Source organism: Ruegeria sp. CDSB117 (assembly GCF_059611005.1).
Genome location: NZ_JBXWOS010000014.1, coordinates 1 through 57671, shown reverse-complemented (window position 1 = coordinate 57671; position 57671 = coordinate 1). Strand labels below are relative to the sequence as shown.

Genomic DNA, 57671 nt, shown 5'->3' with positions numbered 1-57671 from the left:
GGGGTCGCGATCAGCTATGCCACTCCCCCCTCGAACGTCAGCTATGACGGAATGCCCCTGGTCAGTCGTCGAATCTTGGATGACATCGCTGCGGAACCTGTGGTTCTGGCCCGTCATGGCACCGGCCCTACAGAGCCGCACATCGCGCAGGCGGAACAGATTCTGATGGAGTTTTTGGCCTGAGTTACTTTTTCCGCAGACGGATCACCACGTCGACCGACGCGATCTCAACGCCCTCGGGCGCTTCGGGCAGACGTTGAATCACCAATTGATCCGACGGCGCATCGCTCAGGCGGCTTTCGTCTTCCCAGAAAAAGTGCGGATGATCGTGGGTATTGGTATCGAAATAGCTTTTCGAGCCATCAACCGTAATCTCCTGCAGAACTCCGGCATCACAAAACGCGCGCAGCGTGTTGTAGACCGTTGCCAGAGATACCGCGTCCCCATTCTTTTTGGCCGCCTCAAACAGGCTTTCGGCAGTGACGTGCCGATGGCGTCCATCGCCGACTAAAAGCTCGGCCAAAGCGACACGCTGGCGCGTTGGGCGCAGCCCCGCGTCAACCAACCAATCTGTAGCTCTGTTCTGGCTCTGAGGTGTCATCAATCCGAAACCCAATTGTTGCTGAACCATATATAGGTGCTGTGTTCGGGTAATTTCAAATGAAATTCATTCGCAAAGAATGCCGTCTGCACAACAGGATGTGACGTGCTGCTCTTGCAGGACCTTGCATACGGGTGCTAGACGAGGCCAGATATAACGAACGGACCCCTGGCAGGAGAGGCGGCAGAATGGCCCAATTCCCGAGCAGCTTTGACAAGGACGATCTGCTAAAATGCGCCCGTGGCGAATTATTCGGCCCGGGCAATGCGCAATTGCCTGCACCTCCGATGCTGATGATGGATCGGATCACCGACATCTCGGCCGATGGTGGCGCGCATGGCAAAGGCCATATTCTGGCTGAATTCGACATCACCCCTGACCTGTGGTTCTTTGATTGCCACTTCCCCGGCAACCCCATCATGCCCGGCTGTCTGGGACTGGACGGCCTATGGCAGTTGACTGGTTTCAACCTGGGCTGGCGTGGCTGGCAGGGACGCGGCATGGCCGTAGGCGTCGGCGAGGTCAAGCTGACCGGCATGGTCCGCCCGGACCGCAAGATGCTGACCTACAAGATCGACTTCAAAAAAGCGATCCAGACCCGCCGCCTGACCATGGGTGTGGCGGATGGTATCGTCGAAGCGGATGGTGAAATGATTTACGATGTCAAAGACATGAAAGTCGTTCTGTCCGAAGCCTGAGCCTGACCGGCCCGAAATAAGGAGCACGCACATGCGTCGAGTAGTTGTCACCGGTTTGGGGGTCGTGTCCTCCATCGGGAACAATGCCCAGGAAGTATTGGCCTCTCTCAAGGCCGGAAAGTCCGGCATCGAGGCCAACGAGCAGATGGTCGAACACGGCTTTCGCAGTCAGATCGCCGGAACGCTCAAGATCGATCCGGCTGAGCATGTAGACAAGCGTACCCTTCGCTTCATGGGTCCCGGTGCAGCATACGCGCATATCGCCATGAATCAGGCAATCGCCGATGCTGGCCTGACAGAAGACCAGGTCGTGAACCCGCGCACCGGTTTGGTCGCCGGTTCCGGCGGTCCGTCGACCAGCGCAATGCTAACGGCGCATCAGACTGTTCTGAAAACCGGCGCGACCAAGCGTATCGGCCCCTTCGCCGTGCCGAAATGCATGTGTTCGACGATCTCGGCCAACCTTGCGACCGCGTTCAAGATCAAGGGCATCAATTATTCAATCACCTCGGCCTGCTCGACCTCGCTGCATTGCATCGGCAACGCGGCGGAACAGATCATGCTGGGCAAACAGGATGTCATGTTCGCCGGTGGCGGAGAAGAACTGGACTGGACCCTGTCCTGCCTGTTCGACGCGATGGGTGCCATGTCCTCCAAGTACAACGACACTCCGGAAAAAGCATCCCGGGCATTCGACCAGGATCGCGACGGATTCGTCATCTCCGGCGGCGGCGGGATCGTCGTTCTTGAGGATCTGGAACACGCGCTGGCCCGCGGCGCAAAAATTTATGCCGAAGTGACTGGGTATGCGGCCACGTCGGATGGCCACGACATGGTGGCACCATCCGGTGAAGGTGGCGAACGCGCGATGCGTCTGGCTCTGTCGACCATGCCCGAAGGGCGCAAAGTCGGCTACATCAACGCCCACGGCACCTCGACCCCGGTTGGAGACGTTGGCGAAGTTGAAGCCGTGCGCCGAATCTTTGGTGAAGGCAATGTGCCCCCGATCTCATCGACCAAGTCAATGACCGGACACGCACAGGGTGCGGCAGGCGCGCTGGAGGCGATCTTCTGCCTGTTGATGCTGGACAATGATTTTATTACGCCGTCGATCAATGTCGACACGCTTGCCGAAGGCATCTTGCCCGGTGAAATTGCAACTCAAGTAGTTGAAAACGCAGGATTGGATAGTGTGATGACCAACAGCTTCGGCTTTGGCGGCACCAACGGGTCCATGATCCTGTCGAAGTATAACGGGTGAATGTAATGTCGGATCTTCTAAAAGGTAAACGCGGCCTGATCATGGGCGTGGCCAATGACCGCTCGATTGCGTGGGGCATTGCCAAGGCCATGCATGAGGCCGGTGCCGAACTGGCATTCACATATCAGGGCGAGGCGTTCGGTAAACGTCTTGAGCCATTGGCCCAAAGCCTGGGCAGTGATTTCATGGTGGACGCGGACGTCACGGATGACACCTCGCTGGATCGCGCATTCGAAGAGCTTGGCGCGCGCTGGCCCACCATCGACTTCGTGGTTCATGCGATTGCCTTTTCGGATAAATCCGAACTGACGGGACGTTTTCTGAACACCACGCGTGCCAACTTCAAGCACTCGCTGGACGTGTCGGCGTATTCCTTCATCGAGGTCGCGCGCCGCGCTTATCCGCTGATGCAAGAGAATGGCGGCACGCTGCTGACCCTTACGTATCAGGGATCGAACAAGGTTGTTCCGAACTATAACGTCATGGGTGTGGCCAAAGCCGCACTGGAATCGGCGACCCGCTATCTGGCCAACGATCTGGGTCCGGAAGGCATTCGAGTCAATGCGATCTCGCCCGGCCCGATGAAGACGCTGGCAGGTGCTGCAATCGGCGGTGCCCGCAAGACTTACAAATTCTGCGATCAGAACGCGCCGATGCGCTCGAACGCAACGCTCGAGGCTGTTGGCGGCACGGCCGTTTACCTCACTTCAGATGCGGGCGCATGCACCTCGGGCGAGATCATTCGCGTCGATGGCGGCTTCCACGTTCTGGGCATGCCACAGCCCGATCACATGTGACCTGATCTTTCCCTGCCGGTGCCAAGATTTGACCATCTTTCACGGGCAGGGATATCGGCATGAGCAAAGCCGAACATATCCTCACCAGCAACACTCGCAGCATCCGGTCACGCCGCAAATCCGGGTTCCTGGGCACGCGCGGACTAGTCGCGTTATTGGCCCTGACCACCCTATTGTTGTTTGTGTTTTTCACACAGCCGCAGATGCGGGAAACCGTCAAAGCCTGGATCAGTCTCATAACAGGCTGATCCAACTCGTTTCATTTGTCAGTTAATCGAAACGACCTCGATATCGAAAATCATATCCTGACCAGCCAATGGATGGTTGGCATCCAGCGTGACGGTTGCTTCGTCGACCTCGACCACCGTCACCGGAACCGCCTGTCCGTCTGGCGTTTGCATTTGCAATTGGGTGCCAGGATCCAGCGGAATATCGTCCGGAATGCCTTCACGCGGGATCTGCTGGCGCGCTGCGGGGTTGATCGGGCCATAGGCGTCCACGCAGGCGATCTCGACCCGCTTTTTGTCCCCAATGTTCAAACCCGGCATCGCCGAATCCAAACCCGGGATAATCTGGCCCGTACCAACGACGAATTCCAGCGGGTCACGTCCTTCGGAACTGTCAAAGACGTTTCCGTCCAACAGCGTTCCTGTGTAATGGATGCGAACCGTGTCGCCTTGTTTGATTTCCGTCATATTGGTCTCCGGCCTCTTTTGGGGTTTAGCGGCCAAGCCTAGGAGGTAACACGACATTGTAAACCCCACCCTCTTTCATGCCCGTTATTGTTGTGCAAACCTGCGCCGGACGATCAGGAGGGGACCGGATGCCAATCACAACCTGCATTTTCGATGCGTATGGAACGCTGTTCGACGTGGCCGCCGCCGCACGGCAAGCAGCCGGGGAACCGGGCTTTGAGAAACTGCGACAGAAATGGCCCGAACTGGCCAATCATTGGCGCCTGAAACAGCTGCAGTACACCTGGCTGCGCGCGGTTACAGACGCCCATTCGGATTTTTGGGATGTCACCCAAGATGGTCTCGACTGGGCGCTCGAGGCGACTGAGTTACACGGCGACGCCACCCTGCGGCAACGGTTGCTGGATCTCTACTGGGAATTGCAGGCTTATCCGGAAGTTCCGGAAATGCTGCGCGCATTGAAATCGGGTGGATTGCAAACAGCGATTTTGTCGAACGGCTCACCACCGATGCTGGACGGCGCGGTCCAGTCTGCGGGTATCGGAGATGTTTTGGACGATGTGTTGTCGGTGGAAAGCGTCGGCGTGTTCAAACCGGACTCGCGTGTCTATGACCTTGTACAAGAGCGTTTCCACTGCGCCCGCGACGAGGTGCTGTTCGTCAGTTCAAACGGCTGGGACGCGGCCGGTGCCAGCGGCTATGGCTTTGCAACCGCTTGGGTCAATCGCGCCGGGGAACCGATGGACCGCTTGCCATGGAAACCTGCGCATGTACTGTCCGACCTAACGACGATTCCGCAACTGGCTGGACTTTAATGGCATTTTTCACTTCGTCTGATGACAGGCGTCTTTTTTTCGAGGACACCGGCTCTGGTGCGCCTGTGCTTTGCCTTGCCGGGTTAACCCGCAACAGCAAGGATTTTTCGTTCCTCACGCCGCATCTGGGAGACATGCGGGTAATTGCGATGGATTACCGCGGTCGCGGACGCTCGGACCATGACCCGGACTTCATGAACTACAACGTCCTTCGCGAATCTCAAGACGCGATCGAGTTGCTGGACCATCTTGGTTTGGACCGTGTGAATGTCATCGGCACCTCGCGTGGGGGGCTGATTGCCATGGCGCTAGCCGCCAGCCGTCCCGAACGGTTGTTGAGCGTTGTTCTGAACGACGTCGGTCCGGTATTGGAACCATCGGGCATCGCCAAGATCATGGAATATGTCGGCAAGCAGCCCGTTTCCAAAACATATGATTTGGCGGCACGGGCGCTTCAGCACGTCATGGGCCCCCAATTTCCCGGCGTGTCACTAACGCGTTGGCGGCAGCAGGCCGAAGTCCAATTCGACGAAACGCCTGATGGCCTGACCCTCAGCTATGATCCAGCGCTGCGTACAGCGCTTCTGGAACAGGCTGCTGCAGGGCCCGCCCCAGACCTGTGGCCCCTTTTTCAAGCATTGCAGGGCCTTCCAACCGGCGTCATTCGCGGCGCAAATTCGGACATTTTGGGCAAAGACACGCTGACTGAAATGCACAACCGCCACCCTGCTCTTATATCGGCAGAAATACCCGACCGTGGTCATCCCCCGTTTCTGGATGAACCACAGTCGGTAGAACTCATTCGCGAGGTACTGGTCACCGCATGAGCACACTTGAAATGATCGAGGCCGCCGCCGAGCGCCTCAGAGGGCATGTTCGCGAGACACCGATTCTAACCTCGCCGTTTCTGGACGAAATCGCGGGCCGCCGCGTGCTGGTGAAACCCGAGTGCCTGCAACACACCGGCAGCTTCAAGTTTCGGGGCGCCTGGTCGGCAATTTCGGCGCTCAGCGACGCGCAACGACAACGCGGCGTGATTGCCTATTCTTCGGGCAATCACGCGCAGGGCGTGGCCTTTGCTGCAGCTCAACATGGGATTTCGTCGGTCATCGTCATGCCCTCTGACGCGCCGTTGCTAAAAATCAATAACACCCGGGCGCTGGGGGGCGAGGTCGTTCTGTATGACCGCGCGAACGAAAGCCGCGAAGAAATCGGCGAGGCACTGGCGTCCCAACGCAGCCTGACCCTGATCCGGCCTTACGACGAACCTCAGGTCATCGCAGGACAAGGCACAGTCGGGTTGGAGCTGGCCCGGCAGACGGCCGATTTGGGTATCGAAAAGGCAGATGTTCTGGTGTGCTGCGGCGGCGGTGGGTTGACCTCAGGCATTGCGCTGGCGCTGGAAGGCCACGCGCCGGGGCTGCGGGCCCGCCCGTGCGAACCTCAGGGGTTCGACGACGTCAAACGGTCTTTGGCCATGGGGCATATCCAAAGCAACAACGCCGCATCGGGCAATATTTGCGATGCTATCCTGACGCCGCAACCGGGCCAGATCACATTTCCGATTCTGAACCGGCTGTGCGGTCCGGGCTTGTCGGTGTCCGAGGAAGACGCGCTGCGCGCCATGGCGCATGCGTTTTTGCGCCTAAAGATCGTGCTGGAACCGGGCGGGGCAGTGTCGCTTGCCTCGGCCCTGTACCGCGCGGACGAAATTGAAGGCGATGCAGTGATCGTGGTAGCATCGGGTGGCAACGCCGACCCCGAAGTCTTTAGAAAAGCGCTGGAATACCTGACCTGACAAGTCGTTTAGGCTGGGGCAACCTAACATGTGGGCGTGTGACGCCAGGGGATTGAGTCGTGCAGATCGCAGACATTGGAAACGTTCAAATCCACTATCGTATCGATGGTGATCCAGCCGGCGCGCCAATTGTGTTTGCCAATTCTTTGGGAACCGATCTGCGGCTTTGGGACCATGTTTTGCCGCACCTGCCCGCAGGGCTGCGTGTGATCCGCTTTGACAAACGCGGGCACGGTCTTTCGTCACAACCCCCGGCCCCCTATTCGATGGGTGCGCTTGTGAGGGACGTGGAAGGATTACTTGATTTTCTTGAAGTGCGCGATTGTGTGTTTGTCGGCCTTTCGATCGGCGGGCTAATCGGGCAAGGGCTGGCTGTCAAACGTCTGGATCAGGTCCGCGCCTTAGTCCTGTCCAACACCGCAGCCAAGATCGGCATACCTTCGATCTGGCAGGACCGCATGGACGCGGTACAAAAGGACGGGATCGAGGCCCTGGCGGATGCAACCATGGAGCGCTGGTTCTCAAAGACGTTTCGCGCATCGCCCGAGCATCTGCTTTGGCGCAACATGATGGTGCGGCAGCCCGTCGACGGATATCTGGGTTGCTGCGCAGCAATCTCTGGCACGGATTTCTACACCCCGACCAGCGGCCTGCGCCTGCCAACCCTTGGCATCGCCGGCAGCGAGGACGGATCGACCCCACCGGATCTTGTGCGGGAAACCGTTGACCTGATCCCCGGCTCTCGGTTCGAGCTGATGCGACGCGCTGGGCACTTGCCTTGCGTAGAACAACCGGCAGAATACGCGGCATTGCTGCACAGCTTTCTGACCGAAATCGGACATGTTTGAAGGAGCCTTGGTTTGGCCGATCTTCTGTTAGTCCATGGGTCCTGCCACGGTGCCTGGTGTTGGCGCGACCTTATCCCGGCGTTGGAAGCGCTGGGGCACGAGGTACGCGCCATTGACATGCCCAGTCACGGCTCGGATCCGACGCCCGTTGCCGATGTGACGTTAGACAGCTGTCGCGACGCGATTTTGGATACGACCTCGCCCAATACAATCATTGTCGGTCATTCCTGGGGTGGCTACCCGATCAGTGCCGCGGCCGAAGCCGCGCCGGATGCCATGCGCGCCCTTGTTTTTCTTGCCGCCTACGTCCCGCAGGATGGTCTTTCGATGGTGGAAATGCGCAAACGGTCGCCCCGGCAGACAATCCATGATGCGGTCGAAAAATCAACCGATGGCCTCTCGTATACGGTTACACCAAGCAAGGTGCATGACCTGTTCTACCACGACTGCCCACCCGAAACCGTGCCATTCGCGTTTGCGCGCTTGTGCCCGCAAGCCATCGCACCGCAGGACACCCCCCTGCCCCTGACCGGCAATTTCGACCGGGTTCCCAAGGCATATATCCGGACAACCGGTGACCGGACGATCCCGACCGAATACCAGGAACAGATGAGCCGCAGCGCCCCCGAGGCGATGCGTCATACGATTGACACGTCGCATTCCCCGTTCTTTGCACAACCGCAAAAACTAGCTGAATTGTTGGACAAAATCGCAAAGGACCTGCCTGGATCACAAGTCTGAGCGTGTCCCTTTCAACCTTCATTTTCTGCGGGTAAGGTCCGCCCAAATTATCATCCTTGCGGTACAAATGCGTCTTCCGTTTTTCTTCGTCCTTCTCACGGTCATGATCGACGCCATGGGCATCGGCCTTGTCTTGCCTATCATGCCGGAACTGATCGTCGAGGTTCAGGGCGGCACGTTGGCGACGGCTGCGATCTGGGGTGGCATCCTCAGCACCGCGTTTGCTGCAATGCAATTCGTGTTCGGCCCGGTTCTAGGCAACATTTCAGATGCATATGGGCGACGGACGGTCTTGCTGGTCTCGCTGTTCGTCATGTCACTGGATTACGTCGTCATGGCGCTTGCAGGCAGCATCTGGTTACTGTTGGTTGGCCGCATCGTCGGAGGCATTACAGCGGCCACGCATGCGACGGCAGCAGCCTTTATGGCGGATGTGTCCAAACCTCATGAAAAAGCAGCGAATTTCGGTTTGCTGGGTGCCGCGTTTGGGGTGGGGTTTGTGTTCGGTCCGGTGCTTGGCGGGCTACTGAGCGAATATGGTACGCGTGCGCCGTTTTGGGCGGCAGCTGGTTTGTCTGCTCTGGCCTTTGTTATCGGTGTTTTCGTCATGCCCGAGACGGTCACCGACAAGACGCGCCGGGCCTTCAGCCTGCGGCGCGCAAACCCAGTGAACTCGCTGCGCGCGATTGCGTCGTTGCCCGGTATCCGGCCGATGCTGTGGGTCTATCTCCTGTATTCCATCTCGATATATGTCTACCCGGCAATTTGGGCGTATTTCACAACCGAACGGTTCGGCTGGTCACCACAAATGATCGGCCTGTCACTGGGCGTCTACGGGATCGGCATGGCGGCTGTCCAGGGCGGTCTGATCCGTCCCGCAACCAAGTATTTGGGGGAACGCGTCACAATCATCTACGGCATGGGGTTCGAGCTGTTTAGCTTTTTTCTTCTGGCCTTCCTGACCAATGGGATCATTGCCTTGATGCTGATCCCGATCACCGCCATCGGAGCGGTTGTGACCCCTGCCCTGCAGGCCCTGATGTCGCGCAAGACGCCCGACTCGCAACAGGGTGAACTGCAGGGTGTACTGACATCCTTGCACGCTTTGTCGATGGTCATCGCACCGTTGCTCATGACCAGCGTGTTCGCTCAGTTCATTAAGCCCGACGCGGCGATCTACTTGCCAGGCGCACCATTCCTCTTGGCATTCGTCATGATGGTGATCTGTCTTCTTGTGTTTTCCCGTTCACGTGGGGTCATGGCATAACTACGACATCCCTTTGACAGATTCCGCCTTGCAGCGTCCCCATAAGCGCGCCACCGTAGCGCAAAGTGAGAGAGGGACAGCATGCAAACCATCAAAGCCGCCGTTTGCCGGGCGTTCGGTGAACCTCTGGTCATCGAAGACATTCAAATCGCACCACCAAAGTCAGATGAGGTCGAGGTGACCTTGGATGCAGTGGCAATTTGCCATTCGGACATATCATATGCCAGCGGCGCATGGGGTGGGCACCTGCCTGCTGTCTATGGGCACGAGGCTGCGGGAATCATTACTGCTGTTGGCGACTCGACTGGTGGATTTGAGGTTGGGGACCCGGTTGTCGTCACCCTGATCCGGGCATGCGGCTCGTGCCCGTCGTGCGCGGGGGGAAAGCCAACTGTCTGCGAAACGCCTTATGACACGGTCAAAGGACCTTTGAGCACGGCAGACGGCGGACCGCTGGAACAAGCAATGGCCTGTGGTGCATTTTCCGAAAAGGTTGTGGTCAGCCACCGACAGATCGTCAAAATTCCGCACTCTATGCCCAAAGACGTCGCCAGCCTGCTGTCCTGCGGAGTGATCACGGGCGTCGGTGCCGCCGTCAATGCCGCCGGGCTGCGTCCCGGACAGGACGTGGTCGTGATCGGCGCGGGTGGCGTTGGGCTGAATGCGATCCAGGGTGCGCGGATCGCAGGGGCGCGCCGCATCGTGGCCGTGGACATGACCGAAGAGAAGTTGGCTATCGCCAAGGAATTTGGTGCAACCCATGGCGTATTGGCCGATCAGAAAGCCCCCTGGAAGGCCGCTTACAAAGCGCTTGGTGGTCGTGGCGCAGACGCTGTCTTGATTACTGTCGGCGCAATCCCTGCCTATGATCAGGCCCCTCGTTACTTGGGCCCCGGTGGCAAGGCGATTATGATCGGGATGCCGCATTCCGGGGATATGGCAAGTTACGAACCGGTTGTTCTGGCTGCACTGGGTCAGGGTTTGATCGGATCAAAAATGGGCGATGTTGTCATTCAGCGGGATATTCCATGGATGATCGACCTCTATGATCAGGGACGCCTGAAACTGGATGAACTGATTTCGGGCCGGTGGTCGCTATCGCAGATCAACGAAGCGATCGAGGACACCAAAACCGGATCTGCCAAGCGAAACGTGATCGTTTTCGACAGGGCTTAACCCAGCAGGGCAGGAGATCACCTGATGAAGCTGCAAGACCTCGACATCATCGTTACAGCCCCTCCTGCGCCTGGTTGGGGCGGGCGGTATTGGATACTGGTCAAAGTCACGACCGATACCCGGATCACTGGCTGGGGCGAATGCTATGCATCCTCAGTTGGTCCCGAGGCAATGCGCCATGTCATTCAGGACGTGTTCGAACGGCACATGCAGGGCGAGAACCCCGAAAACATCGAACTGATGTTCCGCCGAACATACTCCAGTGGATTTACACAGCGTCCTGATCTGACGGTCATGGGCGCCTTTTCCGGACTGGAAATCGCGTGTTGGGATATTCTGGGCAAGGATCGCGATCGCCCGGTCTATGCCTTGCTAGGGGGATTGGTGAACGAACGCATAAGGGCCTACACCTATCTGTACCCCCTGCCCCAACATAACCTGAACGATTTCTGGACGTCGCCTGAACAAGCTGGCGAATGTGCCGCCGAAATGGTCCGGCGCGGGTTCACAGCCGTCAAGTTTGACCCCGCCGGGCCTTACACTGTTCGGGGCGGGCACATGCCTGCGATGTCTGATATCTCGATGTCTGTGGCGTTCTGCAAAGCGATCCGAGAGGCCGTGGGTGACAAAGCCGATCTACTGTTTGGCACCCACGGCCAGTTCAACACCGCGGGCGCAATTCGTCTGGGTCAAGCACTCGAGCCCTATTCACCGCTTTGGTTCGAGGAACCCACCCCCCCCGACATGATCGAAGACATGGCTCGTGTCGCGCGAAATGTTCGGATTCCGGTCGCGACCGGTGAACGCATGACCACTAAGGCCGAATTCGCGGCCGTTTTGCGGGCTGGGGCGGCAGAAATCCTTCAACCCGCGCTGGGTCGTGCCGGCGGGATTTGGGAGATGAAGAAGGTGGCCGCTATCGCTGAAGTCTTCAACGCCCAGATGGCCCCACATTTGTATGCCGGGCCAGTTGAATGGGCAGCGAATATTCATTTGGCCGCCTCCATCCCCAACCTGCTGCTGCTTGAGACCATAGACACGCCGTTCCACGATCGACTCATCAACAGCTCATTGCAGGTTGAGGCCGGATTTGTCCCTGCGCCGACCGCACCCGGCCTTGGCATCGAGGTGAACGAAGATCTTGCCCGGGCGCACCCTTTCAACGGTGATGGCCTGCATCTGCAGATGCAGGAAGAGCCCTGTGATTACGTGAACGGAAACGCCTTTCAAGGTGGTGCCCCTGCAACCGAGGGGTGACAACCCAATAGGTCTTGGGGCACATTGACCCAACCAATAGGTGTTAAACAGGCCACACGTGACACTTGAAGACGACCAAACCGAACAAACCGAAGCCGCGCTATCTGAAATGAAAGAAAGCGCGGCTCGGGCCTCTGCATTTCTGAAAACGCTCGCGCATGAGGGGCGGTTGATGATCCTGTGCCATCTGGCCGACGGCGAAAAATCCGTGGGTGAATTGGAGGCCTTGTTGCGTATCCGTCAAGCTGCGGTCAGTCAGATGCTGGCACGCCTGCGCGCTGAAAACATTGTTGCAACGCGCAGGGACGGAAAATCCATCTATTACTCGCTGAACAACGACGGCGCGGCGCAGGTGATTGCTGTTCTTTACGATATGTTCTGCAGCCCCGATAGCGAATAACGCTTAGTTCGATACGTAGCCCGCGATCACCTGCAACAGTTTGAACGCGGTTGCGGCGTCGTTTTCGACCACGGCCAGGAATTCCTCTTCACCAATACGCAGGCACGACAGTTCCGTCTCGGCGATCATGCTCAGCGCCCGAGGTTCCTTGCGGATCAGGCCCAACTCTCCGACCAGGGCACCGGGGCCGACCGTGGCAATCAACTGATCCACTCCGTCAGTTTGCGGAAGGTACAACCCGGCCTCCCCGTCCAGCACCACATAGGCACCGTCGGTTGGCTGATCGTCTTTAAGGAAAACAACCTCTCCTGCTTTGGCATCGAACCAGCGCGCGCCAAAGGCCAGCAGGCGCAGCTGTCGGCGGTCCAGCCCGGAAAACAGCGGTGTCTGTTCCAGTGCGCGCAGCTTGCGCGAAAGGTCAGCCGAGGCGGCACTGTCTTCTTCCACGTCCGCAGGTCCTTCATCCGAGACGACCCGACCTTGCCTGATTTCCACATACATGTCGAACACGCTCGGGTTTTCGAACTGGTCGTTCAGGTAGATCACCGTGGTATCCGGCAGCAGAGCGCGTAGATTTTTGTACACGGCCACTTTCGAGGCCATGTCATAACTGGCCAACGCGTCCTCTAGGATCAGAATATCCGGTTTCTTGATCGTCGCGCGCGTAAAGGACAGAGGTTCAGCAAAGACCGCTGGCAGGTTTTGGCCGCCAAGCGCCACCGGCACGTCATAGATCAGCTCAACCACCAACGGGCGCGCACCATTTTCGTTCAATACATCCACGATCAGTTTGCGCGCCTCGTCCGAACGGGCGCCACCGATCTGACTGACCTTTCCAAACAGGGCGTTCTCCAGAACTGTCAATCCCGGCGCAAATTTTGATTTGTCCAAAGGCACAAATACATCCAGCAACCGCTCCAGCAGCTTTTCGGAATGGCTATGCCGCAGCTCAAGAATGCGGTCCTTGAGGTCGTCGGTGAAGGCTGGTCCGATCTGTTCCGCCGAAATCACAAACGGAACGGCCAGCAGGTTGGCCAGCTGTTCATCATTCAGGCCCGATACGCCCTCGTTCCGGGTCTTTTCGACAAGCTCGACCGCAGCCTCGTACGTTTGCGCCTCTAGTCCCAGTTTGCGAAACAGCGGGTGATCGGTGCCGTCCAGGCCGAAAATCTGGCGCAGCATCTCAATCACATCGCGTGTCAGGCTCACCAGTGTTTCGTCCAGACCAAATTCGCGCAACTGCTCAAGGAACACGGTCTGCTGCGCCAAAAGCTCTTGTGTGACGGGGACTTTGGGGGTGGCGAACAACAAGTTCTCCGCAACCGGCAAGGCAGGGTTATAGCGATTGCGGTCAAAGATCAGAGCCTGTTGCTCTAGCCCTGTTGCTTTCACCGCATCCTGAACCAAAGGTCGCAGTTCGACCAGTTTGTCGGCCAGCTCGGGATGCTCGGCGGCATCGAAGACCTGTTCGGCCCCGCGCAAAAACAGCGCGGCGCCGGAACCCATCCCGTCAATCAGTTTCAACCACCAGTCGCGCACCTCTTCAGCGCTGTCCAATCCCGCAGTCGTCGGGTCCAGCCAGTTTGCCTTGAAGGGGTCCGGGCTATTGCCCGCCCGCAGCGTCTCATCATATCCGGGGTCGTTTGTTTCGGTTGTTTGCGGCTTGAACCGCATCGGCATCATGACGTTGTCGCCCAGCGTTCCCTGGAACATCACAGGCCGTGACGAAGCATACCCAATACGGGCGGCCACGACGCTTTGATGCAGCTCTGACAAACGGATACCACCGATCTGCACCCGGCCCGAGCTGGGCAGAATTTCCCGTGTCAGCAACTCGGCCATCGCGCGGCGATCTTCTTCGCTGGGGGCCGCGATCCCGATGATTTTCCCGCTGGGAAAGGACAGGTTCAAATCATCCAGAACCTGGTTACCGTCCATATCGCGGACCGAAACATGGTCGAGCACGATGTCACCGTTCAGCCTTGGCGTAGCCTCGGGTTCGCCATCGAACAGTTTCTCGTCATGCATTCCGGAAGGTGCAAACCGTTCCGTCACCACGTCCCAGCGCAGCGACATGTCCTGTGTCTGGTTATAATAGGTCAGTAGTTCCTTCCACGGTGAGCTGAGATCCTTATACGCGGCCAGCGCCGCGACCAATGCACCCAGCGAAACCGACCCCTGCAGGACCAGAAGACCGCCAACCAAATAGAACAGGAACGGCGTCAGCTGCGAGATGAAGTTGTTTATGAATTTCATAAAGAACTTCTTCTGGTAGATCTCGAACCGGATACCAAAAAGGCGCCCCAGCTGCTCAGACACCATCGCCCGGCGGTATCGCCACCCACCATTGGCTCGCAACGTGGACGCGCCCGCCGCGTTCTCGCCGATCTGGGCGGCCAGCAGACGAACCTCTTGAATGCGTTTTTTGTTCAGAAGGTTGATCTGACGCTGCAGTTTCGGAATCAGCCAGGCTTGCAGAGGGATCAGCGCGACTGCCGCCAGCCCAAACCAGAAGCTTTGCAGAAACAGGAAGGACAGGATGGTGATCATCTGACCCGCCTGCAAAACCGGTTGGCTGATCGCGTCCCCCATGAGCCCGCCCATCGGCTCGCTTTCGGCGGTGACCATCGACACCAGCTCACCTTGGCTGACGCGTTCGAAATAGGGTTGAGGGAAACGCAACGCGCGGCTGATCAGCACGTACCGGAACCGGCGCAACATACGCTCGCTCAGCACGCCTTTCATTGTGTTGATGCGCATTTTCATCAGTCCATGCGCCAGCACCGCGATCAGAAACCCGATACACAGAATGATGAGGAATGTCGTCTGAGGCAGGCTATAACCCCAGACATCTACAACCGGGCTGGCCGCGCCAATCGCATCGTTGATGATGCGTTTGGGAAGTTCGAGCGTCAGATAGAGAAGTGGAAACAGCGTGGACGTCACGGCCAGAAGAATCAACTGGTCGCGCTTCGAGTATTTCCAAATAAACTGGAAAATTGAACGTTCTATGGAACCTGCCCCTACTACGGATCACTGAAACAGTCTTGACGAAAGTGCAGTAAATCCAACACTGTGAATTTACGTTAGTCCAGCCAAAAGAGGCAAATAGTTTCCAGTTTGAACAGTTAATTGCCAAGTGTGAACAAGTTCATTTGCGCAACCACAGATTAGTGCCTAGACTCTGTCTGGGACGATATCGGGAGGACTCATTTGACTGCCAGTATAGGCGCAGTGCTATTGATGCTCTGCTTGTTGCAGATCAAACATATGTTTGCGGATTTTTTTCTCCAGACTCCTAAAATGTTGGCAGGGCGCGGTGAGTATTTTCACGCGGGCCGCGCGCAGCATGCGGGTGTGCATGTCATCGGGTCAGTGATCGTCTTTTTGATTTTTGGCGCGCCATGGTCGTTCATTCTGATCATTGCGGCGCTGGAATGGATTGTTCATTTCAATATTGATTTTGCCAAGGCCAGCTATTCGGACAAAAAACAACTGATGCCGACGCAAGCCGCGTTTTGGCGGGCTGCGGGTCTGGACCAGTGCCTGCACAACCTGACATACATCGCCATGGTTTGGGCCTGGGCTGAATTCGCGACCTGATCAGCGATTGCTTCAGGCGACGTTTTCCAGGGATTGCGGACAATACGCGTCCAGCCACATTCGATCCAATTGGTCGATTCTAGCGGCATCGAAACGTTCTTCTTCCTCCCAATAGCGACCAGACGAAACGAAGTAATTCAACTGTGCCTCTGCCTGCAGTGCCGCTTGCATACCCTTTGTCGAAAGCAGCCTGTCAGACATTAGGGTGTCAGTCGTCACCGAAGGAAAAACCAGCCGGCTTTCACCCTGCGACAGTCGAACCACGCGGCAGTTCTGCGCGGCACCGAACAAAGCCAACCGGGCGGATTTTGCCTCGAGCGATCGCAGCGTCACATCAGCGCGCAAAGGGTCGGCTGCTCCGTTGCCGTAAAAATGGGTCTTGCCGGAATTCGGGTAAATCATGTCACAGCCAAAAAAGGCCAAGACGGCTGGCTGCAGCGCGGCCAAGGCCCAGTAACCAGCCGTAAACGCCATCGTGCCACCGGCATAAACAAATCCGCCAAACTTGTTTTGATGCGGAACGTATTCATCCGCCTCGACGATGCTTTGGCTGCGGACCAGTTCGTCCGGACGATTGCAGATAGGGAAGTCCTCAGGATGGATGAGAAAATCCCAATCGTCGCGGATACGCCAGGCGTTGTTGATTGCAACGATGTGGGTAAACGGATCCCTCGACCACTCCCGAGCTGCAGCGGCGGCCGGTGCACTTCCAAGAATCAAAACGCGATGCGTCGGTTCGGCCATTCTGGGCCCTGCCCTTTTCCAGTTCCCCGGAAGGATAGGGCGATTTTTTTCTTTAACTACCCCAGTACAGAAAAACTGCTTTCTTCGTTGATCGGGCGCTTGCGGGAATAGAACCCGACATCAATGCTCCGCCCGATATAGGGAAGTTCGTATTGCAGCGGCTGCGCATCGTGATCCGCGCCGCCTTCACAATACGCGATCAGGGCCGTCATCATCTTGCCTGCGATCGGCGCGTTCTTGTACTGGTTCCCACTGGTCCCGCAGGCCATGTAGAACCCCGGCAGGCTGGATTTGTCATATATCGGAATCCAGTCTGTGGATGCGTCATACAGGTCCACAACTCCGCGCGTTTTGGACGGGATGCCAAGACTTGGGACGCGCTGCGCGTATCGCATGGCCTGCGTTGTCCACTGGTCGGTGAAATCGTGGTTGTAATCCACATCATCCTCACACCACTGATGCGGGTCACATTCCGGATCTTCCGAGCCAATTAGAATGTGGTTGCCGTGCTCGGGTCGACAGTAGCAGGCAATATCGCTGTCCGAGACAATCGTTCCGTCGTTTTCGAAATCAAACCCCTCGGGTGCGGGGACGTGCACAACCTCTTGCCGCAACGGGCGGGTTTCGATCGTCATATCATCCAGGACACCCGCCATCTTGTTGATGATCGCTGAGCCGGGGCCCGCGACGTTCACGACGACTTTTGCGTGGATTTCTTCGCCCGAGACAAGTTTAACACCCGAAACCCGACCGTCGCTGGACAATACCTCGACCACTTCGGCACCAGTGCGCACTTCTGCGCCATGCAGCTTGGCAGCATCCATCAAGTTCTGCGCGGACAAAGCCGGGTCCGTGACATATCCCGCCTGCGGCCAGAACACGCCGCCCTGCATCTTGCGCCCGTTCGGATGCCCGAATTCCGGATCATCCATCCGGCGCGCCGGCGCGAAACTGTCCTGCGAGTAGATCGGCAAGCGCTCACCGACTTTATCTGATGACCATTCTTCGAACGGGCAATCCAGATCGGCGCTGTTCTTCATGTGCTTTTCAAGCAAGCCATTGGCATCGGTCTTCATCACCAGACAGCCGGTCTCGCGGAATTGCGCCAGATTAGCATCCTCGGGCAGGCCGAGGTAGTCCGCCCAATCGCGCCAATAGTGGTAACCTTCCCACGCAAACGCCGTTCCATCGAAGGTCGAATAGTGCATCCGAATAATAGCACATGACCCCGCGGTCGAACCGTGGCCAACCTGACTGTTTCGGTCCAGCGACAAGGTTTTCCAGCCTGCTTTGGCCATTTCAAAGGCGATGGCCGCGCCGATCACACCTGTTCCGATGATGATTGCGTCAGGTTGACTCATGAGGCTTCTCCCTTCCAATAGCGCATTGAATAGGCGCTGAATTCTTCGACTTCTTCGGTCTTGGGCTCAACCCCGGTGAAGACATAAAGGTAATGCGGAACCATTGCGATCCGCGTGGACATTGGCTCGTTCAGCTGTGCCAGATCATAACCGATCTGCATATAGTACAGCACGCGGGCACGCGTTTCGGCCTCGACTTCGGAATAGCCATAGCGCGCGAACATGGCGTGAAGCGCTTCGAGCCTGCGCGCATCCGATTGATCAAGCGCCCGGCGCACTTTGCCTGATTTGCGCGCCCAATCCCGGACGGCAAAATCCAACGCGGTATCGAACAGTTCAGTATTCACCACGCAACGATGTACGTTGCAAACGGCTGCGGTTATCGTATCCGCCGTGGCCTTGGCCTGCGCGATCAAAGCCGCTGTATTCGTCGCATGCCAGCGCGCCAGCAGGGCGTCCAAAAGCTCTTGCCGGGATTTGAAATACCAATAGAAGGACGACCGCGACACGGCCATTCGTTCAGCCAGGTTCAGGACCTTGATTTGGTCCACACCGTCCGAGATCAGGACATCCATAGCCACGTTCAGCCAGTCGTCACGCGTGACCTTGATATTGCCGACCAACGGCTCAGCTTCGGGGTCGTCCCTGTGCAGGATGGGCTTGGTACTCATTCAACTCTCCGGCGGAGCGCCGCCCTCAGCGGTACGGCGCGCAATGAACTCATGCAAGGCACCCATGCGGTCGCTGTCACATGAAGGCGCTTTGAAGTCAGACAGAATACTCTTCCAAACCGCGGTCGCGCGATGATTGGCATCCATCGATCCGCGCTCTGTCCAGGTTCCGAAATTTGCGTAACCGTGCAAATGCGGTTCATAGAATTCGGTGTTGTACCGCTCCATCGTCTGGCTTGAGGCAAAGAAGTGCCCGCTGGGTTCGACTTCGCTCAGGGCGGTGTCGAAACCGATCTCGGCTGTACCTGCCTGCGCCCCTGCACAAAGCTCGGCCACCATGTTCAGGACCTCGGCGTCACAGATCATTTTCTCAAAAGAAACGGTTAAGCCACCCTCCAGCCAACCGGCCGAGTGAATGATTACCGTCGCCCCTGCCATCAGACAGCCCCAAAGACCAAACTGGTTTTCATTCGCTGCTTGAACATCGTTGATGTTCGACGCTGATCCGGCAGCCGACCGCCAAGGTAGGCCCAGATGCCGGGCCAACTGGCCTGCGGCAAGCGAAGCCTGGAAGTGTGAGGGTGTTCCAAATGCAGGCGCACCCGATTTCATGTCCACGTTGCTGGTGAACGTGCCATAGCAAACCGGCGCTCCTGACCTGGCCAGCTGGGTCAGTGTCAACGCCGCCAACGCCTCGGCATGCGAAAGTGTGATCGCGCCGGCCACGGTGATCGGGGCCATTGCACCCATCAGCGTAAACGGCGTGATGATCGACATCTGTCCATTGCGGGCGAAATCTATCAGCCCTTGCGCCATCGGTATGTCCAGCGTGCGCGGGCTGTTCGTATTGATGATCGTGTAGCAATGTGCGCCCGCCTGAAACTCATCGTCCGACAGGCCCCGTGCGATGGATAGCATTTCAAAGCAATCCATCACCTGCGGCGTCCCGCGTGAGAAAAAGAACGGGAACTTGTCCGTCAGTTCCATCTGCGCCTTCGTCGTAAAATAGTGGCGCAGATGGGTCGGCACGTCCTGAGGCTCGACCTGAGGCGAGATCATCTGGAACACATCGAAATGGTGCGTCAGCTTGAGGAACTCCAGATAGTCCTGTCCAGTGGCCGGGCGACGCCCGCGTTCAAGGTCCGTCGCGTTCGGTGCCCCCGCCCCCGGTTGAAACACCAGGCTGCCCAGCTCAAGTGTGAAGTCCCTGTGCCGCGTGCCAGCATTGCACGCAATCGACTTTGGCGCCGATGCGACGGCCGCCTCAACAATGTCGCGGCCGATGAAGACCATCTCGGTATCTTCATCTACACGCGCGCCAGCCTTTTCAAATATGCGCCGCGCTTCAGGCAACAGACATTTGACCCCTAGCTCTTGCAGTGTCCGCAGTGCTGTCTCGTGCATTTCCGCAATCTGATCCGCCGGGAACACCTCCATCAAAGGAAACGGATTTTTGAGTTGTCGGTAGTTCACATCGCGTGTCGGGCCACTGGCGACATCGGCTCCACGTCCGCGCCTTCGTCGCCCGCGTTCAGGTGTTTGCGACATCATCGTCAGCCCCTCATCGCTTTGCCTTGAGGATCGTAAGGCGAAGGTGCGATGACCCGCGCCGAGCGCTCAACGCCAACTACGTGCACCGACAATTCTGTCCCCGGCTCGGCCTTTTCGCGGTTGACTAACGCCATTGCCAGCGACTTTCCAGTGTAGTGTCCATACCCGCCCGAAGTGACGAAGCCCACGCGCTCATCGCCTGCCCAAACGGGTTCGTATCCGCTGGCGTCCGCATCATCGGCGTCCACTTCCAGTGTCACCTGTATCTGCGCCGGACCGTTTCCGTCGCGCTCAGCCAGAGCGGCCTCTTTGCCGACAAAGTTTTTGTCCCAATCGATCCAGCGATCCATGCCGGTCATTCCCGGGGTGTAAAGCTGCGTGAACTCTGCCGACCAGATGCCAAAGCTTTTTTCAAGCCGCGTTGAAAGCATCGCGTTGAAACCGCACTCGCGAATGCCCTCTTCGGCACCGGCCTCCAGCAACATGCGGCGCAGCTTGATGTGGTCACCGTAGCGGCAGTTGATCTCATACCCTTTCTCGCCGGTCACCGACATACGCGCGACGCGCGCGCGGACCAACCCGATGTCAAAATCTCCACAGCCCATGAATTTCAGACCCGAGATGTCCTGTTCAGCCAACTTTTCGACCACGGCTTGCGACTTGGGACCAACCACCGCGAACCCGCAATATTCCTCGCCCAGATCCCGGACAGTAACGCCGTCGATTATGTGATCGTCAAACCAGCGCATGTGCCAAGCCCGCAGGTAATAGCTGCCCATGATCCACCAGGTACCATCGCCCCAGTTCAGAACGGTCAAGTCCCCCTTTAGCCGCCCATTTTCACCCAGCATAGGCGCCAGCTTTGCGCGACCCGGCGCAGGTAGTTTCGAGGCCATGACTTTATCGAGCCACACTTCTGCATTTGGTCCCGAGACCTCAAACCGGGAGAATCCCGAGATATCCATCAAGCCAACGCCTTCGCGGATTACCTTGCATTCGTCAGCTACGATATCGTGCGCATTTGACCGCTTGAGCGTCGGTGTTTCCTCGAACCCTTTCGGCGCGAAATACAGCGGCACTTCAAGATCCCAGCTGACGCCCCATTTGCAGCCCGCATCCGTCATCGCGTCATGCGCCGGGGCCATCTTTAACGGTCGGCCCGCAGGCAATTGCTCGTTCGGGTAGGTCATAACAAAGCGACGGGAATAAAACTGGCCAGTGGTTTCACGGATGTATCGCTTGTTCTGTGCAAAATCGCCAAAGCGTGCCACATCCATCGGCCAGGCATCCGCCTCGGGCTCGCCATGGATCATCCATTCGGCCAGCGTCTTGCCGACGCCGCCGCCCTGCAGGAAACCTGCCATCACCGCACAGGCTGACCAATAGCCGCGCTTGCCCGGCACCGGACCGACCAGCGGGTTGCCATCGGGGGCAAAGGTGAAGGCACCGTTTACCCAAGTCTTGATGCCCACGTTCTGAACCGACGGGTAACGTTCAAAGCCTAGCATCAGCTCATTCTCGATCCGATCAAGCTGTTCCTGAAACAGCTCTTCACCATAGTTCCACGGCGCGCCGTCCATCGCCCAATGTTCATGATCGACCTCATAGATCCCGACCAGAACGCCTTTTTGGTCCTGCCGCATATAGGTGAACCCTTCGAGGTCAACGGTCATTGGCATCTCGAATTCGGCCTCAGCGACCTCAGGCACAGTATCGGTGATCAAGTAGTGGTGCTTCAGCGGAGACACAGGCAGCTCCACCCCCGCCATACGTCCCACTTGCTTGGCCCAAAGGCCAGCGGCGTTAACCACGTGTTCGCAAGTGATCGTGCCCTTGTCGGTGACAACCTGCCAGCCATCGTCGGTCTGGATCAGCTCCTCGACCTTGGTTTCCTCATAATACTCAGCACCGCGTTTCTTGGCCGCTGTTGCGTAAGCCTGCACCGTGCCGGTTGTGTCGATATAGCCCTCGCGGTCAGCCCACATCGCGCCCAATACGCCGTCGGTCGACATGATCGGGCAGCGCCTTTGCGCTTCTTCCGGAGAAAGCAATTCGCAGTCATCGATGCCAATGGACTGAAATATGCGATAGTTGGCTTGCAACCACTCCCACCGTTCCGGCGTACCGGCCAATGTCAGGCCACCAGTCATGTGCAACCCGATATTCTGGCCGGATTCCTTTTCGATCTCGCTGAGCAGGTCGATAGTATACGCCTGCAAGGATGCCATGTTTGGGTCCGCATTCAGAGCGTGAATGCCGCCAGCCGCATGCCAGGACGAGCCGGACGCCAGCCGCCGCCGTTCCAGCATAACCACATCCGTCCAGCCAAACTTGGCCAGATGATACAGAACCGAGGCGCCCACGACGCCGCCCCCGATGACCACAACGCGATACTGAGATTTCATCCTGCGCTCCCCTGTATGACTAAGGAAGGACGCTAGTGACACTGTTCACTTCTGTCTAGACATTTCTGTACAGTTCCGCGCAAGCGAAGAAACGGCCTCGGGCCAGCAGTTTCTAGAGCTGAGCGCTGGGACGGGATGCGACCTTGTCGAACCATGCCAAAGTGGCTGTATTTTCTTGTGGAATCCGTTTCTTGATCACGCGGGCAAAGTCCACAAAGACAAAGGTGGAAATGTCCGCGATGGTGAAGTCGGCACCTGCGATAAACGCACTTTCGCCCAGCCGCTGTTCGAGCAGCGAAAAGAAATGATCAACCCGCGCGGACCCTCGCTGAGCCAATTCCGGAATTTGCCGGTGATTCACCGGACCCGGAATCGCCCTGTCCGCAAAGGCCGGATGCGTGTTGCGCAAGGCCTCGGCAACAGGCATGCCGCCCTGTTGTTCGACAATGCTGTTCCACATCAGAACCTGTCCCTTTTCATCGGGTGTGCGCCCCAATAGCGATGGCTCGGGAAACCGCGCCTCAAGGTAAGCGGCGATCCCAAGATTCTCGGTTAGCGTGCTGCCCTCATCCGTCACCAACACGGGGACAGTTGCATTCGGGTTCACCGCGCGAAATTCGTCGCTGAGTTGCTCACCTTTGCCGATCGAGATTTCTCGGGTTTCGATATCCAAACCCTTTTCGGCAATGAACATGCGCGCGCGCCGCGGGTTGGGGGCCGTGGAACAATCATAGAAAAGCATTGAGGTTCCCTTCCAGGTCAGCGGCGGTAGATAAAACAGCGCCCCGCGACGGCCCCTTCAGGAAGGGAAACTTCGGTCAAAGTATCGAAATACATCCGGTCGCTGGACACCATCAAACCACCCTCGGCCAATAGCGGCTCGATCAATGGTGAGACAAATCTGGCGAAGTCGTCGTTCTTTTTGCGGTTGTGACCGCCCAAGTCGGCGTGGATCAGACTGGCTGTGGCTCCGAACCGATCCACCGAGGCCGGTAGTGTTTCGCGCACATCCCCCAAAATCACCCGATCTTCGGGCGGCGTGGAATCCGGATGCGACGCCACGGCGCGCTCGAACACATAAACAGGTCGACCTGAAATATACTGCACCATGTGATGATAGGTGCGCCCATTGCCCAACCCCAGTTCGAACACTGGCCCAGGCATTCCTTTGGTTTCAGAGATGGCGAAATCCAGACAGGCCCGTTGGGACACCATACGGTCGATGAACAGATCCAGGCGGCTTTGGTTGTCGGGCACGGGGAAATCTCTCCTTGATATCAGTCAGCTCATGATTTGGGGCCGACACCGCATGTGATGACAAATCCTCAAGGATTTGTGTAGGTAAATTGGCCTAAGTTTCACATTTTCGCGACAATTCGGCCCAAGAACGGGTTTGACTACACAGGCACAACCGCGCGAGACTAAGTCAAAAAACACAGGGAGTTGAATACGCCGATGTCGAACCACGGACGAACGGGTGGAAAACCCGCATGACTGCGTTGTTGTCCGTCAGAGACCTCAGCATCGGTTTTGGTGCGGGCGACTCAGTTGTCAAAGGTGTCAACTTTGATGTCGAGGCTGGGCAGACATTGGCTCTGGTCGGTGAATCCGGATCGGGAAAAACCATCTCGTGCCGGGCGGCCTTGCGTATTTTACCACGTGCCGCGCAAATCCGCAGTGGCACGATAACCCTGAACGATTCGAAAGGCTTCGAGGATCTGACCAAGATCAGCGAGCGACAGATGCGTGAAATTCGCGGCAATCGGGTTTCGATGATTTTTCAGGAACCGATGCGATCGCTATCCCCGTTGCACAAAATCGGCAATCAGGTCAGCGAGGTCTTGTGGCTGCATCGGAGCGCGTCCGAGGCGCAAGCCCGCAAAGAGGTCCTGACCCAATTCGAACGCGTGGGCTTTCCTGATCCGCAGCGCGCCTATGATTCTTACCCGTTCGAGTTGTCGGGCGGCATGCGCCAGCGCGCCATGATTGCGATGGCCATGGTTTCCAAGCCGGAACTGCTGATCGCGGATGAGCCGACGACCGCGCTGGACGTAACGACACAAGCGCAAGTGCTTGGTCTGATCAAAGAACTACAGCGCGAGACAGGAATGGCTCTGATCCTTGTGACGCACGATCTTGGTGTGGTTGCCAATATGGCAGAACAGGTCGTTGTCATGCACAAGGGTCGCGTGATGGAGGCAGGGGCAGCCGCCCCGATCCTAAGCGCCCCGGCGCACCCCTACACACAACAATTGTTCAACGCGGCCCCTGCAATTCCCGACGAAGACTCGGTCGGGCTGCCTATGCCGGATGATGACCTCATTCTACAGATGAAGGGGGTGTCCAAGACCTACACTATGCGGTCCAGCAGGGGCTGGCAGGGGGACAAGCTGATCCATGCCTGCCGAGGTGTGGATCTGAAATTAGCCCGCGGCAAAACACTGGCAATCGTCGGCGAAAGTGGCTCGGGCAAAACAACGGCCGCGCGGATCGCCCTTGGCGCGGAACTGCCCGATCCGGGTGGCGAGGTTCTGTTTCGCACCTCGCCAGGCGAAGACCCGATCACCGTGCACCACATGAACCGCTCTCAGCGCACGGCCTTTCAACGCAAGGCGCAGATGGTGTTTCAGGATCCGTACAGCTCTCTCAGCCCACGGATGCGCATTCAGGACGCTCTGACCGAACCATTGGAAATCCACTCCATTGGTTCGACCGCCGAACAGCGGGACAAAGCGGTCGAGATGCTGCAGCGCGTCGGACTGAATGGTGATATGCTCAAACGCTATCCCCATGCCTTTTCCGGCGGACAGCGGCAACGCCTGTCGATTGCGCGGGCGATGATGCTGGACCCGCAGCTGATTGTCTGTGACGAACCGACATCGGCACTGGATGTATCGGTTCAGGAACAGATCCTGACCTTGCTGGAAAACCTGCAGGACCGGTTGAACCTGTCCTACCTGTTCATCTCGCACGACCTTGCGGTTGTGGCGCGCATTGCCGACGAAGTGGCCGTGATGCGCCGGGGTCTTGTCGTCGAACAGGCCCCGCCCGAGACACTGTTTTATAACCCCCGACACCCTTACACCAAGGCGCTGATTGCCGCCCAACCAGAACCCGACATCAACCGGCCCATCGACCTGAAACTGGTTGCGTTGGGCGCAGGTTCACCAGACAGTTGGGATGACACCTTCCGATTTACGGACTCCGTGATACCTTCACTGGTAGAGATGGAGCCCGGCCATAAGGTACGATGCCATGTTTAAAACCACTCGCCCGCTTATTCTGGCTGCCACGTTGGCCGCCACTTTGGTCCTGCCCGCCACGGCAGGAACACCGACCCTTCAGGAAAGCGAATTCTGGAAAGCCGAGGTCAGCGCCGGGAACTTGCCGCCGGTCGCAGAGCGCCTGCCAACCGAACCTCTGATCGTGGATCTGGCCGCGAAAGGCCGCAAGTTTGGTGCCCCAGGTGGTACCCTGCGCACCATGGTGACCCGCTCAAAAGACATCCGCCAGATGGTCGTCTACGGGTATGCGCGACTGGTTGGGTTTGACGAAAACTACGAAATCGTCCCTGATCTGCTGGAGTCCTATGAAAACGAAGGTAATCGAAAGTTCACACTGCATCTGCGTGACGGGCACAAGTGGTCCGATGGGTCACCCTTTACCTCGGAAGACTTCCGGTATTGGTGGGAGGATGTCGCTAACAACGAGTTGCTCAGCCCATCTGGCCCACCGGATTTCCTGATTGTTGAAGGCAAAACGCCAACCGTGACCTTCCCGGACGAGACGACTATTGTCTTTGAGTGGGAAGACCCAAATCCTGATTTCCTGCAATCGCTGGCCCAAGCGCGCCCGCCATTCATTTACCGACCGTCTGAATTCCTCAAACAGTATCACGAGAAGTTCGCAGATGCTGAAGACCTCGCCTTTCAGGTCGAAGACGCACGGGTCAAAAGCTGGGCGGCGCTGCACAACAAGCTGGACAACCTCTACAAGTTCGACAACCACGAACTCCCGACGCTGCAGCCTTGGCTGAATGCAAGTTCGGGCAAGAAGATCCGCCACAATTTCGTTCGCAACCCATATTATCACCGCATCGATTCCAACGGCGTTCAGTTGCCCTATATCGACGTTGTCGAGATGGAAATCGTCGCCGCTGGCTTGGTCGCGGCCAAGACCAACGCTGGCGAGACTGATCTGCAGGGGCGCGGTCTGGCGTTTCGCGATGCATCTATCCTGAAAAAGGGCGAAGCCGGCGGAGACTACAAAACCTTGTTGTGGAAAACCGGTGTCGCATCGCAAATCGCGATCTATCCGAACCTGAATTACTCGGATGAGATCTGGCGCGACGTTCTGCGCGATGTTCGTGTTCGGCGGGCGCTGTCCCTGGCCATCGACCGCAAAACCATCAATCAAGCGCTCTATTTCAAGCTGGCCCATCCCGGTGCGATGTCCGTTTTGCCCGCATCTCCGTTCTATGACGAGGAAAACGCAAAAGCCTGGGCGCAGTACGACGTTGAGATGGCCAATGCCCTTCTGGACGAGGCTGGCTTGGCCGAGCGCAATAAAAACGGCATTCGCCTGCTGCCGGATGGCCGCCCGATGGAACTGATCATCGAAACCGCCGGTGAAAGGCAAGAAGTTGAGAACGCGCTTCAGATCGTCACCGATACATGGCGTGAAATCGGTGTGGACCTGATCATGCGCCCACTGGACCGGGACATTCTGCGCAACCGCGTATTTTCAGGCAACACCATGGCCTCAGTTTGGTTCGGCTGGGATGACGGTATACCGCAGGCGCACACATCCCCTGCTTATTTGGCCCCCACGGATCAGGTGTTTCTGGCCTGGCCCAAATGGGGACAATTTTACCAGACCGGCGGCGATGTTGGTGAAGCGCCTGACATGCCCGAAGCCGAGCGTCTGATGCAACTGGCACATGATTGGGAGGTTGCCACCACCGATGAAGAGCGCAAGGCAGTCTGGACCGAGATGTTGAAAATCCACGCTGACCAGCTTTTCGCCATCGGAATTCTGAACGGCGCACCGCAGCCTATCGTAGTGTCCAACCGTCTGCGCAACGTGCCCGAGCAAGGCATGTGGGCATGGGAGCCCGGCGCACATTTTGGCATTCACCGCCCCGACGAATTCTTTTTCGCCGACTAATCAGGAGCAGCTAAATGGTAATGCTGCGCTATGCGGTGTATCGCTTTTTCACGATGCTGCTGACTTTGCTGGTGGTGTCGGTTCTGATCTTCGTGATCATCAACCTTCCACCCGGCGATTATCTGAGCAATCAGATCGCGGAATTGCAGGCATCCGGCCAGTCCGCCGGGGTGGCCAAGGCCGAGTTCCTGCGCGCGGAGTACGCTCTGGATCGCCCCGTATGGGAGCAATACCTGATCTGGATGGGGTTCTGGCCCGGTCCGCACGGGTTCGAAGGCCTGCTGCAAGGCAACTACGGCTGGTCCTTTGAATTCGACCGCCCCGTGGCTGAAATTGTTGGTGATACTTTGTGGCTGACGGTTGTGGTCAATCTGGCCGCTATCCTGTTTGTTTACGCCGTTGCCCTGCCGCTGGGTGTCCTCGCCGCAGCAAAATCGCGCACCTGGATCGACTATACGTCGGCCTTTGTCGGTTATCTTGGTCTGGCGACGCCCAATTTTCTGCTGGCGTTAATCCTGTTCTACTACGGCCACCGCTACTTCAACCTGCCCATCGGCGGCCTGATGGACCCATCGTTCGAAGGCCAGCCCATGAGCTGGGAAAAGCTGAAGTCCATTCTTGTCCACCTGATCGTGCCGACTTTCGTCATTGGCACATCTGGCGCCTCTGCCATGATGCAGCGCCTGCGTGCGAACATGCTGGATGAACTGGGCAAACCTTATGTGGAAACGGCCATTGCCAAGGGTATGGCACCATCGCGAATGCTGACAAAGTACCCGCTGCGCGTGGCGTTCAACCCATTTGTTGCAGATATCGGGAACTTGCTGCCGTCGATGGTATCCGGGTCGGTACTGGTCTCAGTCGTGCTTGGTCTGCAAACCATCGGCCCGACCTTGCTGACCGCACTCAAGACACAGGACCAATTTCTGTCTGCCTTCATTCTGATGTTCGTGGCCTTGCTGACCCTGATCGGCACCATGATCTCTGATATCTTGCTGGTCATGCTGGACCCGCGCATTCGGTACGAGGGGCGTGAAGCGTGACCAAGCACACCGACGGTCGCTTTGTCGACGATGCACCTTTCGACGCAGATGCCGCCCTGCAACAGTTAGAGCGCGCAGATCTGGACGCACCCAACTGGGTTCTGGTCTGGCGCAAGTTCAAAACCCATAAGCTGGGCCTGATTTCAGGCGTTTTCCTACTGTTCTGCTACCTGATGCTGCCCTTCGCTGGATTCATCGCCCCCTATGGCCCGAATGAACGAAACGGCGAACACCTTTACGCCCCGCCGCAAAGCATCAATTGGTTCCACAATGGCTCCTTCATTGGCCCGTATGTCTATCCGATCGTGGCCGAAGCTGATCTTGAGACCTTTCAATGGAAATTTGTGCCCGACACGGAAGACCCTCGCCCGATCCGCTTTTTCTGCGAGGGGACCGAGTACAGGCTTGCCGGGCTTGTAAAATCAGACACCCACCTGTTCTGCGCGCCAGAGGGCGCAACGCTGTTCCTTTGGGGATCCGATCGTTTGGGCCGCGATGTGTTCAGCCGCATTCTATATGGCGCGCAGCTGTCGCTGACTGTCGGCCTGATCGGGATTTCGGTATCGTTCACCCTTGGCATCTTTTTTGGATCAATCGCCGGGTATTTCGGCGGCAAGATCGATTGGGTCATCAACCGCGTGATCGAGGTCTTGCGCTCGCTACCTGAACTGCCGCTCTGGCTTGCCCTATCGGCGGCGGTGCCCTCAAATTGGAGCCCGGTTGCTGTTTTCTTCATCATCTCGATCATCCTCGGGATTCTCGATTGGCCCGGCCTCGCCCGTTCGGTACGCGCGAAATTCTTGTCCCTCAGGGAAGAAGAATACGTCCGCGCCGCCGAGATGATGGGCGCAAGCTCTGGCCGTGTGATCCGCAAGCATCTGCTGCCGAACTTCATGTCTCACCTGATCGCCTCGGCCACATTGTCGATACCGGCCATGATCCTCGGGGAAACCGCGCTCAGCTTCCTGGGCCTTGGCCTGCGGGCCCCCGCCGTCAGCTGGGGTGTAATGCTGAACGACGCGCAGAACCTGGCCTCGATCGAGATCTACCCCTGGACGGCAATCCCGATGTTGCCGATCATTGTTATTGTGCTGGCCTTCAATTTCTTGGGTGACGGGCTGCGTGACAGTCTGGATCCGTACCAGCAATGAGCTTGATTTCAGCCCTTCCTGCAACCGACGGATACCGCAAAACGGGCACCGGGGCTTGGTCCAGCGTCTACGCGGTATCTGAACTGGCGACGGCAACCTTTGGCGCGGTGGCTCAGGAACTGGCTCGTCTGATGACGGCGCTGAACCTGTCGCCCAGTGCGCCGGATGTGTCTGTGGATCACCGGCTGGCCTCGCTTTGGTATCAATATTCCTTCAAGCCCAATGGTTGGGAGATGCCTAGTCTCTGGGATGCGGTCGCGGGGGATTACCAAACTGCGGATGGTTGGATCAGGCTGCACACCAACCTGCCCCGCCACCGGGCGGCGGCACTAAATGTTCTTGAAGTCAAAGCAGATCGGGACGCGGTCTCTCAGGCGGTCCGGCGATGGTCCGCCAGCGAGCTGGAATCGGCAATCGTGGCCCAGGGTGGCGTTTCCGCAGCCATGCGCAGCCGAGCAGTGTGGTTAGAGCATCCGCAAGGTCGGGCCGTGTCCCGCGATCCACTGATCGGTTGGCACAGCCCGCGACAGATCAAACTGCGAGATCGATCCGAGGCCACGGCTGAGCGCCCTTTGGCAGGGTTGCGCGTCCTCGACCTGACACGCGTGCTGGCTGGGCCCGTCTCAACGCGAACCCTCGCCGGTTTTGGCGCTGACGTTCTGCGTGTCGACCCACCCTGTTGGGACGAGCCCGGTGTCATACCCGACATCTCTTTGGGTAAATCCTGCACTTACCTCGATCTGAAATCGCCCTCAGGTTTGGAAAAGCTGCAAGAGTTGCTGTCACAGGCCGATGTGTTCGTCCACGGGTATCGCCCCGGTGCTTTTGATGCGCTCGGCCTGACCAGGGCCAAGCGCGATGAATTGGCCCCAAACCGGGTCGAAGTCACATTGGACGCTTATGGCTGGCAAGGCCCATGGGCCGGGCGGCGCGGGTTCGACAGCCTCGTTCAGATGAGCGCGGGTATAGCGGATGCAGGCCGTGACTGGGCGAATGCGGACAAACCAACTCCGTTGCCGGTTCAGGCGCTGGATCATGCAACCGGCTATCTGATGGCCGCCGCTGTGCTATCCGCCTTGGCTGAGGCCGCCTCGGGGAATGCGATCATGCTGGGCCAGCTCTCTCTCGCGCGCACGGCCGAGTTGTTGGCCATTCTCGGCAAGTCCGACACGAAAGAGGTCATCACCGGTGCCAGTCCGTCAGACTACAGCCAAGCTCTCGAAGAATCTGGCTGGGGCGCCGGTCACCGCCTGAAACCTGCTCTGACCGTTGGCGAGGCCAAGATGTTCTGGGACAAGCCTGCACCTAAACTAGGCACGTCGGCTCCGGTCTGGGCCACGGCCATCACCTGAGCCAACCGCCGCGCGGTACGCGCGGCCCGGCCTAACGCTTTGGGTCACGTCTCGCCAGAGACGTTACCCAAAGGGGCGGGAGACCCCCTCAGCGATCATCACCACCCGGGCCGATATCGTCCAAATAGTCCTCGTCAATCGCAGCCTGCACAGCACCAGTGACAGCCTCTCGCTGCTTCGGCGTCAGATCTTCCGACTCCTTGCCCTCGGCCAACCGTACCGTGACTTCACGGTGCGCGAACTTGATGCCTTCGCGGGCGAACAATTCCCGGATGTCCTGATAGACTTTCTTGCGCACAAGCCATTGATCGCCCGGTTTGGTCATGAACTTGACCCGAATGATCATCGCAGAGTCTTGCATTTCGATCACGCCCTGCGACTTCAGCGGTTGGATAAAGTTGTCGCCGATCACCGGGTCGCTCAACAACTCTTGACCCAACTTCTTGATCAGCTTGCGCACCTTCTCGACATCGGTGTCATACGTCACCCGTAACGGCAGTTTCATGATCACCCAGTCGCGTGAATAGTTGGTCAGAACCTTGATCTCACCAAAGGGGATGGTGTTCAGCGCGCCCAGATGGTGACGCAGTTGGAACGACCGAACCGAGATCTTTTCGACAGTCCCCTTCACGTCGCCGATGTCGATGTATTCACCCTTGCGGAACGCGTCATCCATCAGGAAGAACGCCCCCGAAAAGATATCGCGGACCAATGTCTGCGACCCAAAGCCCACGGCCAGGCCCACGACACCAGCACCCGCGAATAGCGGACTGACATTGATACCCAATTCCATCAGGGCAATCAGCGCTATGGTCACAACAACTACGGCCAGAATGGCCCCGCGGAACAAGGGCAACAATGTTGCAAGGCGGCTTTGCCCACCTTCTCCGCCTTCATCGCCCAGCTCAGCCTCACCACCGCCGTCGTCGATTTCCTGCGCGATCTTCGAGTCGATCCAGATGCGGAAGAAATGGAACAGGATGTAACCCATGAAGAGGATCACCATCACGTCCAGCGCCCGCTCGATCGGCAGGTCCTCGCTCCAGCTGGCATCCGGATTCCAGATGACAACCAACGCATACAGACCGACAACAAAAGCCAGAATACCGGCAACCCGCCGCGCCAGATCTTCGTAGGTCAGGATCGAGTGCTTGCGCATCTCGGCCTGCGGCGTTTCGATCACTTCAACCTCGGCATCCGCCTCATCAGCATCGGCATTCATTGCGTCCAGCTGGCTGTTGCGATTGAAATACCGTTCCAGAAGGTAGTTCATGGCCCCATAGGCAACCACGACCGACATGAAGATGGCATAGCTGCTAGCCACAATCGGGATCGAGTTTTGATTTTCCAGCACCAGGTCGACCGCCAGTTTGAACCAGCTGAACACCATGTACAGGATCAGCACCGGCGCCCATGCAAACGAGATTAGGCGCAGAATCCACGACACCTGATCCGGTGACCGCCCGCCGCGAATGGCGTTCGAAATGGCGCGGGCATTGAACAGGATCATCAGGACATTGCCGATCGCACCAAACATGGTCAGACCGCCATAGACCAAGGCGTAGACGTTATAGTTCAGCCCAAAATCAGCTACCCAAGTGGCAAAAAGCACCACGGTAATGTCATAGGTCGCCAGCGCCGACGCCCAAATGTACAGGCGTTTGGCGTCACGATCCGAGAAAGGCGGCAGGCGGTATTGGCTCAGATACGGAGATAGAACCATACGCCAAAGATCAGACACCGTACGCGACAGGAAGAAGGCGGTGAAAATTGCTGTGACCGTGAACTGGATCGAGATGTCCTCAGCCTCGCCAAAAAATACGAAACCAACGATAAGAGCCATCACCATGGCAAAGATCGTGGCGCCTATTCCCATAAGGAACCGGAACACCAAAAACGGCATCTTCTCGCGATAGCCTTGCGGATCTTCCTTGGATCGCGCGACGACGATTCGCTTTGCGATACGCTTGCCGTAGATTTCAATCGACAACCATCGTCCGATCAAAAGGAAGAGGACGTTCCAGAACAGGACCTCGACATAGGTCTGTATTCGACCATCCGGGCTGGTCTGACGCAGGATGTATTGCACCTCGAAGATCGAATAAGGCAGCGCCTGAAGCCGTGAATTCATCGAGTCGCGAAACCTCGAAAACCGCTCCTGTGCTTTCATAAGCTGCGAACCGTCGCCCATCGGATCCCCGGGTGCAGCTTCGGGGGTTGTACTATTTTGCGTGCCGGAGGACACGATTTGCCCGGCGCTGTCGATGACGATCACACTGGCACCGGCTTCGGTCGCGGAACGTATCGCCGTAGCCAGATCGCTTTCGCTGGCTGTTTCCGAGCTGCTGCCCCCGGCTGAGGGATACCCCGGGATCAGAGAGGTCTGCGCAACTGCACCGGTGACCAGCGCCAGAGTAAGGGACCAGATTACAAACGTTAATCCAGCCAGCAATGTTCGTGTCATCGGATATTTTTCCAGTTCGCCATTCGTAACACAGGTTATCGAAGCCCGATGGCGGGTTCAAATGTTCAACCTCCGCAGCCTCAACATCGTGTCAGGCCGTGTTCCCCGCACCATGCTATGAACAGAAGTGTTTGCAACCCGGAAAAAACTGAATATGACCAACCAGACACTACCATCATGACCGATGGACAGAAAATTTGATGTAGAACAGGGCGCAGATGCGAAACCCACAGCTAAAATCGATACAAGCCGGTAACGACTGGTGAGATCAGTGATTTTGCACGAGGCTGAAAAAAATATATACGATACGGGTGCAAGCGCGCGGAGTTGCACCAGAACACTGAATTGGGCAAAGGCATGAGCCTAGGAAGTCAAAACGATACAACCGGCCGTGCGCCGCGCATCTTGTTCTACAGCCACGATACGTTCGGGTTGGGTCACCTGCGCCGATCCCGTGCACTGGCTGGTGCGATGACGCAGGCTGACCCATCGGCATCGGCGCTGATCCTGACCGGATCACCCGTGGCCGGGCGGTTCACCTTTCCGCGCCGCGTCGACCACGTGCGTTTGCCGGGCGTGACCAAACGTGCCGACGGATCTTATGCATCCCAAACGATTGGTATGGGCATCGAGGAAGTGACCGAGTTGCGGGCGGGTCTGATCCAGACGGCGGTTCAGCAATTCGATCCCGACGTTCTTATCGTCGACAAGGAACCAACCGGTTTCCGCAGCGAGCTGTTGCCCACCCTGGAAAATTTACTGCGGTACCGCCGCACCAAAATGGTCCTGGGCCTGCGGGATGTTCTGGATGAACCCGAAGTGCTGGCCGCCGAGTGGGAGCGGAAAGAAGCAATTGCAGCGACCGAAAGGTTCTACGACGAAATTTGGGTTTACGGGCTGCGCTCGATCTATGATCCGACCGAGGGCCTGCCGCTCAGCCCTGCCGCGCAGTCGCGTATCCATTGGACTGGTTATTTGCGCCGCGATCTTGGGCCGATAGGCGATCCGCCGGAACAACCCTACATCCTGATTACGCCCGGTGGCGGCGGCGACGGCAAAGCCATGGTGAACCAGGTTTTGTGCGCCTATGAAAAAGACCCCAACCTGTCACCGCGCGCTGTCCTTGTCTACGGCCCCTTCCTGTCGGGCGAGCTGCGCGAAGATTTCGAAACCCGCGTTGCTGCGCTGAATGGTCGGGTCACGGCCGTTGGCTTTGAATCGCAGATCGAAACGCTGTTTGCGGGCGCTGCAGGTGTGGTCTGCATGGGCGGCTACAATACGTTCTGCGAGGTGCTCTCGTTCGACAAACGCGCCGTCATCGTTCCGCGCACGACTCCGCGGCTGGAGCAGTGGATCCGCGCCTCACGCGCCGAAGGTCTGGGACTTGTCAGAATGCTGGACGAAAATCGTGACGGGTTAACTGCGGACGCGATGATTGAGGCTATTCGCAATCTGCCCGATCAGCCCTTGCCTTCACAGGCAATCCGTGACGGCCTGCTTGATGGTCTGGACTATGTCACAAGCCGCATCGACGCGCTGCTTGGTGGGGAACGGGAACGAGCCACCGGATGACGTCAGGAAAACCCAAGCTCGCGGTGCTGGTCAAAGGATGGCCGCGCCTTTCAGAGACGTTTATCGCACAGGAACTGGTCGCCTTGCAGGACGCGGGCCACAGCTTTGACATCTGGTCCCTGCGCCACCCGACCGACATCAAACGCCACCCGCTGCATGATCGGTTTAAGGGACAGGTCCACTACCTGCCCGAGTACCTGTACGAAGAACCTGATCGCGTCTGGGCCGCGCGCCACCTCGCGCAGACCCTACCCGGCTATACCGAGGCTTATAAGGTCTGGCGCTCTGATCTGCGGCGCGACCCGACACATAACCGCATCCGGCGTTTCGGGCAGGCCTGTGTTCTGGCCGCCGAGTTGCCTGGGGAAACGCAGGTGATGTATGCGCATTTCATGCACACGCCGTCGTCGGTCGCACGCTACGCCGCCATCATGCGCGGCCTGCCCTGGAGCTTTTCGGCACACGCCAAAGACATCTGGACGTCACCCGACTGGGAGAAAGCCGAAAAACTGCAGGCCACCACGCATGGGGCCGCTTTTGGCGCAACCTGTACTGCCATCGGGGCCGAACACTTGCGAAGTTTGGCCGATGATCCGGCTCGGGTCGATTTGATCTATCATGGCTTGGACCTGAGCCGTTTTCCCGATCCGCCGACCCGCGCAGCTCGGGCACCGGATGGGCCGTTTCACATGCTCTCCGTCGGTCGTCTGGTCGAGAAGAAGGGCTTTGATCGCCTGATCGATGCGTTCGCCATGCTACCCAATTCGCTGGATTGGCACTGGACGCATATTGGCGGCGGTGCGCTTGGTGATGAGCTGCGCGAACGGGCTGAGGCCCAAGGTATCGCAGACCGGATCACCTGGAAGGGGGCCTGCGACCAGCCCGAGGTGATCGAGGCGATGCGCACATCTGATCTGTTCGTGCTGCCCAGCCGGATCGCGGCTGACGGAGATCGCGACGGGTTGCCAAATGTTCTGATGGAGGCTGCGTCGCAGCTGTTGCCGATCCTGTCGACACCGGTTTCCGCCATTCCGGAATTCATAGAAACCGGGACACACGGCGTTTTGTCCGACGACAACCCGGCCGCACTTGCCAGCGCGATCACCGAATTGGCCGCCGCTCCTGAGCGTACTGCATCTATGGCCAACGCTGCCTATTCCCGCCTGATCGCCGAGTTCCGCATGGACCCCGGCATTGCCCTGTTGTCCAAACGGCTCAGCGCATTGGGCGCGGGCAAAGACTGATGGCCCGCGTCGCCTTTTTCTCACCGATGAAATCTCCGGACAGTCCGGTGCCGTCGGGCGACAGGGAAATGGCACGCAATCTTATCAGGGCGATCGGGGCGGAGGGTGATGAAGTCAATCTTGTCTCAGGTCTGCGCATCTATGACAAAACGGGGGATGGTGCGGTTCAGCAGCGTCTCCGCTCTGACGCCGATGCCGAAGTTCAGCGACTGGTTGCTGATATGCCTCACGACACGGATTTATGGGTGACCTATCACAACTACTATAAGGCCCCCGATCTGCTGGGCCCTAAAGTGTGCGCCGCTCGGGGCATCCCTTATGTTCAATTGGAAAGTACCCGTGCGACCAGCAGGTTACGCGGCCCATGGTCCGGCTTTGCGCAAGCCGCACATGAAGCCTGCGACACAGCGGACGTCATTTTTTACCACACGGCCAACGACCTAATCACGCTGGAGCGTGAAAAATTCGAAGATCAGCGTCTGGTCGAATTACCGCCCTTTTTGCCAATTTCGAGCCTGCCGCCCGCCTCCTCATGTGACGGGCCGATGCTGGCGGTTGGAATGATGCGGCATGGCGACAAACTGGCGTCGTACCAACTGCTGGCGCAGGCCCTGTCGCATTTGAACGAGGATTGGGCTTTGGATATTGCAGGGGATGGACCTGCGCGGGCTGAGATCGAAGACCTTATGGTGCCGTTCGGCTCGAAGGTGCGGCTTCTGGGGCAACTGGATCGCGACGCCTTGCAAAACATATACGCAAATGCGTCCATCTTGGTGTGGCCCGGCGTGAATGAGGCATATGGAATGATCTACCTTGAGGCGCAAGCCAGCGGAGTTCCGGTTGTTGCGCAGAACAGGCCCGGTGTCCGCGATGTTCTGGCGCCGGCCGACTACCCCGAGGTCGAATCAGGACCCGAAGCGCTTGCCGCCAGGCTACAGACGCTGCTTGGAGACCCTGCCCTGCGCCGTTCGCTTGGTACGACAGCCCGGGAATACGTGTCCAACCGCCACCTGATGCCCGCAGCAACCGAACGGTTCTGGCAGGCTGCGCGGCCTTTGATCGGAGGCACCGCATGAGCCAACTTGCTCTTTTGCGCCACGGCCACACCCATTGGAACCGCGCTGGCCGTATTCAGGGCCGCAGTGACATTCCGCTGGACGAGGACGCGCGCACCGAACTGGCCGGATATGAATTGCCCGAGTCGTGGAACAAGGCAGCGCTCTGGTCCAGCCCCCTGCAGCGCGCCAGCGAAACCGCCGCATTGGTCGCGGGGCGCGAGCCTATGGTGTCCGAAGCCCTGACCGAGATGAACTGGGGCGATTGGGAAGGCAAGCGCGGCGTTGACCTGATTGCAGACGCAGACAGCGGATATCGCCATATCGAGGATTGGGGCTGGGACTATTGCCCGCCGAACGGCGAAAGCCTGGCGGACGTGCGGGCGCGATTGCAACCCTGGCTGGGCGGTTTGCAGGGCGACACTGTCGCCGTGTGTCACATTGGGATCATGCGCGTCATTCTGGCCTCGGCCTGGGGATGGAACTTTGACGGCACCGCCCCGTTCAAGATCAAGCGCAACCGCCTTTATGTCATTGATCTGGAGAGTTTTCAGCCTCAGCCCGAACCGGTTCGCCTGCTGCGACAGGGGCCCCGCGAATGAAGGTCATGATTGTTGTCACCCACCTGCTGGGCACCGGGCACCTGAGTCGCGCGTTGACGCTGGGCCGGGCCTTTGTCGCGGATGGGCATGATACCTTCGTGATCACTGGCGGGATGCCCGCTCCTCAGTTGGACACGACCGGAATAACACTGCTGGGACTGCCCCCTTTGCGCTCGGATGGCACTGATTTCACCCGTCTTTTGACACAAGCCGGAACGGTTGCGGATGAGGGGTATTTCGCGGCGCGCAAGACTGCTCTGGTTGAAGCAATTCGCAGCTTTGCACCGGATGTTCTGATCACCGAGCTTTATCCGTTTGGCCGCCGGTCTCTGGCAGATGAATTTTCAGCCACGCTGGAGACCGCTCGTAACATACGCCCGCGCCCGGTAATTCTGGGATCGATCCGTGACATTCTGGCACCGCCGTCAAAACCCTCAAAGGCAGAGCGGACGGAGCAGATAATCGCAGAGCATTACGACGGCATCCTTGTCCATTCGGACCAGAGCGTTGTCCCGTTGAACGTCAGTTGGCCTGTGTCTGAGCAACTGGAGGGCCGCCTGTTTTACACGGGTTTCGTGGCTCCACTGGCCCCAATACCGCACAAGGATGCAATCGGCAAAGGCGAAGTGCTTGTCAGCGCAGGCGGCGGTTCGGTTGGGCAACCGATCTTTCGCGCGGCCATCGAGGCCGCCCGAAAGATGCCGAACAGGCGCTGGCGCCTGTTGGTTGGCGGGCAAGACGCAAAGGCGCGCATTGCAGAATTGCGGAAGCATGTGGAGGGCCCCCCTGTCACTCTGGAAGCGGTGCGGCCCGATTTTCGCCAGATGCTGCCCCACGCGGCGGCTTCGGTCAGCATGTGTGGCTACAATACAGCATTGGATATTCTGCAAGCAGGAACCCCTGCCGTGTTCATTCCATTTGATGATGGCAATGAGGTCGAGCAGAGCCTGCGCGCCCGCACCCTTGCGGAAATGCCAGCCATAGATGTCATCCCAAGCAAAGATTTGAACGGAAATCTGCTGGCCCATGCCGTGGGCCGTGTGATTTCATCGGAACCTCGTCCGGTCTCAGATCAGGGGTTCGACGGCGCTGCGCAATCCGTACGAATCGCCAAAGAACTTTTGGAGCGCCGCGGATGAGTGTCGACTGGCGCGTTTTGACGGATGAGCTGGAACTCTGGCGTCAACAAGAACTGGCGCTGCCTTTGTGGTGGCGCGACGATGATGCGGTTTCCACAACGCCGCAGCTTGATCGCTTGACCGCGATGTCAGACCACCTTGGGGTGCCTGTTCATCTGGCCATCATCCCCCGTGATGTCCAAGACACGCTGATCGAGTATGTAACTGCCCAGCCAAACCTGATCCCGGTCGTGCACGGTTGGGCCCATCAGAACCACGCACCACCGTATGAAAAGAAATCCGAATTCCGCCTGCACCGGCCCATGGACGATATCACTGGGGATATCGGCTCGGGGATATCGCGGCTGCGCACCCTGTTTGCAGATCAATTGTGCCCGATGTTCGTGCCGCCATGGAACCGCATAGCGCCAGAGGTGGTGCAGGAATTGCCCGCAGCGGGGTATCGCATCTTATCGACCGCCACGCCACGGTCCAGCCCGCAGGCAGCGCCTGGATTGGCCCAGATCAACACGCATCTGGATCCAATAGACTGGCGCGGATCACGCGGACTGGCCGACCCGGACATGTTGATCGCCAAAACCACTCAACTGCTGCAAGATCGCCGCGAGGGTCGCGCAGACAACGCCGAACCCTTTGGCATCTTGACCCACCATCTGGTTCATGATGAGGACATCTGGGCCTTTACCCACGACCTGCTGCACCGGCTGCTGAACGGGCCCGGCTTTGTCTGGTCTGCCTCCCAAGCCGATTGAAAACGGAGATCTGAATGAGCCGACTGGATTCCATGCTGCGCCGACTGACCGCACAACGTGACGGTTTGAATTGGGCTGTCGATCAGATCTCAGACACTGCGGGCGACGTGCTGGATATGGGCCTTGGAAACGGGCGCACTTATGATCACCTGCGGGAAATTCTGCCGGATCGAAGGATCTGGGTCATGGACCGCGTGCTGCAATGCCATCCGTCCAGCACACCGCCAGCAGAGGATTTTTTGCAGGGTGAGGCCGAGCCGATGCTGCAGAAGCTGGCAGAAGGTGGACCCAGGATCGCTTTCGGTCACTACGATTTCGGGCGGGGTGTCAAGGAAGAGGACGTTGCCGAAGCGGCGCGCCTTAGCCCACTGATTGCGCAGGTGATGTTGCCCGGTGGTCTGCTAATCTCGGGCCAACCTTTGGTTGGTTTTGAACAGATAAGCGGCCCGGACACCATCGCGCCGGACCGTTACTTGTTCTACAGGGCCTGATCAGGCCACGCGCCGTCCGCGGGACCAAACGCCATTCAACGCAGGGGTGCTTTCGCGCATCCGGAACCGGATGACGTCCGCACGTGCACCCGCCCGTAGCTCACCACGATCATCCAGCCCAACGACCTCTGCCGGTGTCTTTGTCACGGTTTTCAGACCGCGGGCGAAGTCACCCCACATCTCGCCCAGTTTCACAGCAGACAGCAACAATGCGGAGGGCACATAGTCCGAGGACAGTATGTCGAGATGGCCCAGCTGCGCCAGTTCATGCGCAGCGACATTGCCGGAATGCGACCCGCCCCGGATCACATTAGGTGCGCCCATCATCACCTTGATACCATGATCATGACAGGACTGCGCAGCCTCGACCGTAGTCGGGAACTCGGCAAGGGTGATCCCGTGACCGGCCGAAACGCGCACCTGTCCAACCGTCGTGTCATCATGGCTGGCCAGCATAGCACCAAACCGTTTGGCCGCTTTTACCGTCTCAACCTCGTGCAGATCACCATAGCGGTCGCGCATTGCCTTAAGGTCGGCCACGTGTTGCAGAAATCCATCGCCCTCAAGCCCCAGTTTGCCTTTCAGATACGCTTCCAGTTTCGACATATCGCGGAACTGTCGTTGCCCGGGCGTGTGATCCATGAGTGAGACCAGACCAACACGGTCTTCGGGCCCAAATTCGTTTAATTCTTCGGCCAGGGTTTCCGAGCAGACTTCGGCCCGCAAATGCAGAAAATGGCTGATCTTCAGCGCATCCTGTTCCCGCAACTGCCACAGTTCACGCGACAGACCGCGCGCGTATTTGACATAGCGTTGCCCGGACGGGATCGAGCCTATCCGCATCGCGTCGAACACGGTCGTGATCCCGGTACTGGCCAGTTCGGCATCATGGGCCAGAATAGCGGCTGCATGTGGCCAGTCGACCTTGGGCCGCGGCTGGATGTGGCGCTCAAGATTATCGGTGTGCAGTTCGACCAGACCGGGGCAGACATAATCCCCTTCGCAGTCAATTGCACCAGCGGGAACAGTTGCGCCGGTCGCGACCTCAGCAATCGTATCCCCCACAAACCGAAGGCTGCCCACGACCGTCTCATCGGGAAGAACAAGCGTGGCATTGGCAAGTATCATTTCTTCTGTCATCTGAACTTCACAAGGTTTGAGCTATTGGAAAGGCCACGCATAGGAGGCCAATGTGACATTCACGCGATACGCGATCTATTTTGCGCCACCGGCTCAGGCCGAATGGACAAGCTTTGCGACCCAATGGTTGGGCTGGGACATGGAAGCCGGAACGGAAGTTGCGCATCCTGTCATTGACGGCGTGGACGTCGGAGCCGCGACCGATGTTCCGCGCAAATACGGTCTTCACGCGACGTTGAAGCCGCCGTTTCGCCTGAACAAGGGGCAATCTCTGATCGACTTGCAAGACGCCTGTGAACGGTTGGCCGGAACGCAACCGCCCGTCACGCTGGACGGGTTCGAGATCGCCCAGCTGGGTCGTTTTCTGGCCCTGCAGCCGGTAGGCAATACCGACGCGCTGAACGCGCTTGCAGCGGCTTGCGTCCGCGAGCCTGACAGCTTCCGCGCCCCCGCGCCCGCCGCGGAACTGGACCGCCGACGTGCCTCGGGCCTGACGCCGGAACAGGACGCCAACCTGCTGCGTTGGGGTTACCCTTACGTGATGGACACGTTCCGCTTTCACATCACCCTCAGCGGAAAACTGGACAAACCCACGCTGAAAACCGTGCAGGTCGCATTGGAGGACCATCTGGTCCCCCTGCTTCCCGCGCCGTTTCAGATTAAGGATTTGGCGCTTATGGGCGAAGCCGAAGATGGGAGGTTTCATCTGATCCATCGCTACGCCCTTTCCGGTTGAAGCCCGGCAAGGATCGCATTAATCGTGACTTCCAGCGGCCCGGAGTTATCAATTTCGATCACGCGGTTCAGCCCGTCGGGCAAGAGCATACCAGCCCGTCCCAAACGACGCGCCTGATCAGAGGTGCTTTCCCGCCCGCGTACAAAGAGGCGCTGCGCCAGCACCTCAGGGTCCGCTGTCAGCGAAATCACGATCAGGTCGCCAAAAACCGCCTGCGCGTTCAACAAAACCGAACGGGACAGATTGACCAACAGAGCATTCGCCGTTTGCCGTTGGTCTTCGATTTCAATCGGGATGCCATAGTGCAATCCATGCGCGCTCCAGTGCAACGCAAAGGCTCCGTCCAGAGCCATCTGCTCGAAGATTTCGACCGACACGCGATCAAAATCTTCGCCTTCTTCGCCCGCGGGGCGGGTAATCACCCGGCGAACCCGCAAGGTACCTGGCGACGCCGCCACCAACGCCTCCATGACGCTGTCTTTGCCGACACCTGACGGACCAACAACGGCTATGACCGGCGCAAGGCTCACGCGACCATCCCCGGGGTGAATTCAGACACGTTGATCTCGCGATCACAGACCCGGCTGCGCGCTTCGATATCGTGGAAAATGCCAACAATCGCCGCGCCGCGTTCTTTGGCCTCTTCGATCAAAGACAGCACCGTTTCGCGATTTTGCGTATCCAGTGAGGCAGTCGGTTCGTCCAACAGCATCGCAGGGTAATCATGCGCAAATCCACGTGCGATGTTCACCCGCTGCTGCTCACCGCCCGAAAAAGTGGTCGGGCTTAGGCTCCACAGTCTTTCGGGAATGTTCAACCGCCGCAACAAACCCGCCGCCTTGTCCAGCGCCGCTTGCTTGTCGCAGCCAACGGCCAACAGCGGCTCGGCCACCACCTCAAGCGTCGGAACTCTGGGGACCACGCGCAGGAACTGACTGACATAGCCGAGCGTCTCGCGCCGCAAAGCCAGAATTTCGCGCGGTTCGGCCTTGGCGACGTCCAGACCACCGACAAGGACCCGGCCTGATGCGGCCAGATAATTTCCATAGACCACCCGCATCAGTGTTGATTTCCCTGCGCCTGAAGCCCCGGTCAGGGCGACGCATTCACCTGCGGCGACATTCAGAGATGCACCCTGCATCACCGGAATTACGGCACTACCCTGATTGTGCAGGGTAAAGCTCTTGCTGACATTGATAAGCTCAATCATAGCACTTCATCTTTTTCCAAATACTCAAACCTGCAGAACGCTGGACACGAGCAACTGCGTGTAGGCATGTTGCGGATCGTCCAGAACCTGATCGGTCAACCCGGCCTCAACCACTTGACCGCTTTTCATCACCATCAGTCGATCCGCCAGCAGGCGTACGACGGCGAGGTCATGGGTGACGATGATCGCGCTCAACCCCATCTCACGCACCAACCCGCGCAGCAGATCCAGCAGACGCGCCTGAACTGAAACATCCAGCCCACCCGTTGGTTCATCCATGAACACGAGGCGCGGCCCCGTGACCAGATTGCGGGCAATCTGCAACCGCTGCTGCATCCCGCCAGAAAAGGCCGACGGACGGTCATCCACACGAGATTCCTCAATCTCAACCCGGCCCAGCCAGTCGATCGCACGGTCCCGGATGTCGCCATAGTGACGATCCCCCACCGCCATCAGACGCTCACCAATATTGCCGCCAGCACTGACCGACATCCGCAGGCCATCGCGCGCATGCTGATGTACAAAGGCCCAGTCCGTACGGCTCAGCATCCGACGTTCCGGTTCGGACATGGTGACCGTATCCACTGGACCATCAGCGCGTGTGTCAAAAATCACCTGCCCCGCATCTGGTTCCAGATGACCGGCCATGCAATTCAACAGCGTCGACTTGCCCGATCCGCTTTCACCGACGATCCCCATCACCTCACCGGGGAAGAGATCAAAACTCACATCCGAGCACCCGATCCGCGCGCCATAGCGCTTTTCGATGCCTTTGACCTGCAATAAGGGGGTCATGCCGCATTCTCCTCGGCCAATCGGCCCTTGTGGCCCGCTTCGCGGCGTGACCGGCAATAATCAGTGTCCGAGCAGACGAACATCCGGTTGCCTGCATCATCCATGATCACTTCGTCGAGATAGCTATCCTCTGCCCCACAAAGATCGCATGGGTGATCGGCTTTGGTGGCCTCAAACGGGTAATCCTCGAAATCCAGACTGACGACCTTGGTATGCGGCGGAACCGCGTAAATCCGCTGTTCACGTCCCGCACCAAACAGCTGGATCGCGTCCATCTCAAGCTTTGGGTTGTCGAATTTCGGGATCGGCGATGGATCCATCACATAGCGGTCCGACACTTTCACCGGATAGGCATATGCGGTCGAAATCGCCCCATGCTGGCTGATGTCCTCGTACAGCTTCACATGCATCAGCCCATATTCTTCAAGGCTGTGCATCTTGCGTGTCTCGGTCTCACGTGGTTCCAGAAAGCGCAGAGGTTCCGGGATCGGCACCTGATAAACGATGATCTGGTCCTTGCGCAACTTCGCCTCGGGGATGCGGTGGCGTGTCTGGATGACCGTGGCCTTTTCGGTTTCCTCGGTCGTTTTCACGCCTGCCGTATTCTCAAAAAACTTGCGGATCGACACAGCATTGGTGGTGTCATCGGCACCCTGATCGATCACTTTAAACGTGTCCTCGGGTGTCAATGTAGCGGCTGAAACCTGCACTCCACCGGTGCCCCAGCCATAGGGCATCGGCATTTCACGACTGGCAAAAGGGACCTGATAACCGGGCACAGCCAGACCTTTCAGAATGGCGCGCCGGATCATTCGCTTGGTTTGTTCGTCCAAATATGCGAAGTTATACTCATTCATTTTGATGTATCACTTTGTTTTTGGTGTTTTTGTGGACGTATTTCTGTTGGGCGCACTGTTATTGGCGCTATTGGTGTATCTTTTCTTTCACTCTCGTCATGCGAAGCGACGACGTCGTGCGCAAAGGCGGGATCCAAATGGCGAATGGAGTTCGGTTGGCGCGCGCACGGACCCGCCACCCGGTAGAAACCTGCGACGCCCGTAAAGCAGGTTTGGCAATTCGTCAGCCTGGTGCGCCCCAGTGGGGATGCAGACGCAGTCCAGCTCATAAGCGACCCCTTGCACACAGCTCGGCCTCCAACACTTGAGGAGAGGTAGAGTGGACGCTGCTTTTGCAAACGGACTGCGCGGCGTCTTCGAACGCCAGTTCGTCGGCCCATGCCAAGTGGGGGTGCCAGTCAAGCAGAACACTACCGATTTTGAACACGACGGCCTTCATTCTGCGGCCTCCTTTGGCGTGATTCGCTCTTCGGCCTCACGGCGCAGTTTGCGAACCAGCTCCAGTTCGGACTGAAAGTCGACGTAATGCGGCAGCTTGATATGTTCCAGGAATCCAGTCGCCTGAATGTTGTCCGCGTGGCTAAGGACGAATTCCTCATCCTGCGCGGGCGCACCCAGATTGTCTTCGCCCAACTCTTCCCAACGCAGGGCGCGATCCACCAAAGCCATCGCGATGGACTTCCGTTCAGACTGACCAAAGACCAGACCATAGCCACGGGTGAATTGCGGCGGTTCGGTCTTGGAACCCTTGAACTGGTTCACCGTCTCGCATTCGGTCAGCTCGATTTCGCCGATGTCGATGGCGAAACCCAGTTCCGGGATGTCCATTTCCACTGCGACCTTACCGATCCGCAATTCACCGACGAATGCGTGGTTACGGGCGTAACCGCGTTGCGTTGAATAGGCCATGCCCAGCACAAAACCCTCATCCCCGCGGGTCAGGGATTGCAGACGCAGGGGGCGGTTCGACGGAAACTCCATCGGTTCGCGGGTCAGATCACCCGGGGTGGTGTCACTCACGGGTTCATCCTGAATGATGTCCTCACCCTTCAGGAACTCAGTGATATGCGGCGTTGCCTCGGTGCGGGGTTGCGCCGTAGGCGCAGCCGGAACCTCACCTTCGGCGGCCAATTTGAAGTCCAGCAGGCGGTGCGTGTAATCAAAGGTTGGCCCCAGCACCTGCCCGCCCGGCGCATCCTTGAACGTGGCCGAAATCCGGCGATCACACGCCATCTCATCAGTCTTAACCGGGTTCGAATAGCCAAATCGCGGCAATGTCGTCCGGTAGGCTCGGATCAGAAAAATTGCCTCGATCAGATCGCCGCGCGATTGTTTGATGGCCAGGGCCGCCAAATCGGGGTCGTACAAGGACCCCTCGGCCATCACCCGATTGACCGCCAGACCCAGCTGTTCGCGGATTTGGACGATGCTCAGCTCGTCAATGTCGGTTGCGCCGCGCCGCTCTTCCGCCAACCAGGCATGTGCGTTTTCGATGGCCGTCTCGCCACCCTTGACTGCAACATACATTGCCTAGGCCTCCACACTGATTTGGGTACTGCGAGGCAGAGCCGCCACCCGGTCGCCGCAGGTAAAAAAGAAGTCACATCCAAGTGGGTACAAAGCCGCGTTGGCCTGCAATGCCGGGGCATCCGGCAAGGATAGCCGCGCAGTGTCTTTAATCCCCGGGCCGCTCAGTGTGACACCCGCCTGTTGCAGCGCGTCACATTCAACAATCAAGGTGGTCGAGCGATCCGGGTATTCTGCGGTACCGATACGAAATGATCCCAGTGGCCCAAGTTGGGTCCATATCCCAACAGCAAAATCCGCGTCAGCTGCCTGTGACAGGGGCGCTCCGGTGTGAAAGGTCAGCCATGCGCGCACCGCATCGGTGTTGAAGGCGCCAGCCAGATGGACCTTTGTCTCGGGGTCACACAACGTCAGCAAAAGCGTTCCTGCTGCGATCGACAAGGGTTTCGGCGGCTGCACGCCTTTCAATTCACGGATTTCGCCGGGCCGGGCCATCACGGTCATCGCGGCACGGAACGCATGTGCAGCCTGCACTGGTGCGTTCTGAAATCCACCGGAATACTGAAGCTGTGCCGTCATCAATCTTCTCCCCTTACCAATGTGAAGAACTCGACCTTTGTCGCGGCGGCTTTGGCAGCGCGGTCTGTTCTGGCGGCTTGCATCTGCTTTGTGAGCGGCGCAATCACCTGATCCTGGACCGCATCCGCAGCAGGGGTCTGCATCAGCGCATCAATCAAGGCGGCCGTTTCGGCCTTGGGCTTGGACCGGCCCTGCACGTATCCATGCCCAATCGTTCCGTCCTGCAACACCAGCGAACACCGTGTGACGGTCATTTCGCCAAGATTGAACCGGGCACCCGTGCCACCCGTGCGCCCGCGCACCATGACACCGCCTACTTCGGGGCTGCGCAGCCATTCAAAGTGCGGACGTGCCGCGTACTTGTCCCAAAGTGTTATCAGCGCGCTTTCTGGAGCTCGCGCCAGCAGGCTCATCCAATCCTGCCGGTCCGTATTCGAGATATTTGTTTGATCTGCCATCAAAGCCTCTTGGCCGGGTTGTCTATCTGAACTATACAACTAGACAAATATTACATCCCGCCACCACGTCTGGCAATCCGCAACCTTGTGAAGTTTTGGTGACATGAGAAAAACACCCGTCTGGAAAGGCATCGCGCTGAATCTGACATCGGACATTGCAGAGGGTCGGTACGACACCGGCGACCGTCTGCCGACCGAGGCACAACTGGCGGCAAAACACGGGGTCAACCGCCACACGGTACGGCGTGCACTGTCGGATCTGGCGGACCAAGGTCTGGTGCATGCCCGTCGCGGCGCCGGTGTCTTTGTGGCGGCACGTCCGACCGATTATGCCATCGGCAAGCGCGTCCGATACCACAAGAGCATCTCGGCCAGCGGTAAGATTCCTGGCAAAAAGATACTTACGCTCACAACGCGCGCCGCAGATGAAACAGAAGCGGAGGCATTGGAAATAGCGGTAGGCGATCAGGTGCACGTATATGATGGGCTGTCTCTGGCGGATGGGCAGCCGATCGGGCTGTTCCAAAGTGTCTTTCCCGCGGACCGCTTGCCCGGCATTCTTGAGGCGCTGTCCGAAACACAATCAGTAACGAAAGCTTTGCAGCACTGCGGTGTTAAGGACTATATCCGCGTCTCGACGCGCCTGACTGCGCGCGCGGCGACGGCAACACAGGCCCTGCACCTGCGACTGACCGAAGGTGCGCCTGTTCTGTATTCCGTCGGCATAAACGCAGATCCCAATGGTCTGCCGGTTGAATTCGGGCGAACCGTATTTGCCGGAGATCGGGTCACCCTGACCCTGAACGAGGACTAGGCCGCAGCGCCCTCCCGCCCGTCATCGACCTCCTGACGGTGGTCATATCCCGTTGGGCATAGCGCCGCGTAAAACGCGGCGCTATACCCAAGGCCGCCAGCCTATATCTGCAAAGCCGATGCAAGTGCGGGCGCGGGAGATTTCAGCTCTTGCCTATTCAAATCGGTTCGTATTTTTCCAGGAAAGCCTCGGCGCTCAATGTACGGAAATCCGGCAGGGCCGCGCGCAGACGGTCATTGTCCCAATCCCACCACGCCAAATCCATCATCCGCTCTGCCACGCCAACTGGATAACGGTTGCGGATCGGTTTGGCCGTCACACCGCCTACAATTGTGTAAGGCGCGACATCCTTGGTGACGACAGACCCCGAGGCAACCACCGCGCCGTGCCCGATGGTCACTTCAGGTTTGATAATTGCCGCATGCCCAATCCAAGTATCATGGCCGATCCGGGCGACGCGACTGGCGCGATGATTGAACCAATCCGCATCATCCTCGGCATCATCCCAGTAATCTGCCGAGCGATACAGGAAGTGATGCAATGATGCCTTTTCCATCGGATGATCCGTTGCGCCGATCCGAGTGAAACTGGCGATATTGGCGAACTTCCCGATCTCGGCATTGGCAATGTCACAGGTCCGGTCGCAATACGAATAGTCACCGAAGACTGAATTCACAACGCGGCTTGCCGCACCAATTTCGACAAATTCGCCGAAGGAACTGCCCGAGATTTGGCAATCAGAATGGATAAACGGTTGGTCGGAACGCAGTCGAGCCATGGTTTTGTGGTCCTTGGTTATGAGTCACGGCAAAAAGAACGACTTTGCCTTTGTGTCCCGTGCTTTGCGTATCTTGCTTGTCTCTCCCTGGATAAGCCGTCGGCGCAGCCAGCCCGAGAACCAGTCCATCAGCATCACCATCAGGATGATCAGAACGATGTAATAGGCGACCTCTTCCCAATCCTTCTGGGTGATGATCGCTTGCGTCAGCAACAGACCGATGCCACCGCCGGTGATCGCACCGATCACCGTGGCGCTGCGGGTGTTTGATTCAAGGAAGTAGAGCAACTGACTTAGCAGCACCGGCGTCACCTGTGGGATCACACCATAACGATAGCGTTGCGGTGCATTGGCCCCTGTGGACTGCACGCCCTCGATCTGTTTCTGGTCCACATTTTCCAGCGCTTCCGAGAAGATCTTGCCGAAGGTGCCGGTATCGGTCACCAGAATGGCCAGCGCTCCCGTCAGCGGGCCGGGTCCAAAAGCGCGGGCCAACACAACCGTCCAGATCAGCGCGTCCACACCGCGCACAAAGTCAAACTCACGGCGCGTCAGGAACCGAATGGATTTTAGCGGGTTGAAATTGCGCGTGGCGATAAACGCCAAAGGCAATGCGATCATACCCGCGCCTAACGTGCCGAGAAATGCCATCAGGATGGTTTCAAAAATGGCCCAGGCAACATCCTGATGCCGCCACATCTTGTTGGTCCAGAAATCGTTAAAGATCGCCCCGGCCTCGCCTTGCGCAGCCAGACCGGCCAATTCCGGGAAGGATCTACCATAATAAGGGCTATCAAGCGTGAACCAGAACAGCTCCCACCCATTGAAATAGCGGAAGACCTCGGACCGGTTGCGTGTCACGGTCAGACGCCCCGCATCCGTTGTAATCGCCATGCGGTTTTTTGAGACGTTGATCCAATCCGGCACCTCGCCTGCGGGCAGTTCAGCCTGAACACCGGCAGAGCGGGTCGGTGTCGCGCGGACGGTGCCATAGCCGGGGATGTCGTATTCCACAGCCTCGGGACCAAAGCGGACAATGTGGCCGTCTTCCAGATCAACGACCGTAGTTTCACCTAAACTCACCCAGCCCGGAGCCTCACCGTCGGGGTAGCGGCCCTTGCGTTCACCTTCGATGGCGGTGGAAACCTCACCGGTGCGATTGTCACGCGAAACATGCGTTTTGTAGCTGTAGCTGTCTGCAATCAGCGTTTTGCCGTTCTCCCAGTTCGCACGCTCGGCCATTCCAGACACGTCGAAAGCAAAGAACACGTAAATCAGATAGACAAAAACAAGCGCGGGCAGTCCAAAGTTCGTCAGCCGTTTGCGGTTGAACAGACGGTCAGCCTCTGCCTTCAACTCATCGACGGTCAGGTCCGTGGCAAAAGTGCTCATGCCTGTGCTCCTTTCTCGGAACCGTGGTTCAGGCGCGTGCGCAGCAGACCCGACATCTGATCGACAACAACAATCGTGACGAACAGCAGAAGGAAGATGGCGGCAGCTTCGTCATAACGCCCCTGCCCCCAGGACATCGCGTTGCGCAGCTCATATCCCAGCCCGCCCGCACCAACAAAACCCAGAATGGCCGAGGCGCGAATGTTTATTTCGAACCGCAGCAGCGCATAGCTGACATAGTTCGGCCCCACCTGCGGGATCACGCCCAGATAGATCCGCTGAGACCAGTTTGCGCCGACCGAATGAAGCCCCTCGACCGGTTTCAGTGAGGCATTTTCGTTCACTTCCGAGAACAGCTTGCCAAGCGCACCCGCCGTATGAATGGCAATAGCAATCATTGCGGGCACCGGACCACCGCCCAGCACAAAGATCAAAACCAATGCGATAACGATTTCAGGCACCGCGCGAAAGATATCGGCGATGCGACGAAACAGCGGGATAAGCGAGGGCCACAATGCCATGCCACGCGTGGACATCAGCGCCAGAAACGTCCCGGCGATGGCCCCTATCAGCGTCGATGCCGCAGCGATATTGAGTGTCTCGACCAGAGCCGGGAAAAACTTCACAAGGTTCTCCGGCATCGCGCCGATCTTTTCCCATGCTTCCGACAGAACCTCGGTCGGGTAGTCGAGGATACGGTGCCAGCCGTCGACAAAGCTGCCGGCATTGCGGTCGTCTGCAGTACGGAAACCCGCGGCCATCATCGCCACGAATACGATCAGAAGGATACCACCATAGACCCGCTTGCGTCGTGTCATCTCGGAATAGTCGGCCCGGATCTGGTCGATGCTGGGGGACCCTACGGTCAGGTCTGTCATGGAATGCTCCTGAGTGGAAAAACGGGGTCCGGTTGTGCGCCGGACCCCGATCATTGTGCTTACGAACTTAGTTGGACTTCAGCTTGCGCGCTTCGATGATGATTTCGTAGGCGTCGTGGGTGATCGGCATAAGGCCTTTGGATTCACCGCCCAGAACGTTGTACATGCAGTCCGGATCAATCGAATTCATCGAGGCCAGCATACCGGTCATCTTGATTTTAACATCTTCTGGTAGCTCGGTGCGCAGAACGAATGGGCCTTCGGGGATCGGAGCCGATTTCCAAATCTCGACCAGATCGTTCATGTCGACCAGACCGGCATCCACAGCGCGTCGCAGCGCACCAGACTGATAACCGTCTTCCCAGTCTCCCAGACCGTCGGCCCATGTCACGCCGCCGTCAACGTCACCGTTGTTTACGGCCACGATGGTCTGCTCATGACCGCCGGTGAATTTTACTTCACCAAAGTAATCACCCGAAGTCATGGTTGCGCCAGTGGCCTGCGGAATTTCGATCGACGGGATCAGGAAGCCCGAGGTTGAGTTGGGATCCCCGAAGCCGAAAGTCTTGTCCTTCATGTCTTCCAACGAGGCAATGCCGCTGTCCTTGCGGGCAAACCCGATCGAATAATAGCCGTAGCTGCCATCGGTGTTGACCTTGACCAGAACAGGCTCAACCGCTTCAGGATCGCTCAGGTAGGTTTTGGCGTAACCGGATGCACCCAGCCAAGCCATGTCGATGGTGCCGCCAAGCAGCCCCTGAATTACGCCGTTGTAATCGGCGGGCGCGAACAGCTTGGTCTCGACACCCAGCAGGTCCTCAGTCTGCTCGCGCAAGCATTCCTGCTTGCTCAGACGGTCCTGTGCGTTTTCTCCGCCCAGAATACCAATGCGGAACTCGGAAATCTCTTGCGCCATGGCTGGCGCGGCTATCGCAGTTGTGGCCACCAGGGCGGCAATCAGTTTTTTCATCTGTCTCTCTCCGGTTTGATGCGCCGGCCTTTCATCGGCCGGTCGATGAGAAGGGTGAATTGGGCTTAGATGGTCGCCTCGGCTTCCATCAGCGCTTTTTGGGTCGCGTCGAGTGTTTCGATCTGGGTCGAAGTTGCCTCTTCCGAGAAGCTGGCGTCGGCGCCATAAATTTCGCGGGCCACGCCAGTTGTCAGTTGCTCGGGCAACCCGTCGAAAACGATACGTCCATCGCGCATACCGACGACGCGGTCACAATAGCGGCGGGCGGTATCCAGCGTATGCAGGTTAGCGATGACGGTGCGGCCGTCCTCTTCGTGGATGCGGCGCAGCGCCTGCATCACCACCTGCGCGTTCATCGGGTCCAGCGAGGCGATGGGTTCGTCCGCCAGAATGATCTTAGGGTCCTGCATAAGCGCGCGCGCGATGGCGACGCGCTGTTGCTGACCGCCCGAAAGCGCCTCGGCGCGTTTGGGCGCGTGCGCGGCGATGCCGAGGCGGTCCAGAATATCAATTGCCCGGTGGATGTCTTCCATCGGGAACAGGTTGAACATAGTCGCCAGTGTCGAGTGGCGGTTCAACGTGCCATGCAGCACATTCGAAACAACATCCATACGCGGCACCAGGTTGAATTGCTGAAAGATCATCGCGCAATCAGCCTGCCATGCGCGCTTGTCACGGCCTTTCAGCTTGGTGACTTCACGGCCTTGAAACAGGATCTCGCCGTCGCTTGCATCCGTCAGACGGTTGATCATCCGCAACAACGTCGACTTGCCCGCGCCGGACCGCCCGATGATGCCAATCATGCAAGGCTTGTCTACGTCCAGCGTCGCGGCATCAACGGCCACGTTGTCGCTAAAGCGTTTAGTCAGTTTTTCTATCCGCAGCACGTGCCACCCCCAATTCGTGTTGGCGACCAGCTACAGGCGGGATTCAACGGCTTTGTGTCGGCACAGTGAAAGTTTTGTAAACGCCCCCGCGCACCGAGGGCCTACCCATTGGCACGCATCGCCGCTATACGCTGTGCCAACACGCTATCCATATGAGGCCATTCATGAGCTTTGACCGCAGCATCAAGATCGCTCCGTCGATCCTGTCCGCAGATTTCGCCAATTTCGGTGCCGAGATTCAGGCCATCGAAGCCCAAGGGGCGGATTGGGTCCATATCGACGTCATGGACGGACATTTCGTGCCCAACTTGACCTTTGGCCCGCCCGCCGTCAAAGCGTTCCGCCCCCATGTCAAAACGGTCATGGACGTGCATCTGATGATCACACCGGTTGATCCGTATATTCAAGCCTACGCAGATGCAGGGGCCGATATCCTGACTGCACATGTCGAAGCCGGGGCCCATACCCACCGTACTTTGCAGGCGATTCGCGCTGCTGGCATGAAGGCGGGCGTTGCGTTGAACCCTGGCACTCCGGCCGACGCGGTTGAACACTTGCTGGACCTGACCGATATGGTTTGCGTCATGACAGTGAACCCCGGCTTTGGTGGCCAGAAATTCATCGACATGACCAGTAAGATTCGCAGGCTGCGGTCGATGATCGGAGACCGTCCGATCCATATCGAGATTGACGGTGGCGTCGACCCCAAGACCGCCCCGTTGGTGGCCGCAGCTGGTGCGGATGTGCTGGTCGCAGGTTCCGCCGTATTCAAGGGCGGTTCGGTCGATAACCCGGACGTCTACGGCGCAAACATCAAAGCGGTGCGTAGCGCGGCGGAATCGGCGACGTCGTAAATATCACTGCATTCGAAGTGACGCGCTAGTTCGAACGTTGCGCGTCACTTGTCGTTTCCGGTTGGCGGTTCCCATACCGAGCGCGCATCTTGATCGCTTGCATGAACCGTCCCTCGGCCACCAAAGCGGCCAGAAAATCGCCCAAATAGTCCTGATGCAGACCGGCGGCAGTGGCAGAATCGAACATGCTTTCTGCTGCATCGAACCTGTCTTCGCCCAGCATCACCAGCGCATTCGTATACTGCTCAAACTTTCCATCGGGAAAGAGTCCAAGCGCCCGATCAATGGCATCTCGGGCTTCATCCGTATAACCCAGACCTAACGCAATATCCGCATGCAGGCGGTGATCAAAGCGATCGGCGCCCTCAAGCGCGACACTGCGTCGAATGTGGAAAAGAGCGGCTTCATAATCGAGGTCGTCCGCCAACAGGCTGGCCCGCCAATAAAGTAGATAGCTGCCCGGCCCCACCCGACTTTCCGCCAGCTCCAACACCTCATGCGCCTGTGATCTTTGGCCTAAGCCTGACAGCGCCTGCGCCTTTCGCACATAGCCGTCCGTGTCATCAGGATTGGCTTCAATCACCGCTTCAGCATCTGTCAATGCCTGCTTGGGCCGATCCAGCATCAGCAGGATAAGGGACCGGCGCGATAGTGCGGTCACAAAATCAGGCTTTAGTTCCAACGCCCGGCTTACATGGTCAAACGCGGCTTCCCAATCATTCTGCTCGGACAACAGAAAGGCGACGCCGTATTCCGCATATGGGTCATATGGATCCAGTTCGCTGGCGGTTCTGAACAAGCTCAGCGCTTCGTCCTGCCGGTGATGGTCCGCCAATTTCCAGGCCAGCTCCCGCATCGCCCAAGTGTATTCGGGGTTCAGGGCCAGAGCGGTTTGCATCATCTCTTCGAATTCGGCAAAATCCATCTCTCCGGCCCGGCGCGCGCTGGCGGCCAGACCAGCCATGTTGCTTGCATTGGGCTTGCGCGATACGGCTTGCCTAAACAACGCACTCGCAGCCGCGTAATCATCGCGATTGTAATGCACCCACGCCCGCCCCTGCAGCCCAAGCTCGGCATCGGGATTCAAGGCCAGAATTTCGGCAAACGCGTCATCGGCCTGATCCATATCATCGAGATCATAATAGGCCCATGCCAGCTTATCCAACATCTCAATACGCTGCCGATCAGACGCACCGACACCACCCAGCCCGTGTTGGCAGATTTCGATGATACGCTCTGGCGTGTCACTCTGATCCAGGCAGGCGGAAACATAGGTTTCCTGTGAATTCGTAAGCAAAGGCTTGGCCTGCCCTACGCCAGCGACTGCGATCATTGCTGTTAGGGAAAACCCGGTGAATTTAGTTAACGATTTTATCATGTTACCGAAAATCTGAATGTCTGCCGCCAGAATACTGACAATTGTGAAAAGAAAAAGGCCGCCCCGGTTGACGCGGCCAAATACTTCGCCTGTGTGCCGAAAGTAATCGCCTGCAGATTTTCAGAGAACATACGGAAGGGCTGCGGGGTTGGCGCTGGCAATTTTGTTTTCGGTATCAACGGCTTCTACAATCCACGCCGAGGCCACTCAGCGCCGGGATGGAAAAGCCTGTGCGCGTTTGAACGGAAGGTGGCAAAGACAAGCACTCGAGGCGGCACGAATGCGAGATAGGTCCACGCGCTTTCTGATCACGTTTTTTTCTGCGTATTAAATTTCTCTGAAACGCACTCAAACGGTTTCCGTTTGCCATACAGGGTGGATTGTGACCATGAACGACCGTATCCGACACTAAAAAACGAGAATACCCCCATGATTGAACGCATCGACACCGGCGAACGGTCCTCAAAAATTGTGAAACACAACGGAGTGGCCTACCTGACCGGGCAAGTCGCCGAGGGCGAGACTATTCAGGAACAAGTCCGGATTTGCCTCGAGAAGATTGACGCCCTTCTCGAACAGGCTGGCTCATCGCGCGAAAAGATGCTGCGCGTGACGATCTGGCTGGCGGACATGAAAGATTTTGCCGGATTGAACGAGGTCTGGAATGCCTGGGTTCCAAAGGGCCACGCCCCCGCGCGGGCTTGCGGCGAGGCCAAATTGGCCCGCGCCGAGCTGAAGGTGGAATTCATCGTCGACGCAGCCTACGACTAATTCCTTTCCGCGCAAGGCGTGCTGACCATAGCAGGAATGCAAAAAAAAGGGCGTCCCGAGGGACGCCCTTTTCGTTTGATATCTCGAGAGCGATTACTCGACGATTTTCGACACGACGCCGGCGCCGACGGTGCGGCCGCCTTCGCGGATGGCGAAACGCAGGCCGTTTTCCATCGCGATCGGTGCGATCAGTTCAACTTCGAACGACACGTTGTCGCCGGGCATAACCATCTCGGTGCCAGCTGCCAGGGTCACGGTGCCGGTCACGTCAGTTGTACGGAAGTAGAACTGAGGACGGTAGTTCGCGAAGAACGGAGTGTGACGACCGCCTTCTTCCTTGGTCAGGATATAGGCTTCGGCTTCGAACTTGGTGTGCGGTGTAACCGAACCTGGCTTACACAGAACCTGACCACGCTCAACACCTTCACGGTCGATACCGCGCAGCAGGGCGCCGATGTTGTCGCCCGCTTCACCGCGATCCAGCAGCTTGCGGAACATTTCAACACCAGTACAGGTGGTTTTCTGAGTGTCGCGGATGCCGACGATTTCGATCTCGTCGCCAACGTTGATCACGCCACGCTCGACACGGCCGGTCACAACGGTACCACGACCCGAGATCGAGAACACGTCTTCGACCGGCATCAGGAACGGCTGGTCAACAGCGCGCTCAGGTGTCGGGATGTACTCGTCCACGGCAGCCATCAGCTTGCGGATCGATTCTTCGCCGATTTCCGGCTTGTTGCCTTCCATCGCGGCCAGAGCCGAACCTGCGATGACTGGAATGTCGTCGCCGGGGTAGTCATACGAAGACAGCAGCTCGCGGATTTCCATTTCCACCAGTTCCAGCAGTTCTTCGTCGTCAACCTGATCCACTTTGTTCATGAACACGACCATGGTCGGGATGCCAACCTGGCGGCCCAGCAGGAT

General features: G+C 58.1%; 57 protein-coding genes (1 of these 57 running past the window's edge). 31 read left to right on the top strand and 26 right to left on the bottom strand.

Going from position 1 to position 57671, the window contains the following annotated elements; translation table 11 throughout:
• Positions 1-183, top strand: the 3' end of a protein-coding gene (locus AC2FJC_RS15300; RefSeq protein WP_496740149.1) for a LysR family transcriptional regulator. Its footprint begins 708 nt before the window's first position; 183 of the gene's 891 nt are visible here — the last part of the coding sequence; the start codon falls outside the window, past its left edge; it ends in the stop codon at positions 181-183.
• Between the two features lies 1 nt (position 184).
• On the opposite strand, the gene irrA is transcribed toward AC2FJC_RS15300, so the two are convergent.
• On the bottom strand, positions 185-601 hold the full coding sequence (irrA, locus tag AC2FJC_RS15295; protein WP_058273233.1) for an iron response transcriptional regulator IrrA: 417 nt from the start codon (positions 599-601) through the stop codon (positions 185-187).
• Positions 602-789: 188 nt separating this feature from the next.
• Between irrA and fabA the strand changes: the two genes are divergently transcribed.
• From fabA to AC2FJC_RS15275, 4 genes are read left to right on the top strand one after another with little or no spacing between them, the layout of a single operon-like run.
• Positions 790-1299 carry a bifunctional 3-hydroxydecanoyl-ACP dehydratase/trans-2-decenoyl-ACP isomerase gene (gene fabA, locus AC2FJC_RS15290; protein WP_058279458.1) on the top strand — a complete coding sequence of 170 codons (510 nt, stop codon included), beginning with the start codon at positions 790-792 and terminating at the stop codon, positions 1297-1299.
• A 31-nt stretch (positions 1300-1330) separates the two neighbouring features.
• Positions 1331-2560 (top strand): beta-ketoacyl-ACP synthase I, encoded by a 1230-nt coding sequence (gene fabB, locus AC2FJC_RS15285; protein ID WP_496740148.1) that lies wholly within the window; start codon positions 1331-1333, stop codon positions 2558-2560.
• 5 nt (positions 2561-2565) lie between these two features.
• A complete protein-coding gene (locus AC2FJC_RS15280) occupies positions 2566-3357 on the top strand; it encodes an enoyl-ACP reductase FabI (protein WP_496735389.1) in 792 nt (263 codons plus the stop codon).
• Between the two features lie 59 nt (positions 3358-3416).
• Entirely contained in the window at positions 3417-3605 is a 189-nt protein-coding gene (locus tag AC2FJC_RS15275; protein ID WP_496740147.1) for a hypothetical protein, read from the top strand.
• Positions 3606-3623: 18 nt separating this feature from the next.
• Here the strand turns inward: AC2FJC_RS15275 and AC2FJC_RS15270 are convergent, their stop codons facing one another.
• Positions 3624-4052 (bottom strand): FKBP-type peptidyl-prolyl cis-trans isomerase, encoded by a 429-nt coding sequence (locus AC2FJC_RS15270; RefSeq protein ID WP_496740146.1) that lies wholly within the window; start codon positions 4050-4052, stop codon positions 3624-3626.
• A gap of 128 nt (positions 4053-4180) precedes the next feature.
• Here AC2FJC_RS15270 and AC2FJC_RS15265 point away from each other — a divergent pair, with 128 nt between their 5' ends.
• From AC2FJC_RS15265 to AC2FJC_RS15225, 9 genes are all read left to right on the top strand, one after another.
• Positions 4181-4867: a haloacid dehalogenase type II gene (locus tag AC2FJC_RS15265; protein ID WP_496740145.1), complete on the top strand. Its 687-nt coding sequence runs from the start codon at positions 4181-4183 to the stop codon at positions 4865-4867.
• Positions 4867-5694: an alpha/beta fold hydrolase gene (locus AC2FJC_RS15260; RefSeq protein ID WP_496740144.1), complete on the top strand. Its 828-nt coding sequence runs from the start codon at positions 4867-4869 to the stop codon at positions 5692-5694. The genes AC2FJC_RS15265 and AC2FJC_RS15260 overlap by 1 nt, the downstream gene beginning before the upstream one ends.
• On the top strand, positions 5691-6665 hold the full coding sequence (locus AC2FJC_RS15255) for a threonine ammonia-lyase (RefSeq protein ID WP_496740143.1): 975 nt from the start codon (positions 5691-5693) through the stop codon (positions 6663-6665). The genes AC2FJC_RS15260 and AC2FJC_RS15255 overlap by 4 nt, the downstream gene beginning before the upstream one ends.
• Positions 6666-6724: 59 nt before the next feature.
• Positions 6725-7513: a 3-oxoadipate enol-lactonase gene (pcaD, locus tag AC2FJC_RS15250; RefSeq protein WP_496740142.1), complete on the top strand. Its 789-nt coding sequence runs from the start codon at positions 6725-6727 to the stop codon at positions 7511-7513.
• Between the two features lie 12 nt (positions 7514-7525).
• Positions 7526-8254: an alpha/beta fold hydrolase gene (locus tag AC2FJC_RS15245; protein ID WP_496740141.1), complete on the top strand. Its 729-nt coding sequence runs from the start codon at positions 7526-7528 to the stop codon at positions 8252-8254.
• Positions 8255-8321: 67 nt separating this feature from the next.
• Positions 8322-9521, top strand: a complete 1200-nt coding sequence (locus AC2FJC_RS15240) for a TCR/Tet family MFS transporter (RefSeq protein WP_496740140.1) — start codon at positions 8322-8324, stop codon at positions 9519-9521.
• A gap of 81 nt (positions 9522-9602) precedes the next feature.
• On the top strand, positions 9603-10697 hold the full coding sequence (locus tag AC2FJC_RS15235; protein WP_496740139.1) for a Zn-dependent alcohol dehydrogenase: 1095 nt from the start codon (positions 9603-9605) through the stop codon (positions 10695-10697).
• Positions 10698-10721: 24 nt separating this feature from the next.
• The gene (locus AC2FJC_RS15230; protein ID WP_496740138.1) at positions 10722-11954 is read left to right on the top strand and encodes a mandelate racemase/muconate lactonizing enzyme family protein; all 1233 of its coding nucleotides are present in this window, start codon (positions 10722-10724) and stop codon (positions 11952-11954) included.
• A gap of 109 nt (positions 11955-12063) precedes the next feature.
• On the top strand, positions 12064-12354 hold the full coding sequence (locus AC2FJC_RS15225; protein ID WP_058273231.1) for an ArsR/SmtB family transcription factor: 291 nt from the start codon (positions 12064-12066) through the stop codon (positions 12352-12354).
• A 3-nt stretch (positions 12355-12357) separates the two neighbouring features.
• Here the strand turns inward: AC2FJC_RS15225 and AC2FJC_RS15220 are convergent, their stop codons facing one another.
• Positions 12358-15354, bottom strand: coding sequence for a cyclic nucleotide-binding domain-containing protein (locus AC2FJC_RS15220; protein ID WP_496740214.1), 2997 nt, complete (start codon positions 15352-15354; stop codon positions 12358-12360).
• 243 nt (positions 15355-15597) lie between these two features.
• On the opposite strand from AC2FJC_RS15220, the gene AC2FJC_RS15215 reads away from it, so the two are divergent.
• Entirely contained in the window at positions 15598-15957 is a 360-nt protein-coding gene (locus tag AC2FJC_RS15215) for a DUF3307 domain-containing protein (protein WP_496740213.1), read from the top strand.
• Positions 15958-15969: 12 nt separating this feature from the next.
• Here the strand turns inward: AC2FJC_RS15215 and AC2FJC_RS15210 are convergent, their stop codons facing one another.
• From AC2FJC_RS15210 to AC2FJC_RS15180, 7 genes are all read right to left on the bottom strand, one after another.
• Positions 15970-16701, bottom strand: coding sequence for a hypothetical protein (locus AC2FJC_RS15210; RefSeq protein WP_496740137.1), 732 nt, complete (start codon positions 16699-16701; stop codon positions 15970-15972).
• A 56-nt stretch (positions 16702-16757) separates the two neighbouring features.
• Positions 16758-18062, bottom strand: a complete 1305-nt coding sequence (locus AC2FJC_RS15205; protein WP_496740136.1) for an NAD(P)/FAD-dependent oxidoreductase — start codon at positions 18060-18062, stop codon at positions 16758-16760.
• Positions 18059-18733 carry a TetR/AcrR family transcriptional regulator gene (locus AC2FJC_RS15200; RefSeq protein ID WP_496740135.1) on the bottom strand — a complete coding sequence of 225 codons (675 nt, stop codon included), beginning with the start codon at positions 18731-18733 and terminating at the stop codon, positions 18059-18061. Before AC2FJC_RS15200 ends, AC2FJC_RS15205 begins: the two co-directional genes overlap by 4 nt.
• Positions 18734-20284, bottom strand: coding sequence for a trimethylamine methyltransferase family protein (locus tag AC2FJC_RS15195; RefSeq protein ID WP_496740134.1), 1551 nt, complete (start codon positions 20282-20284; stop codon positions 18734-18736).
• 2 nt (positions 20285-20286) lie between these two features.
• On the bottom strand, positions 20287-22689 hold the full coding sequence (locus AC2FJC_RS15190; RefSeq protein ID WP_496740133.1) for a GcvT family protein: 2403 nt from the start codon (positions 22687-22689) through the stop codon (positions 20287-20289).
• Positions 22690-22801: 112 nt separating this feature from the next.
• Positions 22802-23431 (bottom strand): glutathione S-transferase family protein, encoded by a 630-nt coding sequence (locus AC2FJC_RS15185; RefSeq protein WP_496735362.1) that lies wholly within the window; start codon positions 23429-23431, stop codon positions 22802-22804.
• A gap of 17 nt (positions 23432-23448) precedes the next feature.
• A complete protein-coding gene (locus AC2FJC_RS15180; RefSeq protein ID WP_496740132.1) occupies positions 23449-23946 on the bottom strand; it encodes a class I SAM-dependent methyltransferase in 498 nt (165 codons plus the stop codon).
• Between the two features lie 233 nt (positions 23947-24179).
• Between AC2FJC_RS15180 and AC2FJC_RS15175 the strand changes: the two genes are divergently transcribed.
• The 5 genes from AC2FJC_RS15175 to AC2FJC_RS15155 are packed head-to-tail and all read left to right on the top strand — an operon-like array spanning position 24180 to position 31401.
• A complete protein-coding gene (locus AC2FJC_RS15175; protein ID WP_496740131.1) occupies positions 24180-25952 on the top strand; it encodes an ABC transporter ATP-binding protein in 1773 nt (590 codons plus the stop codon).
• Positions 25945-27855, top strand: coding sequence for an ABC transporter substrate-binding protein (locus AC2FJC_RS15170; protein WP_496740130.1), 1911 nt, complete (start codon positions 25945-25947; stop codon positions 27853-27855). The genes AC2FJC_RS15175 and AC2FJC_RS15170 overlap by 8 nt, the downstream gene beginning before the upstream one ends.
• A 14-nt stretch (positions 27856-27869) precedes the next feature.
• The gene (locus tag AC2FJC_RS15165) at positions 27870-28898 is read left to right on the top strand and encodes an ABC transporter permease (protein WP_170561146.1); all 1029 of its coding nucleotides are present in this window, start codon (positions 27870-27872) and stop codon (positions 28896-28898) included.
• A complete protein-coding gene (locus AC2FJC_RS15160; RefSeq protein ID WP_496740129.1) occupies positions 28895-30049 on the top strand; it encodes an ABC transporter permease in 1155 nt (384 codons plus the stop codon). Before AC2FJC_RS15165 ends, AC2FJC_RS15160 begins: the two co-directional genes overlap by 4 nt.
• Positions 30046-31401 carry a CoA transferase gene (locus AC2FJC_RS15155; protein WP_496740128.1) on the top strand — a complete coding sequence of 452 codons (1356 nt, stop codon included), beginning with the start codon at positions 30046-30048 and terminating at the stop codon, positions 31399-31401. Before AC2FJC_RS15160 ends, AC2FJC_RS15155 begins: the two co-directional genes overlap by 4 nt.
• Before the next feature lie 88 nt (positions 31402-31489).
• On the opposite strand, the gene AC2FJC_RS15150 is transcribed toward AC2FJC_RS15155, so the two are convergent.
• The gene (locus AC2FJC_RS15150; protein ID WP_496740127.1) at positions 31490-33865 is read right to left on the bottom strand and encodes a mechanosensitive ion channel domain-containing protein; all 2376 of its coding nucleotides are present in this window, start codon (positions 33863-33865) and stop codon (positions 31490-31492) included.
• Between the two features lie 357 nt (positions 33866-34222).
• Here AC2FJC_RS15150 and AC2FJC_RS15145 point away from each other — a divergent pair, with 357 nt between their 5' ends.
• The 7 genes from AC2FJC_RS15145 to AC2FJC_RS15115 are packed head-to-tail and all read left to right on the top strand — an operon-like array spanning position 34223 to position 40720.
• Positions 34223-35437 carry a glycosyltransferase family protein gene (locus AC2FJC_RS15145; protein WP_496740126.1) on the top strand — a complete coding sequence of 405 codons (1215 nt, stop codon included), beginning with the start codon at positions 34223-34225 and terminating at the stop codon, positions 35435-35437.
• The gene (locus AC2FJC_RS15140; protein WP_496740125.1) at positions 35434-36681 is read left to right on the top strand and encodes a glycosyltransferase family 4 protein; all 1248 of its coding nucleotides are present in this window, start codon (positions 35434-35436) and stop codon (positions 36679-36681) included. The genes AC2FJC_RS15145 and AC2FJC_RS15140 overlap by 4 nt, the downstream gene beginning before the upstream one ends.
• Positions 36681-37757, top strand: a complete 1077-nt coding sequence (locus tag AC2FJC_RS15135) for a glycosyltransferase family 4 protein (protein WP_496740124.1) — start codon at positions 36681-36683, stop codon at positions 37755-37757. Before AC2FJC_RS15140 ends, AC2FJC_RS15135 begins: the two co-directional genes overlap by 1 nt.
• Positions 37754-38338, top strand: coding sequence for a histidine phosphatase family protein (locus tag AC2FJC_RS15130; RefSeq protein WP_496740123.1), 585 nt, complete (start codon positions 37754-37756; stop codon positions 38336-38338). The genes AC2FJC_RS15135 and AC2FJC_RS15130 overlap by 4 nt, the downstream gene beginning before the upstream one ends.
• A complete protein-coding gene (locus AC2FJC_RS15125; RefSeq protein ID WP_496740122.1) occupies positions 38335-39477 on the top strand; it encodes a glycosyltransferase family protein in 1143 nt (380 codons plus the stop codon). Before AC2FJC_RS15130 ends, AC2FJC_RS15125 begins: the two co-directional genes overlap by 4 nt.
• Positions 39474-40229 (top strand): polysaccharide deacetylase family protein, encoded by a 756-nt coding sequence (locus tag AC2FJC_RS15120; RefSeq protein ID WP_496740121.1) that lies wholly within the window; start codon positions 39474-39476, stop codon positions 40227-40229. Before AC2FJC_RS15125 ends, AC2FJC_RS15120 begins: the two co-directional genes overlap by 4 nt.
• Before the next feature lie 14 nt (positions 40230-40243).
• Entirely contained in the window at positions 40244-40720 is a 477-nt protein-coding gene (locus tag AC2FJC_RS15115; protein ID WP_496740120.1) for a class I SAM-dependent methyltransferase, read from the top strand.
• On the opposite strand, the gene AC2FJC_RS15110 is transcribed toward AC2FJC_RS15115, so the two are convergent.
• Complete coding sequence (locus tag AC2FJC_RS15110; protein ID WP_496740119.1) at positions 40721-41860, bottom strand: alpha-D-ribose 1-methylphosphonate 5-triphosphate diphosphatase; 1140 nt, start codon at positions 41858-41860, stop codon at positions 40721-40723.
• Positions 41861-41912: 52 nt separating this feature from the next.
• On the opposite strand from AC2FJC_RS15110, the gene AC2FJC_RS15105 reads away from it, so the two are divergent.
• Positions 41913-42596, top strand: a complete 684-nt coding sequence (locus AC2FJC_RS15105; protein ID WP_496740118.1) for a DUF1045 domain-containing protein — start codon at positions 41913-41915, stop codon at positions 42594-42596.
• On the opposite strand, the gene phnN is transcribed toward AC2FJC_RS15105, so the two are convergent.
• The 7 genes from phnN to phnG all read right to left on the bottom strand — a co-directional run bounded on the left by phnN (position 42578) and on the right by phnG (position 48022).
• On the bottom strand, positions 42578-43126 hold the full coding sequence (phnN, locus tag AC2FJC_RS15100; protein ID WP_496740117.1) for a phosphonate metabolism protein/1,5-bisphosphokinase (PRPP-forming) PhnN: 549 nt from the start codon (positions 43124-43126) through the stop codon (positions 42578-42580). The two genes, AC2FJC_RS15105 and phnN, sit on opposite strands and share 19 nt — an antisense overlap.
• On the bottom strand, positions 43123-43806 hold the full coding sequence (phnL, locus tag AC2FJC_RS15095) for a phosphonate C-P lyase system protein PhnL (protein ID WP_496740116.1): 684 nt from the start codon (positions 43804-43806) through the stop codon (positions 43123-43125). Before phnL ends, phnN begins: the two co-directional genes overlap by 4 nt.
• Before the next feature lie 24 nt (positions 43807-43830).
• The gene (gene phnK / locus AC2FJC_RS15090) at positions 43831-44601 is read right to left on the bottom strand and encodes a phosphonate C-P lyase system protein PhnK (RefSeq protein ID WP_496706870.1); all 771 of its coding nucleotides are present in this window, start codon (positions 44599-44601) and stop codon (positions 43831-43833) included.
• Positions 44598-45458 (bottom strand): alpha-D-ribose 1-methylphosphonate 5-phosphate C-P-lyase PhnJ, encoded by an 861-nt coding sequence (locus AC2FJC_RS15085; protein ID WP_496740115.1) that lies wholly within the window; start codon positions 45456-45458, stop codon positions 44598-44600. Before AC2FJC_RS15085 ends, phnK begins: the two co-directional genes overlap by 4 nt.
• Positions 45459-45893: 435 nt before the next feature.
• A complete protein-coding gene (locus AC2FJC_RS15080; protein WP_496740114.1) occupies positions 45894-46985 on the bottom strand; it encodes a carbon-phosphorus lyase complex subunit in 1092 nt (363 codons plus the stop codon).
• 3 nt (positions 46986-46988) lie between these two features.
• Positions 46989-47564, bottom strand: coding sequence for a phosphonate C-P lyase system protein PhnH (gene phnH, locus AC2FJC_RS15075; RefSeq protein WP_496740113.1), 576 nt, complete (start codon positions 47562-47564; stop codon positions 46989-46991).
• Positions 47564-48022: a phosphonate C-P lyase system protein PhnG gene (gene phnG / locus AC2FJC_RS15070; RefSeq protein ID WP_496740112.1), complete on the bottom strand. Its 459-nt coding sequence runs from the start codon at positions 48020-48022 to the stop codon at positions 47564-47566. Before phnG ends, phnH begins: the two co-directional genes overlap by 1 nt.
• A gap of 103 nt (positions 48023-48125) precedes the next feature.
• Here phnG and phnF point away from each other — a divergent pair, with 103 nt between their 5' ends.
• The gene (gene phnF, locus AC2FJC_RS15065; RefSeq protein ID WP_496740111.1) at positions 48126-48836 is read left to right on the top strand and encodes a phosphonate metabolism transcriptional regulator PhnF; all 711 of its coding nucleotides are present in this window, start codon (positions 48126-48128) and stop codon (positions 48834-48836) included.
• 157 nt (positions 48837-48993) lie between these two features.
• Here the strand turns inward: phnF and AC2FJC_RS15060 are convergent, their stop codons facing one another.
• From AC2FJC_RS15060 to phnC, 5 genes are all read right to left on the bottom strand, one after another.
• On the bottom strand, positions 48994-49614 hold the full coding sequence (locus tag AC2FJC_RS15060; protein WP_496740110.1) for an LbetaH domain-containing protein: 621 nt from the start codon (positions 49612-49614) through the stop codon (positions 48994-48996).
• A gap of 24 nt (positions 49615-49638) precedes the next feature.
• A complete protein-coding gene (gene phnE / locus AC2FJC_RS15055) occupies positions 49639-51006 on the bottom strand; it encodes a phosphonate ABC transporter, permease protein PhnE (protein ID WP_496740109.1) in 1368 nt (455 codons plus the stop codon).
• Positions 51003-51884, bottom strand: a complete 882-nt coding sequence (gene phnE, locus AC2FJC_RS15050) for a phosphonate ABC transporter, permease protein PhnE (RefSeq protein WP_496740108.1) — start codon at positions 51882-51884, stop codon at positions 51003-51005. The genes phnE (AC2FJC_RS15055) and phnE (AC2FJC_RS15050) overlap by 4 nt, the downstream gene beginning before the upstream one ends.
• 67 nt (positions 51885-51951) lie before the next feature.
• On the bottom strand, positions 51952-52854 hold the full coding sequence (gene phnD / locus AC2FJC_RS15045) for a phosphonate ABC transporter substrate-binding protein (RefSeq protein WP_282170697.1): 903 nt from the start codon (positions 52852-52854) through the stop codon (positions 51952-51954).
• Between the two features lie 65 nt (positions 52855-52919).
• Entirely contained in the window at positions 52920-53741 is an 822-nt protein-coding gene (gene phnC, locus AC2FJC_RS15040; RefSeq protein WP_496740107.1) for a phosphonate ABC transporter ATP-binding protein, read from the bottom strand.
• A gap of 164 nt (positions 53742-53905) precedes the next feature.
• On the opposite strand from phnC, the gene rpe reads away from it, so the two are divergent.
• Entirely contained in the window at positions 53906-54595 is a 690-nt protein-coding gene (gene rpe, locus AC2FJC_RS15035; RefSeq protein ID WP_496740106.1) for a ribulose-phosphate 3-epimerase, read from the top strand.
• A 25-nt stretch (positions 54596-54620) separates the two neighbouring features.
• Here rpe and AC2FJC_RS15030 read toward each other — a convergent pair whose 3' ends face one another.
• Positions 54621-55973, bottom strand: a complete 1353-nt coding sequence (locus AC2FJC_RS15030; RefSeq protein ID WP_496740105.1) for a tetratricopeptide repeat protein — start codon at positions 55971-55973, stop codon at positions 54621-54623.
• Between the two features lie 429 nt (positions 55974-56402).
• On the opposite strand from AC2FJC_RS15030, the gene AC2FJC_RS15025 reads away from it, so the two are divergent.
• On the top strand, positions 56403-56744 hold the full coding sequence (locus AC2FJC_RS15025) for a RidA family protein (protein WP_282120772.1): 342 nt from the start codon (positions 56403-56405) through the stop codon (positions 56742-56744).
• A gap of 93 nt (positions 56745-56837) precedes the next feature.
• Here the strand turns inward: AC2FJC_RS15025 and AC2FJC_RS15020 are convergent.
• A partial coding sequence (locus AC2FJC_RS15020) for an elongation factor Tu (RefSeq protein ID WP_496740104.1) occupies positions 56838-57671 on the bottom strand: 834 nt, incomplete at its 5' end.

Coding starts and splice junctions, on each gene's coding strand:
- irrA (WP_058273233.1), bottom strand. CDS start 601: ATGACACCTCAGAGCCAGAACAGAGCTACAGATTGGTTGGTTGACGCG.
- fabA (WP_058279458.1), top strand. CDS start 790: ATGGCCCAATTCCCGAGCAGCTTTGACAAGGACGATCTGCTAAAATGC.
- fabB (WP_496740148.1), top strand. CDS start 1,331: ATGCGTCGAGTAGTTGTCACCGGTTTGGGGGTCGTGTCCTCCATCGGG.
- AC2FJC_RS15280 (WP_496735389.1), top strand. CDS start 2,566: ATGTCGGATCTTCTAAAAGGTAAACGCGGCCTGATCATGGGCGTGGCC.
- AC2FJC_RS15275 (WP_496740147.1), top strand. CDS start 3,417: ATGAGCAAAGCCGAACATATCCTCACCAGCAACACTCGCAGCATCCGG.
- AC2FJC_RS15270 (WP_496740146.1), bottom strand. CDS start 4,052: ATGACGGAAATCAAACAAGGCGACACGGTTCGCATCCATTACACAGGA.
- AC2FJC_RS15265 (WP_496740145.1), top strand. CDS start 4,181: ATGCCAATCACAACCTGCATTTTCGATGCGTATGGAACGCTGTTCGAC.
- AC2FJC_RS15260 (WP_496740144.1), top strand. CDS start 4,867: ATGGCATTTTTCACTTCGTCTGATGACAGGCGTCTTTTTTTCGAGGAC.
- AC2FJC_RS15255 (WP_496740143.1), top strand. CDS start 5,691: ATGAGCACACTTGAAATGATCGAGGCCGCCGCCGAGCGCCTCAGAGGG.
- AC2FJC_RS15240 (WP_496740140.1), top strand. CDS start 8,322: ATGCGTCTTCCGTTTTTCTTCGTCCTTCTCACGGTCATGATCGACGCC.
- AC2FJC_RS15235 (WP_496740139.1), top strand. CDS start 9,603: ATGCAAACCATCAAAGCCGCCGTTTGCCGGGCGTTCGGTGAACCTCTG.
- AC2FJC_RS15230 (WP_496740138.1), top strand. CDS start 10,722: ATGAAGCTGCAAGACCTCGACATCATCGTTACAGCCCCTCCTGCGCCT.
- AC2FJC_RS15225 (WP_058273231.1), top strand. CDS start 12,064: ATGAAAGAAAGCGCGGCTCGGGCCTCTGCATTTCTGAAAACGCTCGCG.
- AC2FJC_RS15215 (WP_496740213.1), top strand. CDS start 15,598: ATGCTCTGCTTGTTGCAGATCAAACATATGTTTGCGGATTTTTTTCTC.
- AC2FJC_RS15210 (WP_496740137.1), bottom strand. CDS start 16,701: ATGGCCGAACCGACGCATCGCGTTTTGATTCTTGGAAGTGCACCGGCC.
- AC2FJC_RS15205 (WP_496740136.1), bottom strand. CDS start 18,062: ATGAGTCAACCTGACGCAATCATCATCGGAACAGGTGTGATCGGCGCG.
- AC2FJC_RS15200 (WP_496740135.1), bottom strand. CDS start 18,733: ATGAGTACCAAGCCCATCCTGCACAGGGACGACCCCGAAGCTGAGCCG.
- AC2FJC_RS15195 (WP_496740134.1), bottom strand. CDS start 20,284: ATGATGTCGCAAACACCTGAACGCGGGCGACGAAGGCGCGGACGTGGA.
- AC2FJC_RS15190 (WP_496740133.1), bottom strand. CDS start 22,689: ATGAAATCTCAGTATCGCGTTGTGGTCATCGGGGGCGGCGTCGTGGGC.
- AC2FJC_RS15185 (WP_496735362.1), bottom strand. CDS start 23,431: ATGCTTTTCTATGATTGTTCCACGGCCCCCAACCCGCGGCGCGCGCGC.
- AC2FJC_RS15175 (WP_496740131.1), top strand. CDS start 24,180: ATGACTGCGTTGTTGTCCGTCAGAGACCTCAGCATCGGTTTTGGTGCG.
- AC2FJC_RS15170 (WP_496740130.1), top strand. CDS start 25,945: ATGTTTAAAACCACTCGCCCGCTTATTCTGGCTGCCACGTTGGCCGCC.
- AC2FJC_RS15165 (WP_170561146.1), top strand. CDS start 27,870: ATGGTAATGCTGCGCTATGCGGTGTATCGCTTTTTCACGATGCTGCTG.
- AC2FJC_RS15155 (WP_496740128.1), top strand. CDS start 30,046: ATGAGCTTGATTTCAGCCCTTCCTGCAACCGACGGATACCGCAAAACG.
- AC2FJC_RS15150 (WP_496740127.1), bottom strand. CDS start 33,865: ATGACACGAACATTGCTGGCTGGATTAACGTTTGTAATCTGGTCCCTT.
- AC2FJC_RS15145 (WP_496740126.1), top strand. CDS start 34,223: ATGAGCCTAGGAAGTCAAAACGATACAACCGGCCGTGCGCCGCGCATC.
- AC2FJC_RS15140 (WP_496740125.1), top strand. CDS start 35,434: ATGACGTCAGGAAAACCCAAGCTCGCGGTGCTGGTCAAAGGATGGCCG.
- AC2FJC_RS15135 (WP_496740124.1), top strand. CDS start 36,681: ATGGCCCGCGTCGCCTTTTTCTCACCGATGAAATCTCCGGACAGTCCG.
- AC2FJC_RS15130 (WP_496740123.1), top strand. CDS start 37,754: ATGAGCCAACTTGCTCTTTTGCGCCACGGCCACACCCATTGGAACCGC.
- AC2FJC_RS15125 (WP_496740122.1), top strand. CDS start 38,335: ATGAAGGTCATGATTGTTGTCACCCACCTGCTGGGCACCGGGCACCTG.
- AC2FJC_RS15120 (WP_496740121.1), top strand. CDS start 39,474: ATGAGTGTCGACTGGCGCGTTTTGACGGATGAGCTGGAACTCTGGCGT.
- AC2FJC_RS15115 (WP_496740120.1), top strand. CDS start 40,244: ATGAGCCGACTGGATTCCATGCTGCGCCGACTGACCGCACAACGTGAC.
- AC2FJC_RS15110 (WP_496740119.1), bottom strand. CDS start 41,860: ATGACAGAAGAAATGATACTTGCCAATGCCACGCTTGTTCTTCCCGAT.
- phnL (WP_496740116.1), bottom strand. CDS start 43,806: ATGATTGAGCTTATCAATGTCAGCAAGAGCTTTACCCTGCACAATCAG.
- phnK (WP_496706870.1), bottom strand. CDS start 44,601: ATGACCCCCTTATTGCAGGTCAAAGGCATCGAAAAGCGCTATGGCGCG.
- AC2FJC_RS15085 (WP_496740115.1), bottom strand. CDS start 45,458: ATGAATGAGTATAACTTCGCATATTTGGACGAACAAACCAAGCGAATG.
- AC2FJC_RS15080 (WP_496740114.1), bottom strand. CDS start 46,985: ATGTATGTTGCAGTCAAGGGTGGCGAGACGGCCATCGAAAACGCACAT.
- phnH (WP_496740113.1), bottom strand. CDS start 47,564: ATGACGGCACAGCTTCAGTATTCCGGTGGATTTCAGAACGCACCAGTG.
- phnG (WP_496740112.1), bottom strand. CDS start 48,022: ATGGCAGATCAAACAAATATCTCGAATACGGACCGGCAGGATTGGATG.
- phnF (WP_496740111.1), top strand. CDS start 48,126: ATGAGAAAAACACCCGTCTGGAAAGGCATCGCGCTGAATCTGACATCG.
- AC2FJC_RS15060 (WP_496740110.1), bottom strand. CDS start 49,614: ATGGCTCGACTGCGTTCCGACCAACCGTTTATCCATTCTGATTGCCAA.
- phnE (WP_496740109.1), bottom strand. CDS start 51,006: ATGAGCACTTTTGCCACGGACCTGACCGTCGATGAGTTGAAGGCAGAG.
- phnE (WP_496740108.1), bottom strand. CDS start 51,884: ATGACAGACCTGACCGTAGGGTCCCCCAGCATCGACCAGATCCGGGCC.
- phnD (WP_282170697.1), bottom strand. CDS start 52,854: ATGAAAAAACTGATTGCCGCCCTGGTGGCCACAACTGCGATAGCCGCG.
- rpe (WP_496740106.1), top strand. CDS start 53,906: ATGAGCTTTGACCGCAGCATCAAGATCGCTCCGTCGATCCTGTCCGCA.
- AC2FJC_RS15030 (WP_496740105.1), bottom strand. CDS start 55,973: ATGATAAAATCGTTAACTAAATTCACCGGGTTTTCCCTAACAGCAATG.
- AC2FJC_RS15025 (WP_282120772.1), top strand. CDS start 56,403: ATGATTGAACGCATCGACACCGGCGAACGGTCCTCAAAAATTGTGAAA.